Here is a 54,457-nt window from a genome sequence, read left to right on the forward strand (position 1 = left end):
AGGAAGGAGAGCTGGGAGATGCGCTGGACCCGCGGTTCGATGGTCTTGTAGGTGCGGTTCCAGTCGATGCTCATGCCGAGGTCCTGCATCTTCTCGGTGAACTCGGCCTCGTACTCCTGGCAGACCTCGCGGCACTTCTCCTGGAACTCGCGCCGGGAGAAGTCCTGGTGGCGGATGCCCAGGTCGGACTCGGTGAGTCGCTCGGAGGCGATGCCGTTGTCGTCGTACCCGAACGGGAACATCACGTCGCCGCGGTCCATCCGGTTGAACCGGGCCGCGAAGTCCTGTAACGTGTGCCCGTACAGGTGGCCCATGTGCAGGCTCCCGGACACCGTCGGCGGCGGGGTGTCGATGGCGTAGACCGTGTTCGGGTCCACCTGCTCCTCGTCGGGGTCGTACGCGTAGGTCTCCTCGTCGACCCATCGGTTCTGCCACTCCTCCTCCGTCGCCTGGGGGTCGTAGTCTCCGTCTGGCATGTGTGATTCTCGTTGTCCTGTCAGTGGTCGATTCGCCGTTTAATACAATCGATGCAGTCCCGCGTCGACGGTGCCGCCGCTCCTCGGTCGCGAGTTCGAGAGAACGCCGGGCACCGCTGTCTGGCGTTACGTACGTACTACGGCGACAGCAGAGTGCTCCATACGGGTCCGTGGTCGTCGGTGGGATAAAAAGCCAGCGGTGGTGTGTGGGCGGGTCGTGGCCGACGCGACCGACGACGACTCACTCCTCGCCCGAGTGCGCCCGGACCCACAGTTCGCCGATGCGCGACAACCGCGTCCGGTAGGACTTCCCGACCTCCTCCTGCTCGATGTAGCCCTTGCCCCCCGGACCCAGTCGGTCGACGTTGTAGATGACCTTCGACCGGAAGGAGTCGGTGTACTCCTCGTTGAGTTCCCGGGCGAGCGATTCGGCGAGTTCCGAGACGGAACCGAACTCGCCGGCCTCCCCGAGTTTGAACAGGATGACCTCCTCGAAGGGTTTGACGTTGGAGAACAGGGCGACGGGCAGTTCGACGATGTGGCTGCCGTCTATCTCCTTCGCACCGATGGTCGTCCCGCGCTCGTCGAACTCGGCCAGCAGGTCCGTCGCGGCGTCCAGGCGCTCGGTGACGCGGTCGTCCTCGACGCCGGACTCCAGCAGGTCCGTGAGGAGGTCGCGTTGCTTGCGCAGTTCCGTCGCCAGTTCGGTCTCCAGGTAGCGCTCGGGGGCGGTGTAGTAGGTGTGGATCTGCTGGCGGTCCTCCTCGCGTTCGACCATGAGCGAGTGCGCCGCCGTCGCGAACGCGAACGAGACGGTGCGGGGCATCGCCGCGACGTTCACCCAGACCTCGTTGCCCCGGTCGAGTTCGTCGTTGATGAGGTCGTACGCCTGCTCGAACGCCTCGTCGTAGTCGTAGACGTCCTCGATGACGAAGCGCTCGGTCTCGGCACCGAGCAGGTTCCGGAAGTCCGTCTCCAGTTTCTTCGAGAGGTTCCGGGAGTACTCGACGTTGGCCTCGCTCCCCACCGCACCCTCCAGCAGGACGACGCGGTCCACGTCGAACTGGTCGCGGACCAGCGGGGCGATGAGCCGGTCGTAGTCGAACCCGACCGGGACGATGTGGGTCTGCATGGTCGACCATTCACGCGACGCGTTCAAAAGCGTTCTATTCGGCGTTCCCGACCCGTCGTCGCGCCCCGGCAGTCCGCGTCAGTCGCCTTCCACGCCCTCGACCCGGTACACAGACCGGTCCTCGCCGGGGGCTGCGTCCGTCCCGAGCGAGACGACCACCGTCAGCACCAGACCGATGACCATCCCGACGACGCCCGGCGTCCACCCGAGGTAGTACTGCGCGGGGGGTGCAGTGAAGAAGAAGTCGAATAAGAAGACGTTGAAGAGGTAGAACGCCTGGCTGCCGAGGACGCCGACGAGCATCCCGACGCGGGTCGTCCTGTCCCAGTAGAGCGAGACCAGCACCGGCAGGGAGAGCTGTGCGAAGCCACTGAAGGCCGTCTCGCCTATCTCGACGAGCGTCCCCGGGGCGTAGAGGCTCGCGGCGAACGACCCCGTGGCGAAGACGACCACGCCGGTGCGTGCGACGAGCATCTCCCGCCTGTCGGCCGCCTGCTGGGCCTCGTCTACCCGTCCCGTCAGGGGCCGGTAGAGGTCCCGCGTCAGGTACGACGACCCGGACAGCAGCATCGAGTCGCTGGAGGACATCATCGCGGCCAGCGCGCCGGCGATGACGAGCGCCGCGAACCACGTCGGCGTGTACGCGTCCAGCAGTATCGGAACGACGTTGCTGTTCTCGTCGGGCAGCACGACGCCGAGTCCGGCCGCCCACGACCCGAGCATGAACGCCGGGACGAACAGGAGGAGGACGAGGACGGGCCAGAGCGCGAACGTCCGCTTCAACACGGTCTTCGACCCGGCGGCGAAGAACCGCTGGTTGATCTGTGGGAACATCGTCACGCCGAAGGCGATGCTGACGGCCGTCGAGATGATGTACTGTGGCGTGTAGAAGTCGCCGCCGAGCGAGAGGAAGTCGGGGTGTTCCGCCGCGAGCTGGGCGGTGGCCGCACCGGCACCGCCGACCGTGGAGAGGATCCACGCGACGGCCAGCCAGACGAGCGAGAGCATGAACAGCCCCTGGAGCGTGTCGGTCCAGGCGACCCCACGCATGCCCGAGACGGTGACGTAGAGTATCATGAACAGGGTGATGCCGCCGGCACCGGCCCAGAACGGGACCGCACCCTCGGTGAGGCCGACGAGCGCCTGCCCGGCGGCCTTCTGCTGGAGCATCACGTAGGGGAACAGCCAGAAGATGCTCACGCCGGCGACCACGACGCGCAGGCCCGTCGACCCGAACCGGTCGCCGAGCATCTCCCCGAGGGTCACGTAGCCCTGGCGCTTGCCGACGAGCCACTGCTTGTAGCCGACCACGTACCAGAGGACGGCGAAGATGATGCCGTCCATCAGTCCCATGACGAGTATCCACTCCGGCCCTTGCAGGAAGGCGAGGTTCGGCCCGCCGAAGAAGGTGAACCCGGACAGCAGCGTCGCGAACGTGGTGAACAGCAGGACGACGGTCCCGAGCGTCCGACTGGCGAGGTAGTAGTCCTCCGCGGTCCGGTCGGTCAGTCGGTACGCGACGACGCCGACCACCAGGGTGACGACCATGTACGCACCGATGATGCCGACCTGCAGGGTCGTCTCATCCATCGCGACTCACCGCCTCGACGCCGACGCCCCAGTCGGTCCGTGCGAACACGGCGAAGACGACCGAACAGAGGACCATCCAGCCGACGTGCCACCAGAGCCACACCGGCAGGCCGTAGACGACGTCGCCGTTCCCCCAGAGGAACCACGGGACGGCCAGAACGACCAGCACGAGCGCGACCAGTGCCCAGCCGGCGGTTCGAACGATGCTCATTCTGGGGAGTCGTACCCTCCGGCCACACAAATCAGTACCGGGTGGTCGGGCGGGTCGTCAGACCGGGCGATATCGTCAGTTGCGGAGCGTGATGGTCCGTCTCCTGATGGAACCACAGCTAGGACAGATATGTCTGTAGAGCACCCTGTCGCCGCTCGTCTCGGCCTTCCAGTGGCCATCGTCGTCCTCGTAGCCACAGCTCGGACACGTGAGGTCGACGTCGTCGTAGTGGGACGTCAACCGGTCGAACGCCGTCGCACCACTGCGCCACGTGTGAGACATACTCTAGCACAGGCCGGCGAGTACGATAAGTGTGTGGTTCGAACCGAAGCGGGGACCCCCGCTACCGCGTCGGAAGCCAGCGCATCCAGCTGTCGCCGGGGTCGTGGTGCGCCCTGTCGTCGGCGTCAGGGACGGCGCTCACCCGATGGAACACGGCCTCGGGGTCCTTGTTCCAGAGCCAGTGCCAGCGCGTCTTGGCGACGAGGTAGAACTTCCGGGCCGTGGTCAACTCCGGTTCGTTCGTGACCACGTCGTAGTCCACGGCGCGTATCGCCCGGTGGTGTTCGGCGTAGAGCACCGCCGCCAGCAACACCGCGAACTGGCAGTCCTCGGGGAGGTACCGGATGCCGGCGACGCCATCGCGGTACAGTTCCTCCGCCCGGTGCAACTCGTCCTCGACGGCGTCCCGGAACGACGCGCTCGACTCCAGTCGTTCGACCTGTTCTGGGGGGACGCCGTGGCGCTCCAGGGTCTCGACGGGCAGGTAGATCCGGTCGCGGTCGACGACGTCCTCCCGCACGTCCCGCAGGAAGTTCGTCAACTGGAACGCCTCCCCCAGCGCGATGGCGTGTGGGAGCGCCCGCTCGTACTCCGCGTCGGTCAGGTCCATGATGTCGGTCATCATGACGCCGACGGCCGCCGCCGACCCGCGCATGTACGCCTCGAGGTCCTCGTACGTCTCGTAGCGGTCGCGGTCGATGTCGGTGGCCATCGCGTCGACGAACTCGTTCACCCACTCGTCGTCGATGTCGTGTTCGACGCAGAGTTCCCGGAAGGCGGCGAGCACCGGGTCGTCCGTCTCGGCCTCGCCGAGGACCTGCTCCCGGAGCGACTCCAGTCGCTCTGCCTGCACCTCCGGCGGCGGACCGTCGGGGTCGTCGACCACTTCGTCGGCGATGCGGAAGAACCCGTAGAGCACGTACGTCGAGTGTCTGATGCGCTTCGGGAGGAGCCGCGTCGCGAGGTGGAACGTTCGGCCCGTCTGCTGCTGTATCGTCTTTCCGGCCTTGACCTGTTTCTTCTTCATTGTCGATGTTCGAGGAGCCGTGAGGGCGTGGTCTCTGATTGTATGCTAGGCGACGTATCAGAATAGGCGACGTGCAAAACCAGTTGGGTACCCCCCATCGCACCGGGCGAACTCATCGCAGGTACCCCCACGCGTGGAGGCGGTCGGATTCGCCGTCGATCCAGCGCTCGCCGATGTCGTCGCGGTAGTAGTGGTTCGGGATGAGCACGCGGTCGACCCGGTCGTAGCACTGTTCGCGGGCCGCCGCCATCGTCTCGCCCATCCCCGTGACGACGAGGGGCATCCCGGACTCGCCGGCGACGCGCCAGTGGCCGTCGACGCGCTTTGCGTCCTCGATGTGGACGCCCTCGGGCGGGGCGGTCGGCCCGTCCCCGTCCTCGAAGACGACGGCCGCGTTGCGGGAGTTCTCGTCGTACGTCTTCGGGTCGTCGAAGGGGAACGGCGGGAGGACGACCCGGATGCACACCTGGTACCCGTGGTGGACGCGGAGGTCCGGAGCGTCGCCGGTCGCGAGTCCGGCGAGGAACTCGCCCGTCGGCGACTCCATCGACTCCTGCTGGAGGACGATGGTCGGGTAGCCGAACCGGGGGGTGAACTCCAGCGGGTAGATGCCGTCGCGGTTCACGATGCAGTTGATGTCGATGCTCCCGACGTAGCCCTCGGTCGCGAGCCAGTCCTCGACCCGGCCGAGGGTCTCGCGGAACAGCCGGTTCCGTCCGGACCAGAACATCGCCGTCCCCATCTCGCCGGTGGACGGTCCGATGTTGCCGGGGAAGAGCTTCTTGTGCTCGAAGTTGAAGTTTATCGGTTCGACGAACCCGTCCCCGTCGAAGAAGCCACAGACCGCTATCTCGACGCCGTCGACCCGTCGCTGGAGCTGGAACCCCTTCATCCGGTGCCCCCACGCCTTCTCGTAGGCGCGCAGGACGTCCACGACGTCGCTCCCGTCGCTCTCCCGGCCGACGTACAGGAGCCGTTTGACGTTCTGGACCTCCCCGAGGGGTTTGATGACGTAGGGGGCCGGATTCTCCCGGACGTGGGCGATACCGGCCTGGAAGTCGGCGAACTCCCGGTGGTCGAGGACCTCGACCCCGTTCGACTCGAGAACCGACATGGCGTAGCCGCGGTCGTCCTCCAGTCTGTCGGTGCTGGGTGTCCCGCCGACGACGGCGTGTCCCTCGGCGCGAAGGTCTTCGGCCAGTCGGCCCGTCCCGACCTCGTCACCGACCCAGATGTCGTCGAAGACGACGACGTCGGCCCAGTCGAGGTCGGCCCGCCAGTCCGACGTCTTCGGCACGAACCCGTCGGCGATCTCCCTGTCCTGCTCCGCGTCGATGTAGTACCGCACGTCGTGGCCCTCCTTCGACACCTGCCAGGCCAGGTCTCCAGCGAGGGCTGCATCGAGCGACAGGAAGAGGAAGTTCTCCTCGCCCATGGCTTCTCCGTCGCGGGCCAGCGATAAAAATCGGTGTGACGGTGGCCATCACCGATGGCGGTAGCGGCCGGTTTACGTCCGCGGCGCGCGGGGGAAGAAAGTTCCTACCGCCGGTATCCGGTGGGACTTGCGGCCGCCGGTCGTCCGGACCGGACGCGTCGCGGATCGACGACGTCCACCGCAGTAAGCCGTCGTTTCTTCCACTGTGACGAAGGTAACAAGACACTACCAGGACCGGAGAAATTTAAGTGAGTCCGCGCGACAGTGTACCTACGATGCGACTGACCGTGGTACTGGCCGGTCTCGTGTTGCTCGTCGCTCCGGTGGCCGGCGTGGCCGCCACCCAGACGACCGACACGACCGCCGACGACGTGGCGCTTCGGGTGACTGTGGTGAACGCGCAGGGTAGTGCCCTCGGGAACGCCGAAGTTACGGTATCGTACGACGACCAGGAACGGACGCGGGAGACGTTCTCGAACGGCGAGACGCTCTTCGACGTGCCCGACGGCGCCTCCGTCGAGGTGTTCGCCGAGCACCCGATGCTGGTGATGAACGACCCCGTGACCGTCGACATCGACGGGAACACGGAGGTGACGGTGACGATGTACCAGCCTGCGACGACGACGGTCTTCGTCCAGGACGCGAGCGGGGACCCCGTCGCCGACGCCAACGTCTGGCTTCGCAAGGACGGGGCCAGCAGGACCGCGGCCCGCGGGACGTCGGGGCCGGACGGAACGTTCTCGACGCCCGAGATAGAGTCCGGGGACTACAGCATCCACGTGACGAAGACGGGGTACTACGACGGGCGACTGGAGGTGACCCTCTCCGACGAGAGCGAACAGACCGTCGAGATAGCTGAGGGTCGCGTGAGCGTCGACTTCTCCGTGGTCGACCCCGAGGTCGACTCCGGCGACCCGATACAGGATGCGACCATCACGGTCGCCGACGGCCAGAGCACCGTCGGGACGTTCAGCACGGACAACAGCGGGAGCCGTGGCGTGACCCTCGACGTGAACACCGAGTACACGGTGAGCGTCGAGAAGGACGGCTACGAGTCCGTCAACCGGTCGCTCCGAATCGAGGAGAGCGACACGAGCGCGACGTTCGAGATGACCCGGACGCCGGAACTGACGGTCGAACCCGCGAACACGCAGGTCGTCGTCGGGCAGGACGTCCGCATCTCGGTCACCGACGAGTACGACCGGCCCGTCGCGGGCGCGGATATCCGGGCGGACGGGACCAGCGTCGCGACCACCGACGAGAACGGCGAGGCGATGGTGACGATAGACCAGGCTGGCGAGTTCGAGATCGACGCGGTCAATGGGTCGCTCACGTCCTCGGCCGTGGTCGTCGAGGGCGTGGAACCCCGAACCGACGCCCCGAGCGGGACGACCAGCGACGCGACGTCCGGGACCACCGAACCGCCGACGGACGGCGGCCCGACGCCCGGGTTCGGCGTCGTGGTGGCGCTCGTCGCGCTCGCCGCCGTCGCGCTCGTCGCACGTGGCCGACCCTGAGTGACGGACGGTCAGTCGAACAGGTCCTCGTGGCGCGACGCCAGGTCGGTGTACGCGCCCGACGAGTACGCGGTCGCGATCTCTTCTGGGTCGACGGTCGTCTCCGAGAGCGGGACGACCGTCGCCGGAACGCCACGGGCGAACGACTCCGCCGGGACCTCGAACCCGTCGGGCAGGACGGTACCCGCGGCGACGATGCTTCGCTCGCCGACGGACACCTCGGAGTTGAGGGTGGCGTTGATGCCGACGAGGGCACCCCGGTCCACCGTCGCGTCGTTCAGGACGGCGCCGTGGCCGACCATGACGCGTTCGCCGACCTCGGAGGCGTGGAACACGGCTGTGTCGCCGACGTGGGACTTCGCCCCGACGCGGACGGTCCCGACGTCGCCACGGAGGACGACGCCCGGCCAGACGCTCGCGTCCCGGCCGACGTGCACGTCGCCCACGAGGGTGGCATCACGGGCGACGAAGGCGTCGTCGTGGACGGTCGGGGCGGTGGACTCGAACGCGTAGTTTCGACTATCGACCATGTGGTATGTCGTCACTCCGCAGGCTCAAAACAGTTCGCGTGCGAGACGCATCGCGGGGCGTCACTCCTCCGGGGCGAGTCGGTCGCCGACGGTCCGTCCGTTCTCGAACGCGCGGTGGACCCGCCCCTCGCCGGCGACCCAGTCCCCCGCGACGAAGAGGCCGTGGTCCTCGACGCACCGGGCGTCGACGCGGTCGATGCTCGTCTCCGGGAGTGCGTACCGCCAGCCCTGACCGTCGACCCAGTCGGGGTCCGCGAGTCGGTCGTCGTCGAGCAGGTCGGCGACGAGGTCCGCTGCCAGCTCGGCGGCCGTCTCCGTCGGTTCGTCGTAGTGCTCGACGGACCACCCGGACGCCATCTGGGCGACGAGCAGGCTCTGGCCGTCGGGGACGTGCCCGGGTTTGCACTCCTCGCGTGCGAGCCAGCCCACGTCGTGCTCCCGGTCGGGGTTGACGAGCGCGTACCACGGCCGGTCGAGTTCGAACGGGTAGTGGAGCAGGAGCGTCCGGACGGTGCGGAACTCGACGGCGTCGACGGCCGCCCGGAGTCTGTCGACCGGGGCCTCGCCGTCGGCGACCTCCGTCGCGCCGAGCAGGTCGGCCGTCTGGGGGGCCGGTGGCGTCAGCACGACCGCGTCGAACGGGCCGTAGGTCTCGCCGTCGGCGTCGGTCAGGTGCCAGCCGCCGTCGTCGCGGCGGAGCGAGGCGATGCGCGTCTCGGTGTGGACGGTCGCCCCGGACCGCCGCAGTACCCGCTTTGCGAACTGGGTGATGCCCTCCGTGTAGGTCCACTTCCGGCCGCTCTCGCGCCCCTCGCTGACGAGGCCGTCGGCGTCGTGCGTCCACACCGGTTCGTCGATGTCGACGAGGCCGTCGGTCCCGAGTCCGTAGAGCAGGTCGTCGACCCACGTCTCGTCGCCCGGGTTGAGGTAGTTCGCACCGTGGTCGTATCGACAGCCGTGGCCCCGCCTGGTGGCTGCGCGGCCCGAGATGCCCCTGGCCTTCTCGAACAGCGTCACTGCGGCGTCCGAGTCCCGGAGTGCGTCGGCCACTCCGACCCCGGCGGCGCCGGCACCGACGACTCCGACCGTGCGTGTCATCGGGTGGAACTGCGTGCGTGAGAACCATAGTCCCCGCGGCGACCTCGGTCCGAACCCCTAGCTGGTCGTGACGAGTTCGACGACCTCCCGGTGGTCGAGTCGGGTGTCGCCGCCGAGCTGGCGCTTCGTCCGGCAGTTCAGACCGTGGAGCAGGCCGTCGCCGATGTCGGAGTGCAGGTGGTACGCGAAGTCGGCGGTGGTCGCACCCTCGGGGAGCAGGAAGCAGTCCCGCATCACGCGGCCCTGCTCGTCGCCCATCGCCTCCGCCCCGCCGGGGAAGACGGCGATGACGCCGAGCTCGTCGAACAGTGCGGACTCGATGGCCTGCTGGACGCCCGTGCCGCCGTACCCGGTGACGAACTCGCGAATCTGTTCGAGGCCCCCTTCTTGCTCCGCGGAGACGTCGCCGACGATGTCGAAGTCGTCGTCGCCGGCGTCGTAGTCGACGACGTCCTGCTCGGCGGCGTTCTTGAGCGCCTTCTCCGCGTGGGCGCTCGCCGCGACGAACCTGAGGTGGTCGTAGTCGGGGTCGTCGGTTATCTCGGCCCAGTTCGCCTGCGCCTCGGGCGTGTCCATCTTGTTCGCGGCGACGACCATCGGCTTGGTCCGCTTTCGAATCTCGCGGGCGAGCGCCTCCCGGTCGCGCTCGTCCCACGCGTCGGGGTCGAGTTCGAGGTCGAGTGCGAGGATTATCTGCTTTATCTGGTCCTTGTTCGTCCCGAAGGCGGACATCTGGTCGGCGAGTTCGACCTCGATGGAGTGGTCCTCGGTACTCTGGTACCGGTTCTCGTACTTCTCGATGCCCTTCTCCAGGATGCCGACGTACCACTGGTCGAGTTCGTCCTCGAGGAAGTCGATGTCCTCCCGGGGGTCGTGACCCTCCGTGTTCTCCCCCTCGATGTCGGTCGTGCCGGAGAAGTCGACGACGTGGACGAGGACGTCGGCCTCGTTCAGGTCGGTGAGGAACTGGTTCCCGAGGCCGCGACCCTCGTGGGCACCCGGGACGAGGCCGGCCACGTCGACGAGTTTGACGGGGACGTATCGCGTGCCGTCGCGGCAGTAGCCGGTGTCCGGCGTGCAGGTCTCGTCGAACTCCGGGGCGGCGCAGTCGACGCGGACGTACGCCTCGCCGATGGACGGGTCGATGGTCGTGAAGGGGTACGCACCCTCCGGCACGTCGTTCATCGTCGCCGCGTTGAAGAACGTGGACTTGCCCACGGAGGGCTTGCCCACCAGCCCGATCTTGTAACTCATTGGACTATCGAAGCGGACCGGCAGGTATAAGGGTTGAAATCCGCCTTCGCGGTGTTTGAGACTCTCTCGCACCCGCACTCGCACTCGACGGCGCCCCCGACCACGGCATCTATGACCGTCCCGCACCTACCATCGGGTATGAGCGACAGCACCCCCGAACCGAAGCGCGACCTGCCCGAGACGGCCGAGGAGTGGCGCGAGCGACTCGACGACGAGTCCTACCGGGTGCTCCGCGAACAGGGCACCGAGGCCCGCTTCTCCGGCGAGTACGTCGACCACTTCGAGGACGGCACGTACCGCTGCAAGGCCTGCGGGGAGGTCCTGTTCGACGCCGACACCAAGTACGACCACGGCTGTGGCTGGCCGTCGTTCTACGCCGCCGAGGAGGACAGCGTCGAGACGCGCGAAGACCACAGCCACGGGATGCACCGCATCGAGGTCGTGTGTGCGAACTGCGAGAGCCACCTCGGCCACGTCTTCGACGACGGGCCAGCACCGACGGGCAAGCGGTTCTGTATCAACTCGGTTGCGCTGGAGTTCGACGAGGCGGAGTGACGCCGGGTCCGCTGGCGTTCTCGCCGTCGTCGTCGCGTCTCGCCGTCACGGCGGCCCGGCCGGTCGCTGCAGGCTCACGCCGAGCGAACGTGTAGCGTGATGCCGTCGGCGTCGGCGACGTCGAACCCCGAGTCGGCGGACTCCGGTTCGAACCCGGCCGCCGCGAGGCGACGCTCGGCCGCCTCGACCGCGTCGTCGCCGGGCACGAGCAGTTCGAACCACGCGAGGCCGCGCCCGGTCGCGGGGGCGGTCAGCCCCTGCCACGTGTTCAACCCGACGTGGTGGTGGTAGTCGTCGGCCGCCACGAACAGCGCCGACGACCCCATCCGTTGCCTGACGCGCAGGCCCAGGGCGTCGACGTAGAACGACTCGGCGCGAACGAGCGACGAGACCTCGAGGTGGACGTGTCCGATGGTCGTCCCGGCCGGGACGCTCGACGTGCCCCGGGCGGCGTCGGCGACGGCGTCCACGTCGAGGGGGTCGACGGTCATCGCGACGTACCCGTCGTCGGTCGTGGGCCACTCCGACCGCGGGCGGTCGCGGTACACCTCGATGCCGTTGCCCTCCGGGTCGGTCAGGTACAGCGCCTCGCTCACGCGGTGGTCCGACGCACCGTCGAGTCGCCAGCGCCTCCGGATCCGTTCGACGGCGTCGCCGAGTGCGGCACGCGAGGGCACCAGGAACGCGGTGTGGTACAGTCCCGTCTCGGCGGGGCCGCGCTCGGGTGCGTCGGGGTCCTCGTGGAGTTCGAGCAGGGTCCGGTCGGGCGTCCCGAGCGTCGCCACCCCCTCGTCGGACGAACGCACGACGAGGCCGACCACGTCACGGTAGAAGTCCGTCGTCGGGCGGAGGTCGCCCACGCGCAGGGCGACGCGGCCGGGACGCGTCCCGTCGGGCAGTGAGGCGGCTGTCATCAGAGAGAGGAGGTGCCGACGGACCAAAAGCCCTCGTTCGTCGGCACCTGCTCGCCGGTGTCTGGCGCCCCGGTCGCACGGGGACGGCCCGGCGGTCAGGCGTCGGTGTCGGCGTCGGTGTCGGTGTCGGCGTCGGCTTCGTCGCTGTCGGTGTCGGCCTCGCCCACCACGACCGACGAGATACGCGTCCCGTCCACCGCCTCGACCGTGAGGCGGTAGCCGTCGATGCGCACCTCGTCGCCAGCCTCCGGGGCCCGGCCCAGTCGGGCGAGTACCAGGCCGCCGACGGTCTCGAAGTCCGCGCTCGCGAACTCCGTGCCCAGCACGTCGTTCAACCGCGAGATGGGGACGCTCCCGTCGACGTCGTACGTACCGTCGGGGCGCTCGTCGATGGAGGGTTCGCGCTCGTCGACGTCGAACTCGTCGCGGATGTCGCCGACGATGGCCTCGACGACGTCCTCGACGGTGGCGATGCCCTCGAACGCGCCCCACTCGTCGATGACGACGGCCATCTGGGTCTGTTCGCTCTGGAACTCGAGCAACACGTCGTTGATGCGGGTCGATTCGGGGACGACGGCCACGTCCCGGGCGAGGTCCCCCGCCGTGACCGTCGCCGCCTCGTCCGTGCTCGCCTCGCTCGCCGCCATGACGTCCTTCACGTCGACGAACCCGACCACCCGGTCCGGTTCCTCGGCGTCGACGACGGGGTAGCGCGTGTGCTTCTCGTCGAGCACCACCTGCCGGACGTCGTCCAGCGACCAGTCCGCCTCGACGACGACGACGTCCGGTCGCGGGACCATCACCTCCCTGACCGCCGTCTCGTCGAGGTCGAAGACGCGCTCTATCATCTCGACCTTCGCCATGTCGACGTGTCCCTGCCTGCCGGACCTGGCGAGCACGTGGCGGATCTCCTCCTCTTCGAGGGTCTCGTCGCTCTCCGAGGCGGGCGAGACGCCGAGGAGTCCGGTGAAGAAGTTGGCCGTCCCGTTGAACACGACGATGCCGGGGACGAACAGGTAGTAGAAGAGCTTCATCGGCGGCGCGACGATAAGCGAGAGGCGCTCGGCCTCGGCGATGGCGATGGTCTTCGGCGCGAGTTCGCCGAAGACGACGTGCAGGAAGGTGATGACGCTGAACCCGACGGCGAACGCGACGAGGTGGATGGCGCTCGCGGGGAGGACCGGTTCGAGCACCGGTTCCAGCAACGCCGCAATCGCTGGTTCGCCGATCCAGCCGAGACCCAGCGAGGCGATGGTGATGCCGAGTTGCGTCGTCGCGAGGTAGTCGTCGAGGTTCTCCATGACCTCCTGGAGCAGGGGTGCGCCCGCCCGTTCCTCCTCGACCAGTCGCTGGACGGACGTCGCCCGGATGCGCACGAACGCGAACTCGGCGGCGACGAAGAAGCCGTTCAGGAACACGAGAAAGAGCGCGGCGAGGACCCGCACGACCGAGAGGACGACGTCTACCATCGACGCCCCCGTCGGTGGGTCGTCAGGGATACGACCCTGCTACGTTGGACGGGTCTCGACGGTCGGTGGACGGCGCGGCGGTGCGGGGCGTCCCGCTGGGAAACGCGAGTCATGGTTCCCGCCAGGAAACCGACCCACAAAACGGTACTGTTAGTGGTCCGAGAGACCGGATGGTCGTCGTCGACGGACGGTCCGGGCGACTGCACCTCCCGGCGACCGCCTCACTGGCGGGAGTCGTACTCGTGGTAGATGACGTGACCGCAGGCCTTGCAGTGCGACGCGTCGGCGTCGTGGTACGAGAGGCCGCACTCCGGGCAGGTGACGTTGACCTTCCCCCGGTCGGTCCACTCGCGGACTATCTTGCTCGCCTGCCACGGAATGAGGATGATGGCGCCGAGGATGGCCCCGACCGTGATCCACCTGCCGGCGGCCGTGAGCGGGACGATGTCTCCGAACCCGACGGTCGACAGCGCCACCACGACGTAGTAGAAGGCGTCCCCGAAGTTGGCGACGCCGTCGTTGACGGCGTTCTCGGCGCTGTAGAACGCGCCAGCGGAGACGAAGAAGATGACGAGCACCGTCAGTAGCAACTTCAGCGAGCGCAGGGCGTTGTCCGTGATGGTCCCGAAGAAGAACTCCGCGTCGCGCGTGAACCGGTAGAACCGGAGGACGCGGACGACCCTGACGGCACGGAGGAACGCGATGCTCTCGACGGCGGCCCGCGACGGCGACAGGAACACGACGAGCGTCGGCAGGATGGCGATCAGGTCGACCATCGTGTACACGTTGAAGAACTCCTCGACCCGGTTCTCGGCCCCGTACAGTCGCAGGACGTACTCCACGACGAACACGGCTGCGATGGCCACCTCGAGCGTCCAGAGGGTGTCGAGGAGGTCCTGGGAGAGGGGATAGGTCTCGGCGACGAAGAGGGCGACGAACACCAGGTTCAGCCCCAGCAACGCGATGTCGATGGCCTTCCCGACCACGGTTCGATGGTCCAGCAGGTAGAAGCGCACGACCTCCCGGGCGGTGCTGTCCGGGGGTGGTGAGTCGGTCGGCATTTGACAGTTCCATCCGCGAGCGAGGCTTGTAGCTTCTCGGGTTCTCGATGCGTTCCGGGGTTCCCGTCGCTGCCCGGGCGAACGGCGACGAACTGCCGTCCGGGACGACGTAGAGCCCGAAGGTGGAGTTGCTGGCCCCACCGACCGGACGGGGTGGCGACACGTTCTTGATTCGCCGGCGACACTGTTCGGCATGATAGTCCACCTCTGGGTGCTGGCGGTCGTCGCGCGCTATCTCAAGTACGTCCCCATCCTCGGCTGGCGGTTCTCCGAGACCATCGTCCAGACGCTCGAGGGTCGGATGGAGCGGGACGTCGACGTCGAGGACGTGTCCGTCGACCTCGTGGACGGGGCGCCCCCGACCGGGGTCCGTATCGAGGTGACGGTCGCCAACGAACTGCCCGTCGACCTCACGGTGACCGGGCTGAACGTCCGAATCGGGTACGCCGAGTCCGGCAAGACGGCCGTGAACCTGCTCTGGTCGGAGGCCGACCACGGCTCACCGCCGGCGAACGTCTCCAGGTCGCTCGTAGAGAGCGGGGATGCAGAGACGATGTCGGTGGAACGCTACCTCACGGGCGAGCGAGCCAGCGATGCGGTCCACGTCGACGGCACCCTCGTCACCGAGGCGTGGCTGGACGTCCCGTCGGCCAAGCGGATTCCCCTGGGGTCGCTGCAACAGGACATCCCAGCGACGACGGTCGAGATACCGTCGTGACCCCGACCGGTCCCATCGGAGTCGGCCACCGACGCCAGGATTCCGCTGGACCTAGAGATTATTGACACGAGCTATCCTATTGGTCGTATGACGGATCTGCACTCGACCGAGTCTCCGCTGGAGGCGGCCGCTGGCGCCGCCGGGCCACGTGCGACCGAGGCGTTCGCCCTCCTCGGGAACGAGACGCGCCTGGCCATCCTGCTGGCGCTCTGGGAGGAACACGAACCGGGGATGGGCGAGGAGACCGTGGTCCCGTTCTCCGAGTTGTACGACCGGATCGACTACGACAACGCCGGGAACTTCAGCTACCACCTGGAGAAGTTGGAGGGCCAGTTCGTTCGCAAGCGGGGCGAACGGGGCTACGAACTCCGGAAGACCGGCCTGAAACTCGTCCAGGCGGTCGTCGCGGGAGCGGGCGTACAGGACGTGCGACTCGAACGGACCGACGTCGACATGGAGTGCTGGTTCTGTGGGGCCCCGACGGCCGTGTTCTACCCGGAGGGTGGACTCTACCAGGTCTGTACCGGGTGCGAGGGACTGACGACCGAAGACGAACTTCCCGACGTTCTCGTCCGGACTGATGTCCCCGAGGTAGGCGAGCGACGGGGGGCCGACCGCTCCACCGCCGAGGCCGGCGATGGCGACCCCGACTGTGATACCAGCGAGGGTCGGAACGGACGCCACCAGGACGAACCCGACACCGACGACGACCAGCGCCGGGAGTACCACCCCGATCCGGTTCTCGACCGTGTCGGAGTACCGGCCGACCGTGACGTTGCTCGCGGAGGCACAGACGACGCTGACCGCGAGGACGACCCCACTGACGGCTGTCTCTGAGAAGCCACCGAGCGTGATTCCGTGCTCGGCGGCGTACAGCACCACCGTCGACAGGAAGACGCCGGTGAGGAATCGACCGGCGGCGGTGACGGTACCGACGACGGGCACCCGGTGGTCCGTTCGGACGATTCCCGGGATCGCCCCGAGTCCCAGCGGCTGTTCGACGGCGGGGGTCAGGTCCGGAAGGAGGGCGACGGCGAGCAGCGTCGAGAGGACGCCGAGGGCGCCAGCGAGCAGGACGGCGTCGCTGATTCCCCGTGCGTCCGCGACGACGCCACCGACGACGAGCCCGACCGGGAGCCCGAACCCGAACGCACCCGTCACGTACCCGAGCCAGCGACCGCGGTTCGCGGACGTCGTGACGTGGGTTATCGTGGCGAACCCACCGACCGTCGCAAGTGCCGTACCGACGCCCCAGGCAGCGCGTGACAGGAGGAAGACGGCCGATGCCGACAGTGGTATCGACCCGGGGTTCATCCCGAGGGCGTACCCGAACGGGACCAGAGCCAGCACGGAGAACCCGGCGAGCATCGGCTTTCGGCTGCCGACCCGGTCGAACAGGCTCCCTGCCGGCGCGTTGACCAGGAGCCGCTTCACCCCGTTCGTAGCGAGGATGAGTCCGACGACCACCGGGGAGATACCGAGGACCGTCCCCAGTTGCGGGAGCGTCGGATACGCGACGCCACCGGCCACTCCTGCGAAGAACACGCCCACGGTGAGGCTGACCGCGACGTATCGAAGGCTGGGTTCCGCACGGTGAGCCGGCAACTGCATCGGAACAGTGTTCTCGATTGACAGGTAACTCGCTTGTGCCCGTCCCCGTCAGCCGGCGGGACCCTCCTCGCGTACGTCCGGGTCGACGACGGGCGACCGGGACGGCTCCACGACCTGGCGACCGCGACGGACGACGTCGCCGTTCGCGTCGTCGACGAGCACGACGGCGGGGGCTTACTCGAGTTCGGCCTGGACGGCGGGTCGATGCTCGTCGGGATGGTCGAACGAGGGACGGTGGTCACGGCAGCGCGGGCCGAGTCCGGGACGTGCCGGGTCGTCGCCGAAGCGTCACCGGACGCCGAGGTGCGGTCGCTCGTCGAACGCGTCAGACAGGAGGTCCCCGACGCGACGCTGGTCGCGAAGCGCGAACTCGACCGTCCCGTCGAGAACGTCGACGCGTACCCCGGTGGGGTCCTCTCCGACCTCACCGACCGACAGCGCCAGGCGCTCGGGGCGGCGTACCACGCGGGATACTTCGACTGGCCGCGCGAGAGCACCGCCCAGGAGGTCGCCCAGTCGATGAACGTTTCGGAGCCGACCTACTACCACCACCTGCGCGCCGCCCAGAACAAACTGCTGGCGGCGTACGTGGACCCCCCGGTAGATAGATAGAGGGTCGGGGCGACCACCGGTGTCCCCGTCTCACCGCGTCCTCGGTGACCGGACGGCCGTCTGACGGCGAGAACGGTTCGTCGGCCGTGGGCCGTGTTTCGACGGATTCCCCACCGTCGCTGGTAGCCGACCACGTCCGTCGGGAGTGAGGACCTGGCAGCCATCAGCCGCTCGCGGACCGAACCGACGTCCTCTACGCCCAGAACGGCGGGCGGTATCGTGGACTCCCGGTGACGTACAAGGTCTATGCTATTTGGGGGTCAAAGTGGTATACTGCTGTATGCTTCCGGACGAGTCTCCTTCGAACGGGAGTTCTCAGCTCTCTACGAGGCTACTGGCGAGCGTACGATACTGGGCCCCGGCGATCGCCGTGAGCCTGACGACGTTCCTCCTCATCGTCAATGCGTCCCTGATGAACGTGGCGATTCCCACGATGGTGGACGAGTTCGATACCTCGGTCACCGTGATACAGGGGGCGGTCGCGCTCTACTCGCTGGTGATCGCTGCGCTGGTTCTCCCTGCCGGTACGCTGCCGTCTCGGCATAGCAGCAGGCGTGTGATGGCGGTCGCACTTGTCGTCTACGCCGGTGGGACGCTGGTGGCGGCGATCAGCTGGAATACGACGGTCCTCTACGTCGGCTGGTCACTCATCGAGGGTTCCGCAGCCGCCGTGTTGTTTCCCCTGACGTTCACGGTATTGGCGATCAGTTACGAGGACGACGACCGGGCGAAGGCGTTCGGACTGCTGGCCGGTGTGCACGGGCTCGGATCGACTCTCGGACCGATCATCGGTGGAGCACTGACCACGTTCGCGAGTTGGCGGTGGGGATTTTCGCTCCAGCTCGTCGGTGTGGGGGTCATTCTCTTCTTCGTTCGGTACGTGAGTCCGGACCCACCGTCAGGAACACGCAGTTCGCTGGATAGAGGTGGGACAGTCCTGTCCATCGTCGGTGCGACGTCGCTCGTCACCGGATTCCTTCTCAGTGGGAAGTACGGGTGGCTACTCGTGCGGCGACCGTTCTTCGTCGGCGACGTGCAGTTCAACCCGTTCGGCACGTCGCCGACGATCTGGTTCCTCGGGGTCGGACTGCTCGCGTTCGCCGCGTTCGTTCAGTACGAACGCCGAATGGAACGTGCTGGGAAGTCGCCGCTCGTTCCGCTGCACGTGTTGACGAACCGCTCCTTTTTGTCCGGGATTGTCACGTACAACGTCCGCTCGATAATCTCGGCTGGCTTCATGTTCATCTTCCCGGTCTATCTCCAGGCCGTACTCGGCTACACCGCCTTCGAAACTGGGCTAGCGTTGTTACCGTATTCTATCGCGTCGATCCTCTTTGCGACGTTCTCGACCGGCTGGCGCAAGTACGTCTCGCCGAAGACGCTCGTCCAGGTCGGTATCGTCTGTATGGGCTTCGGACTGGTGCTGTTGTACGAGCAGACAGGCCCCGGTCAGACGATCAGCAGGATGCTCGTCCCAGTGGCGCTGTATGGATCCGGCGTCGGACTCATAGTGGCACAGATCGGTAACATGACGATGTCGGCTGTCCCTACTGCGGACTCCCCCGAGGCATCCGGGGTCCTGAACGTGAGCAGTTCGATAGGATTTTCCATGGGGACGGCGGTCGTCGGCTCGTTCTTTCTCGGACGGTTCTATGGTAGTGTCGTCGATGGCGTCCTCCGGGCAGAAGACGTGACCGTTTCGGTCGAGCAGCGAAACGATCTGGTGATAGCGCTCGAAGATGCAACAGAGACGGCGACCGAAGCCACGCAGCAACAGTTCCTGGACCAGCTCACTCCTGTACAACGACGATTGCTCGAGGACGTCTTCGAGGCTGCGATGTTCGACGCTCAACAGGCGGGGCTGCTCCTCCTCGTACTGCTCGTGCTGTTCCTGCTCGTCGTATCGACGTTCTTGCCAAGCCAGATACCGGAGGCCGACGAACGAACCGACCACCCCGAATCGTCCCAGGACAGTCGGTGATCGTTCGGCCTCGGCACCCACGGCTCACGGTCTATACATAGTGAACGTGTTTACAGCTTCTATACAGTCCGCTCGTCCTGTCACTGTTCACCATCGGTCATCCCCCGTCCTGGTGCCGACTTCGGGGCCGTCGGCCTCGATGCTACCCATGTCGGGCGTGGCCTGTTCACCACGGGCAGATTGGACCTTGCCCAGCGCGACGGCGCAGATGTAGATCCCCACGGCGACGAGGACGATGACCCCGCCGGCCGTGACGCCGCCGTAGTAGGCGGCGGCGATGCCCAGCAACACCGCGAGTTCCGCGAGGACGACCGAGACGACGAGCGATTCGCCGAAGCTACGTGATACCTGGGTCGCGCCCGCGACTGGAACCACGAGCATCGCCGCGACGAGGATGACACCCATGATCTGCATCGCGCCGACCACGACCATCGCCGTCAGCATCACCATCACTCGGTTGTACCAGTTGACGGAGATGCCGGAGACAGCGGCCGCGGTCTCGTCGAATGTCACGTACAGGAGCTGGTTGCGCGTCACGGCCACCGTCCCGACGATGACGGCGAACAGCACCAGGAGGATAGCTGCGCTCTGGGGTGACACCGTGGAGAGGTTGCCGAAGAGGAACTGATTGACGCCGACGGCGAGCCCACCCGCGTTGAGACTGATGAGCGTCGTTCCCAGCGCGAACCCCGTCGACAGGACGATCGCCATCGAGACGTCGTTGTACGCGTCCGTGACCTCGGAGATCAGTTCGATGAACAGCGCGGCGATCATCGCCACGACGACGGCGGTAAGATAGGGCGACACCCCCAGATCGATGACGGCGTTGAGGAACAGCCCGACGGCGACCCCGGCGAACCCGGTGTGAGCCAGCGCGTCTCCGATGAGCGCGAGCTGTCGATGGACGAGGAACGTCCCGATGAGCGGCGCCATCACGCCGACGCAGAGCCCGACGAGTATCGCCCGGTGCATGAACCGGTAGCGCGGGTTCAGCATCTCCAGCCCCGTGACGTAGTACACCCAGTCCATCAGCCAGTACCACTGCTCCAGGAACCAGAGGAGGATTCCGAAGACGAGGTCGCCGATTGCACCCAGCCCACTCTGTAGTGGGAGCATCACCGATGGATCCACCGTGCCGAGGCCACTCGCCACGAGCGTGGCCGCCACGCTCGCGCTCATCCGTCCACCCCCGTGAGAAACCGGGCCTCGGTTCCGAACGCCCGGGCCAGCGCGTCGCTTTCGACGAACTCGTCGGTCGGACCGTCGAAGTAGACTTCGCGGTTCAGACAGACGACGCGGTCGGCGTGCTCGACAACCGCTCCGAGGTCGTGTTCGATAAGAATGACGGTGATGCCCTCGGCGTTGAGCGCCGCCAGCAGATCGTAGAAGGCGTCGACCGATTCAGCGTCGACGCCTACGGTCGGCTCGTCCAGCACGAGCAGGTCGGCCTCGCTCGCCAGTGCCCGCGCGATGAACGCGCGTTGGCGTTGACCACCCGAGAGCTGCGTGACACGCCGATCGGCGAACGCACCCATCCCAACCGTCTTGAGTGCCTCGTAGACGATGGCCCAGTCCTCGGTCGACAGCCGGCCAAATCCGACGTGCGGGAATCGCCCCATCTTCACCACCTCACGGACGGTGATGGGCATCTCTTTCGCAGCCCTGACCTGTTGGGCGACGTAGCCGATCCGCTCTCCGTCGTCGAAGCGGTCGGCACGTTCGCCGAATAGTCGAGCTGTGCCCGTATCAGGTTCGAGCAGACCCAACATCAGCTGCATCAGGGTCGATTTTCCCGAGCCGTTCGGCCCTACCATGGCGACGTATTCACCTGGATCGATAGCCAGCGAGATGTCTTCGACCACGGGCGTCGCTGTGTAGCCGAAAGTGACGCCCGTGAGGTCGATGACTGGACCGCCGACCGTGGCGTCCGGGTCAGTCTCGGTGGTCGCTCGCTCGTCCGTGGCGGCCGCAGTCGCGGGGTCGGTGTCGTGCGTGTTCATATCGGCTCAAAGTTCCGCCACTGTTCAACCCAGTCGTCCCACGGCGCCGCGTCATCGGGCGTTTCGTTGCCGAGGACGATGTCGAACGTGGGCATGTTGATGTTGTAGGCGATCTCCTCGTAGCCCCAGTTCTCCTCGACCCACTCCTCGCGGACGCCGGCGTACGGCGTCACGGGGAAGTACGCCTCCACGTCCGTCTCGCGGACGAGCTGCTGGGCGGGGCGCTGGGACTCGAAGACGCCGTTGGCGATGTACTCGATGTCGTTCTCGCGGATGACCGCTTCCGCTTCGCGGATGTCCGCGGGTTTGACGTCACCGCTCGCCGCCAGGTTCGTCACCAGTGGTCGCATTCGAACGCCGTAGCGCACCCCGATGTACTGGAAAGCGTTGTGGGCGGCCAGCTGGACGATGTCGCGTTCGGTTCGGTCGAAGATGGCCTCGTAATCCGCGTCGATGCGGTCGAGCACCTCGGACTTGTACGTCTCGGCGTTCTCGCGGAAGACGTAGGCGTGCTCGGGGAAGATCTCGGCGAAACCGTCGGCGATGTTGTCGACTGACTGCTTCGCACGCCGGGGGTCCAGCCAGAAGTGGGGGTCCTTTCCCCGCTGAGCGCCGACGCCCTCCTCGTCGCGGTCGAGGGTTGCGGCGAGGTCCACCAGGTCGACGTCCTTGCGGGCGTTGACGAGCGCCGTATCGACGTCGTCGCCTTCGATTGTTTGAATCGCACGGTCGGCCCAGGGTTGGAAGTCCTCACCGACGTGAACGAACGCGTCCGCCTCGATGATGCGCTGGGTGATACTGGCGTTGGGCTCCCAACCGTGGCCGTGCAGTCCCGTCGGGACGAGGTTCTCCACTGTCAGCGGGGTACCGTCGGCGATCTGCCGGCCGAAGTCGAAGAAGCTGAAGAACGAGGCCACGGCGACCGGCCCGTCACTTCCGTCGCCACCGCCATTCTCGGCCCGTCCTGGTGCGCTCGGTAGTGCCGTGCACCCCGCCAGACCCACGAGCGCCGCGGCACCGCCGGCGCGTAGCGCTTCCCGTCGCGTCACCGCTCGTTCGCCGTGTCCCTCGCGTGTCATGGGACACCACCAAAAAGATTGATTAGACCCATCTAATCTATTGTTTCTTGGTTCTGTACTTGTAGGTTGTGATTCCGAAGACTGTCGTGACTGGGCCGTGCGACCGCCAGGGGGATAGACGCCTTCTAATCCAGCGCGGCCAGACGCCGCTCCACATCCAGTGACGAGGATAGGTCTACAGGGAAATGTCGATTCCAATCCTCTCGACCGTGGTCTGGCTACCTCGTTCGACCCGACGGCGGGTAGACAGCACAGTGACTGTGACCGACCGGATCTCACCGGGGCCTCTGTCTACCGTGGCCACAACCGGATACCCTCGGAGACGTCGTCTACCGTCACAAGTGGCGGCCTCGGCACTCATAGGGCTCGTCACGACCGGGAGCCACCCCGGTTCGGAGCGGGTGCATCGTCATCGGCCGGCCGGGCGTACGGGGTCCCAGTCCAAGAGGGTTCGCACTCGCGGTCGCCGGACGCCCGAACCTCTCAGGCGGCCGTACTACGCGGTTAAGCCCACGTGGCGTGTACTCTACTGCCGCACTGAACGGGACAGGCGGAGACACATCATGAGGGACAGGCGGAGACACATCATGAGCGACTCGACCGGGGGAGACGGCGGGCGTGACCGACGACAGAACGACGAGGGTGCGCGACGGCGGCCGATCAGCGTCCTGCTGGTCGACGACAGTCCGGACCTCGCGGACTCGGTCGCGGCGGTACTGCAACGCGACAACGACGACCTGACGGTCGCGACGACGACCGACCCCATCGACGCGTTCTCGGTGCTCGGCGAGGGGACCGTCGACTGCGTGGTCAGCGATTACCGGATGCAACCGATAGACGGGATGGAGTTCCTCGACGTGGTCCGCGAGTCCTACCCCGGGATGCCGTTCGTCATGTTGACCAACAAGGGCAGCGACGTCGTCGAGGCCGACGCACTCGCCGCCGGGGCGGCGGCGTATCTCGAGAAGGAGGCCGACCCGGCGCAGTACGGCCGACTGGCGGAGACGATACGGGCCGCGATCCGGCCCGGGTCGGGCGACGCGTAGCCGGGTCGCCGTGTCGCGACGTCGTCAGGCGTGCCTGACGATGAACACGTCGTAGCCGGCGCTCTCGGCGACGGGTGAGCCGACGCTGGTGAGCGGACTGGAGACGCGTCCCGCGTTCTCGCTCCCGACGAAGACGATGCTCGCGTCGACCTCGGCGGCGACCTCGCGGATTCGGCGCGCGATGTCGGTGGTCTCCGTCGCGACGGGGTCGACGTTCTCGATGAGTTCGCACCGGTACTCGGCGTCGGGCGCGAGGTCGTCGACGCGCTGGCGGAGCTTTCGTTCGATGACGCCGACGTCGAAGGTGTCCCCGGGGTCCAGCCAGCCCCGGTCGCGGGCGTACTCGGGGGCGTCCGGGACGAGCGTGAGGACGACGATGTCGGCGTCCCGGAACGCCGCGAACTCGCGAGCGCGCTCCAGTGCCGCCGTCGAGAGCTCCGAACCGTCGAACGGGACGAGCAGGGTCATCGGTGGGGGTTCCACCGCCGACGGGAATATTCTTTTGCCCGGGACCGGACGCCGGCCGTTCTCCCGTCGTGGGAATCGTCGCTGGCGTTGACCCTTCGCCGGCGCGTACCGTTATCCATGGCAGAAGCGTCCGACACCGTGGGAAGCGAGTCGGTACGGGTGTGGATGGTCGAGCGAACCTACTCGGCAGATTCGCCGAACATCCTCGTCATCGTGTACGCGACGCCCGATGGGAGCAGGTACCTCCAGAAGGAGTGGGCGTTCAACCGGTTCGGGACGGGCCGGGTCCCGGAGGTGACCGCCGCGAAGACCGTCCCGGTCGACGACCTCGTCCCCGTCGAGGACGCCGAGACGCGGACCCGTTACGCGAGCGAGGCGGAGCGGATGGCAGAACGCCACGACCCGGGAGACGCAGTCTGAGGCGGGTTACGCCGTGGTCCGGTTCAGAGTCCTGTCGGCACGTCGAAGAACGTGGTTTCGAGCGGTTCCTCCCAGCCGTCGACCCAGGACTGGAGGTTGCGCACGCCGAACGTCTCCGTGGCGTAGTGGCCCGCGAGGACCACTGTGAGCCCCGACTCCTGGGCCTCGTGGTACGTCTTCTGTTTGGCCTCGCCCATCACGACGGCGTCGACGTCGCTCGACGCGGCCTCGTCGACGTAGTCGGAGCCGTCCCCGGTGGCGATGGCGACGTCCTCCAGTTCGGCCGGGCCGAAGTCGAGCACCTGGACCGACTGGCCGCCGGTCGAGAGGGCGGATTCGAGCGTCTGGCGGAGTTCGTCGGCCGTCGTCGGTTCGGTGAGACGACCACGCTGGCCGGCGTGCTCCGGGCCGACGCGACCGAACGGGGCGCGGTCCGTCAGGTCGAGCAGGTCGGCAACCCCGGCCGCGTTGCCGAGGTCCTGGTGGCCGTCGAGTGGGAGGTGGGAGGCGTAGAGCGCCACGTCGTTCTCTACGAGGGGTGCGACGCGACCGTACTGCCGTCCCGTGATGCGGTCGATACCGCCCCAGGAGATGCCGTGGTGGACGACCATCGCGTCGGCGTTCCAGTCGGCGGCTAGCTCGAACGTCTCCGCGACGCCGTCGGTACAGAAGGCGACGCGCTCGACGTCGGCCGCCGCCGGACCGACCTGCAGGCCGTTCTCGCTGGCGTCGAGGTCGGCCCAGTCGTCGGTCCGCAGTTCCTCGTCGAGTCGGTCGCAGAAGGCCCTCAGTTGCATAGGCGACTACACGGGTGCCCGTGGCTTGTACGCGGCGGTTCATCGACGACCCGGGGACGCGTGGCGTGGGTCGATGCGTCGGGTGACGCGCCTGGGGTTCCGTTCGCGGCGACTCAGCGCGAGTCCGCGTCTGCGAAGACGAACTCCCGCAGGAGCTTCCCACCCAGCGCCGCGGCCTGGCCGTCGTCGCGGTCGTTGACCTCGACCACGTCGAAGCCGACGACCTGCCCGGTGTCGCCGACGGCCCGCACCACGTCGCGCAGTTCCCGCGGTTCGAGGCCGAACGGCTCCATCGTCCCGGTGCCGGGTGCGAAGGCGGGGTCGGCGCCGTCGATGTCGACCGAGCAGTAGACGTCGCCGTCCCCGAGGTCGGGGTCCCAGTCGCCCACCTCCTCGGGCGGGACGACGGTCACGTCGGCCTCGCCGGCGCGGTCCCACTCGTCCGCAGAGCCGGTCCGTGCGCCGAGAACCACGGCCTCGTCGACCACGTCGAGGACGTGTCTGGTGACCGTCGCGTGGCTCAACTCGTTCCCGTCGTACGCCGACCGGAGGTCGAGGTGTGCGTCCAGGCAGACGAACACGTCGGGGTCGGTCGCCCTGACGTTCGCCAGCGTGACGGTGTGCTCGCCGCCGAGGACGAGCGGGACGGCGTCGTCTATGACCACGTCGGTGCAGACGCCCCGGAGGTAGTCGAGGTACTCCTCGGCGTCGTCCCAGGCCCGGACGTCGCCGTGGTCGGCGACGCCGAGGTCGGTGAAGTGCCGGCCCGTCCGGTGGTCGTAGTCGTCGAACGTTTCGGAGAAACGCCGGATGCGGTCCGGTCCGAACCGCGTTCCCGGCTGGAAGGTCGTCGAGACGTCGAGTGGAGCCCCGACGACCACGTAGTCCGCGTCGGCGCGGTCGGCGAGGGCCCCGGGGAACATCAGACGATCTTGCGCTGTTCGTCGAGTTCGAGGTACTCTATCTCGTCGTCGGGGGAGAGGTCGAGGTCCTCGGGGATAGACATCGTGATGGTCTCGTACGTCTCCAGGTCCATGACCTGTGCGACGGTGTCGGACTCGACGGAGACGACCTGGCCCTGCTTTCGCTCGATGATGGGGACCCAGCACTTGGCGTCGACCGGCTGGGACATCGAGCGCTTCTTGCCGTCGAAGACGCCGACGGCCTCGACGCGTGCCTTCGCGCTGCCGTGCTTGCCCGGCTTGGCCGTGGAGTAGTGGTTGATCTTGCAGGCGACGTCGTCGATCATCACGTAGCTTCCCTCCTGGAGATCACGGACCTCCTTCTGCTCTTTAGCCATGTGCCGGCGTTCTGCCCGCGTGGGTATAAACCGTTTGGAACGGCGCGAACGGCGTCGATTCCCCCGACAGGGCGCGAACTGGCCCGGTGACGAATGTCCCCTCTGCTCCGCCCGGCTCACGCCGACCGGACGACACGCGAGACGCGCTCCAGGCCGTCCTCGAGTTCGGCCGTCGGGAGTCCGAAGCCGAGTCGCCAGTAGTCGTCGAAGCCGAACAGGTCGCCCGGTGCGAGGACGACGCTCTCGTCCTCGACGACCCTGATGCAGAACTCGCGGCCGTCGGCGAATCCGTCGGGGACCGTGACGAACCCGTTGACGCCGACCGGGTCGTACCAGTCGAGACCGTGGTCCGCGACGAACTCGCGGACGATGGCGCGGTTCGTCGCCGCCAGGTCCCGGTTCTCGCGAAGGATGTCGGCCTCCTGTTCGCCCAGGGCCTGCCGTGCGACGTGCTGGCCGAAGATAGACGGCGAGATGGTGGTGTAGTCCTTCCACCGGACGGCGTCCCGGACGACCTCCTCGGGACCGGCGACCCAGCCGAACCGGAGGCCGGCCAGCCCGTAGGCCTTCGTCAGACTGGTCGTCGAGATGCCGTGCTCGCCCATGCTCGCCACGGGCGGCAGCGGTTCGTCGGCCAGGAGCCGGTACACCTCGTCGCAGAGCAGGTAGGCGTCGTTGGCGGCGGCGAGGTCGTACAGTTCGCGGACGACGGCCTCGTCGTGGTACCGGCCGGTCGGGTTGTTCGGGTTGTTCAGCACGACGACCCTCGTCTCATCGCGCATCGCGTCGGCGACGGCGTCCACGTCGAGCGACCACTCGGGCGGCCGAAGGTCGACCGTCGTCACGTCGGCGAGTGACTCCGGGACGGCCTGGAGCGCCTGGTACGTCGGCGTGACGACGACGGCGTGGTCGCCCTCGTCGAGTAGCGAGAGGAACACGAGCAGGTTGGCCTCCTGTGTCCCGCAGGTGAAACACACCTCCTCGGGTCCGCGCCCGTAGCGCTCCCCCACCTCGGCGCGGAACTCGGGGTCGCCGTCCGTCGGGATGACGTAGTTCAACGCACCGGGGTCGGTGTCGAAGCGAGACGAGTCGAGCGGCCGGATGCCCGACTCGGCGAGCATGACGTCGGCTCCGTGTTCGTACTGGCCGAACCAGCGTTCGAGTCCGAACTCTGCGATGTCCATGACTCAGCGTCGGTCGCACCGAGCAAAAACCTCGCGACGTCGACGTCCTCACTCCCGACCGCGGCGTTCGCGGAGGTTCTGCCGGGTGAACTGCGGCTGGGCGCTGATGCCCTTCCGCCCACGGAACGACCGCCACAGCATGATACCACCGAGGACGCCGACGGCAGCCGAGACGCCGGCGGCGTACAGCGACGCGCCCTGGTAGAGGTACGCCGTCGCGAGGATGCTGAACGAGAAGACCAGTCCGTAGACGATTCGCTTCGCGAGTCTGTCGATGACCGCCGCCGAGTCCTGCAACTCGACCTGGACGGTCAGGTTGCCACGCTGTGCCCGGTCGAGCGTCCGTTCCAGTTTCGGCGGGACCCGGACTGCCGACTGGGCGGCCTCCCAGGTCTGTTCGCCCGCCTGGTCGAGGAACTGCCTGATGGACTCCTCGCGGTAGCCCTTCTCGGTGAGGTACTCGGTCGCGGTGCTGATGAAGTCGAAGTCGCTGTCGAGGGTCACACAGACGCCCTCGACGACGGTGGCGACGCGCAGGATGAGTGCGAGGTTGGCGGGCAGGCGGAAGGGGAACTCGTAGATGGAGTTCTCGATCTGGTTGACGATCTGGTTGACGCGGTACTGCTCGATGTCGTCCCCGCGCGCGTCGGCGATGGCGAGTTCCATCACCTCGCCCATCACGTCGCGGTCGGCCGTCGGCGAGAGCGTCCCGATGGCGATGAGCGAGTCGAGGATGCCGTCGATGTCCTGGTTGGCGACGGCGACGTAGAACTCGATGATCTTGCCCTGGACGAACTCGTCGACGCGACCGGACATCCCGAAGTCGTAGAAGACGATGGTCCCGTCGTCGGTCACCGCGAGGTTCCCCGGGTGCGGGTCGGCGTGGAAGACGCCGTCCTCGAGTATCATCTGCAGGTACGCGCGCTGGAGCGTCTCCGCCACCTCGCTCCGGTCGATGCCCTTCGCGTCGAGCGTGTCGACGTCGTTTATCTTCGTTCCGCCGACGTACTGCATCGTGAGCACGCGAGCACCGGAGTACTCCGTGAGGACCGACGGGATGCGGATGCGCGGGTCGTCCGAGAAGTTCTGGCGTATCTCGCGGAGCATCCGGGCCTCGCGCTTGTAGTCCATCTCCTCGCGGATGGTCTTGGCGAACTCGTCGGCGAGGTTCTCCAGCGAGAACGCCCGTGCCTCGCCAACGAACCTGAGCAGCAACGGGAGCGACCACCTGATGACCCGGAGGTCGGCCTCGACGAGCGACTCGATGTTGGGCCGGCGGATCTTCACCGCGACCTCGTCCCCGTCGACGGACCCCCGGTACACCTGGCCGAGACTCGCACCGCTGATGGCCTCGGTGTCGAACTCGTCGAACACGTCCTCGACGGGACCGAGTTCGTCCTCGATGACGGTCTGGGCCTCCGACCACGGCGCTGGCGGGACTTCGTCCTGGAGCGTCGAGAGCACGTCGACGTACTGCGGGGGGAGGATGTCAGGTCTGGTCGAGAGCAACTGACCGAGTTTGATGAACGTGGGGCCGAGCGTCAGGAGCGACTCGAGCAGGCGGTCCGCACGACGGGCGCGCGTCTCGGCGTCGACGCGTCGACGTCCACCGAACAGCAGGTAGCGACGGCGGTCGCGGGCGTACGCGAGCATCAGCGGAAGGAACTGTCTCGCGACGACGAAGAACCGCCAGTACGCACGGAGGTTGACCAGCGTCACCACCCCGGCTTACTGGTCGTCCGTTATCTCGATCCGCGTCTCGTCCGACGCCCGTCGTTTGGGCAGTCTGAGTTCGAGGACGCCGCGTTCGATGGACCCCTCGGCACCGTCGGGGATGGCGTCCGGTGGCAGGGGGAGTTCGGCGTCGAGGAACATCGACCGGTCCTCGCGTTCGTACCTGAATTCGCCCGGTACGTCCTTCTCGCGACGTGCTTCGAGTCGGACGCGGCCGTCGCTGACGACGACGTCGAGCGTTTCGGCGTTGACGCCCGGGAGGTCGACGACCAGCAGGTAGGCATCGTCCGACTCCAGGAAGTCGGCGAACACGGCGTCGGGGAGGTCCCGTAACGCGTCACGCAGCGCTGACATGCTCGCCACTTGGGTGCCGGGGGCGAAAAAGGCCGCGGATACGGAAGCGGGTCACAGGCGGACCCACCGGTGCAACGTCCCGGGCGGACCGCCCGGGGTACCGCCACGACCTTCGAGCGTCCCCCGCCGGGTCAGAAACCCAGCGTCGCGACGACGGCGAGACAGGCGAGTCCGAGGAGCAGCGGGACCGCGGCCTTGCGTCGGAGGCGGCCGACGACGCCGCGTTCCGTCGTGTCCGAGACGAGAAAGAGCGGTCCCCACAGGCGGTCGACGACGGAACCCAGCGGCCCCGCGTCTTCTCGAACCGGTGCGCCGACGGTGCCGTCGACGTCGGACCGGGGCTGTCGGTTCGGACGGGCGTGGCCGTAGACGTACACGTGCTCCCCGTCGTCCAGGCGCTTCTCGACGTACCGACGGTCGTTGCCCGTCGCGACGCTGAACAGTTTCAGGTCGAGTTCGGTGTCCTCGTCGTCGACCCGGGCGTTGGCGTCGATGAACTCCTGGACGCTCGTCGGCGGCGCGTCGCCGCCGTCGACCTCGACGGTCCGGGACTCGCCGAGCGAGAGGGTCGCCCCCTCGGGGTCGACCAGCACCCGTCCCGTGTCGTCCTCCAGCACGAAGGGGACCGTCCACGTCCCCCGGTCGACGGTCGCCCAGTGACTGTGCTTGCCGCTCTGCTTGTACTCCTCGACCGTCCACTGGCAGGCGAGACAGGGCGTGTCGGTGAACGGCGACCGGACCACCTCGTCGTGGGGCCGTGCGGTTCCCTCGACCTCGAACCGGCCGCCGTCGCGGACCCGGTACGCGGACTTCGGGTCGTCCTGCGAGATGCGCCGTATCTTCGTCACCACGACCGCACCGTAGCCCAGGAGGGCCACGCCCGCGAGGAGGAACAGGGAGACGAACGGATTCATGGTCGATGGTCTGGCTCGAACCGGAAATCCGTTCTGTTCGACGCGGACCCGTGACACGGTGGCGTCCCGTACGGGCGCCCCGCACGTTTTTGCGTCCGCCCGTGGTCGCTATCCACATGGACGAACGTAGACGGGAGTCCGGGTTCAGGGCACGGACCCGGGTCGACGACGCTCGCGAGCGCCTCCGGGAGCGGGTGCGGACCGTCGACCGGACCGAGACGGTGGCCGTACGGGACGCGGACGGACGGACGCTGGCAGAAGCGGTGTCGGGGGCGCGGTCCGTCCCCGTCTCGACGCGGGCCGAGGTCGACGGGTTCGCCGTCGACGCGAGGGAGACGTTCGGTGCCGGCGACCGCGCACCGGCGACGTTCGAGGCGGCCGGAACCGACGCCGGGGACGGCATCGACGGACACGAGGCGGCCCGCGTCGATGCCGGCGAGCAACTGCCAGACGGGGCCGACGCCGTCGTCCCCGTCGCCGGGGCGAGACTCGTCGGTGGGACCGTCGAGGTGTACGACCCGGTCGCGGTCGGCGAGGGGGTGCTCCCGCCCGGCAGTGACGTCGAGTCCGGGAGGCACCTCTACGACGCCGGCCATCGCCTGCGACCGTCGGACCTCGGACTGCTGACCGCCGCTGGCGTCGAGACCGTGACCGTTCGCGACCGCCCCAGCGTCGCCGTGCTCCCCGTGGGGGACGACCTGGTCGACGGCGACCCGGGCCCGGCCGAGACCGTCGAGACGGACTCGCTCACCGTCGCCCGACTGGTCGAGCGCTGGGGCGGCGACGCCGACCGGTACGACCCCGTCGGCGACGACGAGGCGACGCTCCGGTCGGCGCTGGGCGAGGCCTGTGCGGACGCGGACCTCGTGGCGACGACCGGCGGGTCGGGACTGGGGGAGCGCGACCGGGTGCCGGAGGCACTGGACGCCGTCGGGTCCGTCGACGTTCACGGCGTGGCGGCGGTCCCGGGGCGGTCGGTCGCACTCGGCGGCGTCGACGGGACGCCGGTGGTCGTCCTGCCCGGGGCGCCCGCCGCCTGCGTCGTCGGGGCCGTCCAGTTCCTCCGGCACGCGGTCAAGTGGGCCGCCGGCCAGTCGGTCGACGAACCGCCGACGGGACCGGCGATGCTCGACCGGAAGATCGCCTCCGAACCGGGCGTCCGTACCTACGCCCGGGTCCGGTTCGATTCGCGGGAGGGGCAACGGGTCGCCGTCCCCGTCCGGACCGACGGCGCGTCGCTCCTCTCCTCGGTCGCGCTGTCCGACGGGTGGATAGAGATACGGGAGGGCATCGAGGGCCTGCCGGAGGGCGACCTCGTCGCGGTCCAGGACTGGGAGTGGTCGGCATGAGAAAGGAGTTCCGCGACCTCGCCTCGCCCGAGGACGCCCACGACGCCATCGCCAGCCTCGACCTCGCTCCGGACTCCGAGACCGTCCCGCTGGCGGAGGCACGGGGTCGAGTACTCGCCGAGCGCGTCGACGCAGAGCGCGACGTCCCGGGGTTCGACCGGTCGAAACTCGACGGGTACGCCCTGCGCGCGAAGGACACCTTTGGCGCGACGGAGGGCGACCCGGCCGTCCTCGACCTCGCCGGCCGGGTCGACGCCGGCACGGAACCGACCGTCACCGTCGGGGTCGGCGAGTGTGTCGAGATATCGACGGGAGCGGTCATGCCCGAGGGCGCGGACGCGATGGTGATGGTCGAGGAGACGGACCCGGTCGACGCCGCCGGCGAGACGCGCCCGGCGGACGACCACACGCACGTGGCCGTCAGGACCGCCGTCACGCCCGGAGAGAACGTCGCGTTCGCCGGAACCGACGTCGCGGCCGGAGAGCGCGCGCTCGGACCGGGCACCCGCATCACGTCCCGGGAGGTCGGCCTGCTCTCGGCGCTCGGCGTCGACGAGGTGCCGGTCCGGGGTCGCCCCACGGTCGGCATCGTCTCGACCGGCGACGAACTCGTCCGCCCCGGCGACACCCTCCACCCCGAGCGCGGACAGATATACGACGTGAACAGCTACAGCGTCGCCGCAGGCGTCGAGGACGCCGGTGGCGTCCCGCGACTCTACCCCCACACCGGCGACGACTACGAGGCGATGGAGCGCGTGCTCCTGGAGGCCGCCGACGAGTGCGACCTGGTGCTCTCGTCGGGGAGCACCAGCGCGAGCGCCGTCGACGTGGTCTACCGCGTGGTCGAGGACCGCGGCGAGTTGCTCGTCCACGGCGTGGCCGTCAAGCCCGGCAAGCCGATGCTCGTCGGGGAACTCGACGACAGCGCGTACGTCGGCCTGCCGGGCTACCCCGTGTCGGCGCTGACCATCTTCCGGACGTTCGTCGCGCCGGCCATCCGCCGGGCCGCCGGGATGGACGAACCGGCCACCGCGACGGTCACCGGCGAACTCGCCGAGCGCGAGCGTCACGCCGAGGGGCGCCACCGGTTCGTCCCGGTCGGCCTCGTCGAGGACGGCCACGGGCGGACCCTGGTCTACACCGTAGACAGGGGGTCGGGGGCGACGACCAGTCTCGCCCAGGCCGACGGGGTCGTCGAGATGCCCGCGGACGTGACCTACCTCGCCGCGGGCGAGACCGTCACCGTCCAGCTGTTCTCGCCTGACGTCCGTCCGCCGGCCGTCTTCGGCGTCGGCGAGGACGACCCGCTGCTGTCGGCGGCGCTCGACCGGGTCCCGACCGCCCGGTACCTCGGCGTCGGTACCCGGCCGGGACTCCGACGACTCGGGGCGGACGTGCCGGACGTCGCGCTCGCCTCGGGACCGGTCGACGTGACGGTCGACGCCGGGGACGCGCCGGTCCTGACCTCGTGGCAGCGCGAGTGGGGACTGGTCGTCCCCGCCGGCAACCCCGACGAGGTGTCGGGGCTGGCCGACCTCGTCGACCGGGACCTCCGGTTCGTCAACCGGACGACCGCCTCCGGCCTCCGGACGACGCTCTCGAACGCGCTCGCCGAACTGGCCGGCGAACGCGGCGTCGAACGGCGCGAGGTCGTCGAGGCGATCGACGGCTTCGAGGCGGGGCGACGCGCCCACGAGAGTCCCGCCCGGGTCGTCCGGGCCGGCGACGCCGACGTGGGACTCGGCCTCCGACAGACGGCGGACAGCCTCGGGATGGACTTCGTCCACTGCGGCGAGGAGGCGGTCCGACTGCTCGGCAATCCCGACCGGACCGAGAAGGCCGGCGTCCGGCGACTCGTCGCTGCGCTCGACCCTGAAGAGGGGCTGGCGGCGGCGTTCTCGGGGTACGAGCAGTAGCGACGACCAGTTGACCGGAACACAGCAACTTTCCGACGGGTCTCCGAAGCCGAACCGATGAGCGACGCACCGCCACGGTCACAGGTCGACGACCGGTACAGGTGGGACCCCGAACCTGTACTCGTCGAGGTGGGAATCGAGGAGTACGGGCGCTACGTCGACGAACTGGAGGACGGACTGGACGCCTGAGAACTCAGTACCGGTCGTCGGCCCACAGTTCGGCGAACGACTCGACGCGGTAGTCGCCCATCACGCAGTGCCCCCGCCGGTCGTGGCCGTGGCGCTCGACGTGGATGGCGTCGAGGCCGGCGTTCCACGCCGCGCCAACGTCGCCACTCCCGTCCCCGGCCAGGACGCCGCGTCCGTCGACGGTCGCGCCGCCGTCGGTGGCGACGGCCGGCCCCGCCAGTCCCATGTCCCGCAGTGCGTGGTAGACCGGAGTCGGGTCGGGCTTCCACCCGGTCTCGTCGGTACAGCAGACGACGGTGTCGAACCAGTCGCGGATGCCCACGTTGTCGATGACGGGGTCCGCGAGGAACCGCTGGCAGTGCGTGACCAGGCCGACCGGCACGTCGAGGTCGCCGACGAACTCTGCGTCCGGGTGGAGGAAGGTCTCCTCGGCGCGCTTCTGGGGGTCCTCGACGGCGTGGAACGCCGGCCAGAAGTCGGCGGGGTCGATGCCCCACGCCCGTAACTGGTCGTCGCGCTTGCCGGTGAGGCCGTGCCAGAGGACGTGGGCCTCCTGGTCGCCGAACTCCCGCCCGAGGCGGTCGCCGACGCGGTCGAACACCTCGCGCGTGTACGACCACTCGACGTCGATGAGGGTCCCGTCGAGGTCGAGGAGCCAGTAGTCGTAGTCGGACGGCATCGGGCTAGCGAGTTGGGCGGGTCCGGACAAGTGTGTTGCGGGTGTGTGGTACCGGCGACTCCCCCGCGGGTTCCAAAACTACTTTCGTCCGGGAACGGAGACGTTCTCCCATGTCGGACGCGCTACACCTCCGGATCCGGATGCTCGTCGCCGTCGTCGGACTGGCCGTCACGACGCTGCTCCTCTGTGGCACCATCTTCGGTGCGCTCGTCGGCGTCGGACTCCTCGTCGGCGTCGACCCGACCACGGCGGTGGTCCTCGCGGGTGCGTTCACCCTCGTCCCGGCGGCGTACTCGGTCTGGTCCGAACTGTCGTCCTCGCCACTGGACGGCCTCGATGCGCCCAGGCGCGAACCGCCGTCGGACCTCGAGGCGCTGGTCGCCCGGACCAGTTCGCAACTCGACGTGCCGGTGCCGGCCGTCCGGGTCGTCGACACCGACGCGCCCGTCGCGCTGGTGTCGGGCCTCCGCCGGACGACGGCGACGCTCGTCGTCTCGACGGGCGTGCTGGCGGCCCTCGACGGCGACGAGTTGCGCGCCGTCGTCGCACACGAACTCGCCCACGTCGCCAACCGCGACGTGGCGGTGACCAGCGCCTGTGCGGTCCCGGTGTTCGTCGCCGACGACGTCTTCGGGTGGGGAACCGCGACGCTCGGTGAGAGTCCGGAGGCGAGTGCACACCCCCTGAGCGCCGTGATGCTGCTGTTCAGTCTCGGCGTCGGCGGCGTCTTCCTCGCCGTCGGTCGCCTCCTGCTCGTGCTGTTCACCCGCCAGCGCGAGCGCGCGGCCGACCGGGCCGCCGTCGCGCTCACGGGCGACCCCGCCGCGCTGGCCGGTGCGTTGACCGCCCTCGACGAGCGATTCGCCGGGTCGCCCGTCACCGACCTGCGGGCGGCCGACGGCGTCGAGACCTTCTCCATCGTGCCGCCGCCGCCCGAGAGCACCGACCCGCCGGTCATGCTCGGCCCCGACGGCGACCGCGAACCCTACGGCTGGCGGGTCCGTCGCCGGTTCGTCCGGTTGAAGAACCTGCTCCCGTCGTCGCACCCGGCGACCGAGCGTCGCATCGAGGACCTCCGCGACGCCTCGGCGACCGCCGAGCGTCGGGCGCCGACGACGTGACCCCGGGGCGGGAGATCGCCGGCGGTCATCCCGCCGGGTGGGAACCGGGGAGGTCCTATAAGGCCCCGGGAGGCGAAGCCTCATCCATGTACGAGCACGTCCTGTTCCCGACCGACGGTAGCGATGCGACCAGACGAGCACTGCGGCACGCACTGGACATCGCTGACACGTACGGTGCGACGCTTCACGTGCTCTCGGTGGTGTCCGAGGACGCCTACCGTACCGAGGAGGGCGACGAGGCCGCGACGGAGACGGCCAACCGTACCGTCGAGACGGTCGCGCGACTGGCAGGTGACGACGACGTCGACGTGACCACCGAGGTCCGCCACGGCGTCCCACAGGAGGAGATTCTGGACTACGCCGACGAGCACGACGTCGACATGATCGTGATGGGGACCCACGGCCGGACCGGCGTCGGGCGGACCCTGGTCGGGAGCGTGACCGAACGGGTCGTCAGGCGTGCCACCGTCCCCGTCGTCACGGTCCGGATGACCGACGAACCGACCATCCGGGACGCCGAGGAGGCGGAACGACTCGCGCTGGAGGAACTCGCCGAGCGTGGGCACGAGAACGTCCACGTCGCCGAGGAACCGTACCGGACCAGCGGTTCGTGGATCGTCCCGGTCGAGGGGGACGACGTCGTCGCACACGTCCACATCGACGCCGTCTCCGGGACCGCCCACGTCGCGCGACTGAAGTCGTTCGAGTGAGCGTCGGCCGAGCCGCGTCGTCGTCGGGGTCGGCACACGGGCCGGGGCCGCGTCAGGTTCTGGCCTCGGTGTTCAGCAACTCCGCCATATCGATGTCCTTCCCGGTGATGCCACCCGCGTCGTGGGTCGTGAACCGTATCTCGACCTCCTTGTACCCGATGGTCATCTCCGGGTGGTGGACCTGTGCCTCGGCTATCTCGCCCGTCAGCTGTGCGAAGTTGACGCCTTTCATGTAGTCGTCGAACTCGAACGTGCGGACGATCTCGTCACCCTCGCGCTCCCAGCCCTCGGGAAGCCGTTCTTCGACTTCGTCTTCGGACAGCAGGTCTGCCATGGCCGAAGCATCGGCGGCATTCGGGATAATCGTTGGGGGTCGGCGACCACGAGAGGGCGCGGCCTCGCGTTCGCCCCCACCGCCGGTGACCGTTCCCGTCTCCACCTGGGCGGCAACTGGTCGGTCCCAAAGGGTTACGCGGGAGGACGTGGAACTCGAACGTGTGCAAGGTCCCTCCAGACGTCGGTTTCTCGCAGGTAGCGGAACTCTCCTCGCCAGTGGTGGCCTCGCCGCCGCTCGCCCGTCCCGTCCGCCCGGTCCACGACTGGCCGTGGCGGTTCACCCGGACGAGCGCTTCGGGTGGTCGCCGACGACCCGGTCCGCCCTGTCCGCGGTCGAGGCCGGGGTCGCACAGGTCGCGACCCGCGCCGAACGCGAACTCGGCGTGACCGTCGAGACGAGCGTTCGCGAGGGGGACGTCGTGCCCGCCGACGCCGTCTCGTCGGGGGACCAGCCACGCCTGCTCGACGACCTCGCGACGTGGCTCACCGACCACGGCGCGTACGACGACGGCGCGTGCCACCTCTACCTCCCGCGCGAACCCTACGACCAGGCGCTGGGGTACGGTGCGGCCCGGAGCGACGTCGCCGACGGCGGGACCGTCGCGTTCGCCAACCTCGGCGCGACGGAGACGTGGGACGACGCCGCCGTCTCGGCCAACCTCGCCGTCCACGAGTGGCTCCACACGGTCCTCCGTCCCGACGTCGCCGCGGCGGTCAACGGGAGCCGTTGCGAACACGACCTCGGGGCCGTCGTCCGGCGCGAACTCGGGACCGTCCTCGTCACGCCACTCGCGACGTCCTACGCCGACACGACGGTGTTCGGCGGCGAGACGCAGTGGCACGGCTCCGGGTGCTACGACCACGACTCGTTCTCCCGGCACGACGGCCTCGACCTCCAGCCACGGCACTGGGAACACACCTGGCAACTGAGCGAGGCGACGCTCCAGGCGACGACGCGCTACGTGGACGAGTACCTCCGGTGACCCGCCCGAGAAACGGTTCGCCCGGCGTCAGTCGTCGTCGGTGAGTAGCCCGACCGGTACGTCCCCCTCGCCTTCGTCGGACGCGTCCGCCGCGAACTGCTGGTCGACGGGCCCGAACTCGGGGTCGAACAACTGGAGGGCGGTGTTGATGGTCGACCAGTCGTCCTCGGCGGCGGCGTCTCGAAGGCTCTTGGTCGGCGCGGCGAGCAACTGCCCGACGAGTGCGTCGGCCATCGACTCGACGACCTCGCGTTCGTCCTCGTCGAGGTCGAGTTTCTCCATGGCCGTCGCGAACTCGCGGGCCTTGACCCGTTCTGCGGACTCGTACATCGCGGCGATGACCTCGTCGGCCCGCTTTCGCTTGTACTGGTCGAGCAGGAGGTCGAACTCCGTCTCGACGAGCGCCTCGACCTCGCTGGCCGCCGCCCGGCGCTGTGCCCTGGTCTCCTCGGTGACGTCTTCGAGGTCGTCGAGGTCGTACACGTCGAGGGAGTCGAGACTGCGCGCCTCGGTCGGGACGTCCCGTGGCTGGGCGAGGTCGATGACGGTCCGTTCCCGGCCGTCGTCGAGGTCGCCGGCCGAGAGGACGGGGTCGTCGCTCCCGGTCGCGGTGACGACGACGTCGGCCGCCTCGAGGACGGTGGGGAGCGCAGCGAGCGTGACCGCCTCCGTCTCGGCGTCGACCTCGCCCGCGAGGTGTTCGGCGTGCGGGAGCGTGCGGTTCGCCACGACGAGTTCGGCGGTGCCGTGGTCCGCGAGCGACCGGGCGGCGAGCGTCGCCATCTCGCCGGCACCGACGACGACGGCCAGCGACGACCCGAGGTCGCGCCTCTCGGCGACGAGTCTGGCGGCCGCAGAGCCGAGCGAGACGACGCCCTCGTTGATGTCCGTCTCGTCGCGGACGCGCTCGCCGACGTGGATGGCCTTCAGGACGGCCTCGTCGAGCATCGTCCCGAGTCCGTCGGCGCTCCGGGCGTCCTCGTAGGCCGAGCGAATCTGGCCGAGTATCTGGTCCTCGCCGAGGACGATGGAGTCGAGGCCGGCGGCGACCCGGAGCAGGTGTCGCAGCGTCTCCTCGTGACCCATCGTGACGACCGCGTCGTCGCTCTCGACCGGTTCGGTGTACGTCTCCAGTGCGGCCCGGCCGGCCGCGGGGTCGTCGGTGACGACGTACGCCTCCGCCCGGTTGCACGTGTGCAGACAGAACGCCTCGTGGACGCCGTCGCGCTCACACAGCCGCGAGACGACCTCGCGCTGCGTGTCGCGACTGGCAGCGGCGATCTCGTCGACACTCGCCACGCTGTGGGAGACGCGAACGCCCGAGATGACACCGGAGGCACCTATCATGGTTCGTCGAGTGCGCGGTCCGAAAGGACGTCGCGCGCTATCTGCCGGAGGTTGGTGGTACCTGTACGTAAAAGTGTCCAAACGTCGGGCGACCGCACGACGTCGCGGACGACGCGCCGTCGGGTCTCCGGCGGCACGTCCCGGGCCTGCAACTCCTCGCGGAGGTAGCCGGTCAACTCGGCCATGGCACCTGCACCCGCGAGGTCGTCCTCGATGGACTCGCGGAGGTACTTCGACAGGGCCGGCGACGTCCCACCGGACGAGACGGCCACGACGACCGGGTCGTCGCGAACCGTCGCGGGCACGACCACGCTTCCACTGTCCCGGGACCCGTGCGTGTCGGTCCGGTTGACGAGCACGCCCCGCGCCCTGGCGGCCGATTCGACGGCCTCGTTCAGGTCGGCGTCGTCGGTGGCGGCGACGACGAGTGCGGGGTCGACCCGGTCCAGCCAGTCCTCGACCTCGTCCCGGTCGACGGTCGCCCGGACGCGTTCAACGTCGCCGAATTCGGCGTCCGCGAACGACGGACTGACGACGACGACCCGCGCCTCTCGGGCGAACCGTCGCGCCTTGCGCGCACCGACGGTGCCACCGCCGAGGACGAGGACCGTCTCGCCGTCGAAGTCGTGGAGTAGCGGTATCACGTGTGTCGTCTCCTGCGGTTCGGCCGTGCCGCGTTCCCTGCCGAATCCAGGGAGTCGACGGAAAAAAGCGCTCCGCCCGCTCCCAGGACGCGAGAACGCGGCGCCGGGTCCCCAGTCGGTCCGGAGGGTTCCAGCCGCGTCACTTCGCCTCCGTCTCGGCCCCCGCGTCGTCGGTCGCACCCGTCTCCTCGGCGGTGTTCGCGGCGGCGCGTTCGGCCAGCCTGATGCCGGTCTTCTTCAGGATGCGCGAGGAGAACAGCGTGTCCCAGTCGTCGTCCTCGACGTCCCAGTACTCGGCCATCGTCTCGCGGACCTGGTCGATGCGCTGCCTGCTCTCTGCCTCGGAGCGCCCGTGGGTCATCGCGAAGAAGTTGTACGGCCAGACGCCGTCGTGGCGGGGGCGCTCGTAGCAGTGGGTCACGAAGTCCAGTCCGGCGACCGCCGGTCCGACGTCGTCCACCACGTCGTCGGGCACGTTCCAGACGGTCATCCCGTTCTCGGTGTACCCCAGCGCGTAGTGGTTGGGGATGACGCCGACGCGGCGGATCTTCCCCTCGCGTTCGAACCGGCGGACGGTCTCGACGACCCAGTCCACGTCCGCACCGATGGCGTCGGCGACGTCCAGGTACGGCGTCGCAGTCACCGGGAACCCGTCCTGTATCTCGAGGACGAGGTCGCGCTCCCGTGGCGTGAGCGTCGTCCGGTTCGACGGTTCGACGCTCGGGCCGAGTCCCGTCAGGTCGACCTCGCCGTCGGCGATGGGACCGTCGAGGTAGAACTTGGCCTCGACGCGGAACTCCTGCTGTTTCGGCAGGTTGTACGTCTGCTGCCCCGTCTCGGCCTCGATGTCAGCGAGGACGGACTCGACGCGTTCCTCGGCGGTCTCGCCGTCGCCGTCGGCGACCGAGAGCACGAACCACATGTTCAGGTACGGATGCTCGCGCTCGTAGTTGTGCGCCACCTCGCGGTGGGCGTTGACCTGCTCTGCGACGTCGTCGTACCGGTCCTCGGGCGCGTGCATCGCGACGAGCGTCGCGGTGCCCCCGATCTCCTGTGCGTTGACGAGCGCACCGAAGCGGCTGAGGACGCCCTCGTCGTCCAGCGTCCGGACTCGCTCGACGAGTTCGTCCTCGCTCACCGCGATGCCGCGGTCGCGGAGCGCGGCGGCGGCGGGGTCGAACGGTCGTCGCACGACCGGGAATCCACCCTGGAACGCGTTGACGATGGCCCGGTCGGTTCGGTCCAGTTCGTACTCGACGGCCCTTCCCATACCCCCGACTGGGGAGTGCGGGTGTAAAAACGACGCGTTCTCGTCGGTGGGGTCCCGTCGAGTCACCGCCGTTCACCCGTCCGGACGCCGGCCGGCCGCGCGCTCGACGGTACGAGCCCGTTACGAACCGCGAACGCCGGTCACGTCGTACCCGAGAGCCTCGACGTCTTCGACGATGGCCTCGTGGTCGGCGGTGGCCTCGTAGTACATGACGACGTCGAACGACCCGTTGCGGAGGAGTTGCTGGCACTCCCAGACGAACTCCTCGCCGTCGATGGTCAGGCCCTGGTGCTGGTTCGAGGAGAAGTCCGGGTCGTCGTTCCCCGAGTAGACGTACACGTCCGCCGGGTCGTGCCCGGCGTGTTCGGCGACGACGTCGCCCGCATCGAGCGTCGCCTGCATCATCTGTACGTCCTCGCGTCCGCCGTACTCCGTGTGGACGACGATTCCGTCGAGTTCGATGTCGCCCGGTTCGAGCAGGGCTTTCGTCCGCCGAACGAGGTCGTCGTCGATGGCGTCGGTCATCGGTCGGGTCGAGGGCGCGCCGACTCAAAGCGCTCACGATACGGCCGCGCCGCTGGGCGGGCCGATACGTGATGCTCCTCGGATGCGACGCCGCGTCACCGCCCAGCCCGCTCGATACCGGTTCAGAGACGCTTGAGGTTCTGCGCCCGGGGACCGTCCTCGGTGTCGACGATGTCGAACTCCACCTCCTGTCCCTCTTCGAGGTCGTCACCGCCCACGTCTTCCATGTGGAAGAACACGTCCTCGTCCGAGTCCTCGGTCTCGATGAAACCGTAGCCGCCGGATTCCTTGAAGAAATCCACAGTGCCTCTAGCCATTACACGTGCTAACACGATGCCATGGGATAAAAAGATACGTGGCAACTTACCAAAAGACGACTGGTAGCGGGTCGCCACAGTCCCCTGGAACCCGGTGCTCTCGGCCCGGTCCCGGGTCGACCCGACTCGACTCGACGCGAAACAACAAAAGACCCATTAACCGGTCTTTCGAATGAACGACAAATGCGTTCGTGGGTGAGAGACCAGTGGCGTGCGACCTACGAGCGACTGTTGACCCGCGAGATATCGGGGTCGCCGACGCACGTCGCGGTCATCCAGGACGGGAACCGCCGCTACGCCCGGAAGCAGGGCGACGCCGCACCGGACGGTCACAGGGCCGGCGCCCGGACGACCGAACAGGTGCTCGAGTGGTGCCAGGAACTCGGCGTCGAGGAACTGACCCTGTACGCCTTCTCGACGGAGAACTTCGAGCGCCCCGAGGAGGAACTCGAACCCCTGTTCGACCTGATGGCACAGAAACTGCGGGACTTCTCCGACCACGAACAGATCCACGAGAACGAGGTCGCCATCCGGGTCATCGGCGACGCCGAGATGCTCCCCGAACGCGTCCGGGAGGCGGTCGAGAAGGCCGAGAAGCGGACCAGCGAGTACGACCAGTTCGTCCTCAACGTCGCACTGGCCTACGGCGGACGGAACGAACTGCTGACCGCGGCCCGCGACGTGGCCCAGTCCGTCGCCGACGGCGACGTCGACCCCGCTGACGTCGACGTCCCGACCATCGAACGCGAACTGTACGGACAGCAGGTCCGGGACGTCGACCTCATCATCCGCACCGGCGGCGACGAGCGCACGTCGAACTTCCTGCCGTGGCACGCCAACGGGAACGAGGCCGCCGTGTTCTTCTGTGCGCCGTACTGGCCCGAGTTCTCGAAGGTGGACTTCCTGCGGGCCATCAGGACGTACGAGAACCGCGAGCAGTCGTGGCGGCGCACCCGGGCCAGGCGAGCGCTCGCGCTCGTGAAGGCCTTCGGGACGACGGAACTCGCCGAGGCGACGGCCGTCGTCAGACAGTTCCGTGGCTCCCTCTCGGGCGACGAACGCGACGAGGCCTCCCGCGTGACGGAGGACCCGTCTCCCGCCGACTGAGACCGAGACGCCACCCGCGTCGTCGAACCGTTGCGACCGAGCAGAGGAGTCGGCGACTCGCTCAGCGACCGAACCGTCGCTGGCGGTTCTGGAACTCGCGGATGGCGCGCAGGAAGTCCCGGTCGCGGAAGTCGCGCCAGTTGACGTCGGTGAAGTACAGTTCCGAGTACACCGACTGCCAGATCATGAAGTCCGAGAGGCGTTCGGCACCGGTCTTGATGACGAGGTCCGGTTCGGCGGGGAAGACGAGTCGACGCTCTATCTCGCCCTCGTCGACTGCCTCGGGCGAGAGGTCGCCGGCAGCCACCTCCTCGGCGACGCCGCGAACCGCCGCGGTGAACTCGTGCTTGCCGCCGAGGCCGATGCTCACCTGGATCGGTGCGTCGGCACGTTCGGCGTCGTCCGGGCCGCGGACGGCGACGGGCATCGGCGCGTTCAGGTCGTCGAACTGCCGGGCGAGCGTCGGGGCGGCCGCCTCGTCGAGGACGCTCACGTAGACGGTGACGCGAGACGCGCCCACCTCGAACGCCAGTTCGAAGAACCGGGAGAGCGTCTCGTAGGCGCCCTGTTCCAGCAGGTCGCGCTCGGTGATGACGAGCGCGACGTGGTCGGGCGTGTCGGCGTCGTCGCGCCTGACGCGGAACGCGAGGTAGCGGTCGTACAGTCCCACGCGACGTGGTTACCGTGCGCGGTGCCTGAATCTGTCGACTCGTCGTGATGGTCACTGGGCCACGACGCCAGCGACGTGCCGTCGCCCGGTCGACACGTCACGCGTCGGTGGTACGGCGTCGCCAGGTTCGATGGCGTGGGGTTCGGAAACGGTAAGTAACCCCCGGGAAAAGAAGGGGCCGCGTGACTACCCCAGTCCGAAGGGCAGGAGCCTTCGCCGTCGTCGGAACGCTGGTCCTGTTGCTCCCAGCGTTCGGGCCGCAGGCCGCCGGGACCGTCGCAGCGGCGGTGCTGGTCGGTGCGGCCGCCGTGACCGACGGCCCGGTGTTCGAACTGTTCGCCCGTCCGGGCGACCGGGAGGAGCGCCGGCTCTACGGACTCATCGGCTTCGCCCTCGCCGCCATCGGACTCGGACTGCTGACCGTCTCGGACCTCGCCGGGACCGGCCGCGTTCCGACCCTCCCGGTCGGCGTCTACGTCGGGACGGTGCTGTTGCTCGTCTACGGGAACCTCTCGTCGGAACTGGTCAAACTCCGGCGTGCAGACCCGTTCGCCGCCAGCGCCGGGTTCGTCGTCGGCGGGTTCACCGCCGCCGTCGTCGGGCAGGTCGCCGCCTCACTCCTGCTCGACCAGCCCCTCGCCGGGACCCTCCCGAAGATAGCGTTCCTGGCGATCACGGGTGCGCTCATCGGCGCGCTCCTCCGTGCTGCGCTGTTCGAACGGGACGACCCCGTCGTCCTCTTCACCGTCGGACTCGTCCTCTGGTTGCTCTCGGCACTCGCCCCTGCGGTCCACCGTGGGGACGTCGCCGCCGCCATCGGCGTCGCACTCGCGCTCGGCTACCTCTCGTTCGCGCTCCGGACGGCGTCTGTCGAGGGGATGCTCACCGGCATCCTCCTCTCCATCCTCACCATCGTCCTCGGCGGCGTCGGCTGGTTCGCCGTCCTCATCTCGTTCTTCAGCATCGGCGCACTCTCGACCAAGTACCGGTACGACACCAAGGCCGAACGCGGGGTCGCCGAGGGCAACGACGGCGCCCGCGGGACGGGGAACGTCCTCGGGAACGCCGCCGTCGCCACCGTCGCCGTCCTCGGGTTCGCGGCGGCGAGTTCGCCGCCCGGCTTCCTCGCCGTCGACGGGACGCTGTTCCTGTTCGCGTTCGCCGGGTCCATCGCGACAGCGCTGAGCGACACGCTGGCGAGCGAGATCGGTGCGGTGTTCGACTCGCCGCGACTCGTCACGACGCTCGAACGGGTCGAACCCGGGACCGACGGCGCGGTCACCTGGCAGGGCGAACTCGCCGGGTTCGTCGGTGCCGGGCTCGTCGCCGGCATCGTCCTCGTCGTGTTCCCGGCCGTCGACCCCAGCGCGACCGTCGGGACGCTCGGCGCGGGCGTCGTGCTGGTCGCCGGCGTGGCCGGGATGACCGTCGACAGCCTCCTCGGCGCGACGGTCGAGGACGACCTCATCGGGAACCAGGGCGTGAACTTCTTCGCGACGCTGGCGGGTGCCGTCGTCGCGGTACTCGTCGCCGTCGTCGCCGGCGGCGTGGCCGTCGCGTGACGCCAGCCGACCGGCCCGTCGTCGGCGAGGACGACGTCCGGCGGGCGACGCCGGTCGACCTCCCGGTACTCCGTGCGCTCCAGAGTCGCCTCGACGAACCGGTTTCTGGCCTCTTCGACGACCTCCCGCCCGGGGAGACGCTGGTCACGACCGACCGGGGAGTCGCCGTCGGCTACGTCCACGCCGTCACTGGCGAGACCGCTCACCTGACCGAACTCGTCGTCGCGCCGGCGTACCGACGCGCGGGCCGGGGACGACGACTGCTCGAGACGTTGCTCTCGGTCCTCCGGGGAGCGGGGTGTCGGGTCGTGACGCTGACCGTCGCGACCGAGAACGAGTCGGCACAGGCGCTGTACGAGGACGCCGGGTTCGAGCGGGTGGCGCTCCTGCAGGGTCACTACGAGGACGGCGACGCCTACCGGTACAGTCGCACGCTCTAGGCGTCGCCGAGGAGTCGGTCAGCCGTCCGGATCCGGGTGCTGGTCGGTCGCTTGACGAACTCGCCGAGCGATGCGGCGACCACCTGGTCGACGCCGCGCTGGGCCGCCACGTCGAGGACGCGCTGTGAGAGTTCGCCGTCGAGGACGACGGCGTGTGGCGGTTCGTCGGCGTCGCGGACCAGGTCGAACGCGTCCGTCGCCGGCCCGTCGGCGACGACGCCGAACTCGGCGTCGAGCAGTCGGACCTCACCGGTCCCCTCGCCGACGACGGCTTCGACGTGGCCCCGGAGCGTCTCGACGGGCGGTCGCTCGTCCGTCTCGGTCTCCCCGCCCGACTCGTCCGCAGAGGTGACGGCGTCGACCGCCTTCACCTCGACGTCGTCCGGCACCGTCGCCGCGACCTGCGGGCCGTCGGTCTCCTCGTCGACCGACTCCGGCGAGGGCGTCTCTGAGCTCTCGGTCGAGGCTGTCGGCGCGGTCCCGCCGGCATCAGGCCCGGCCGCCGTGCCACCGTCGCTCTCGGCCGGTACCGACGCGTCGTTGTGGGGACCGACCGTCTCGCGTGGGGCGTTCGACTCGGCGACGACCGAGTACGGGACCTTCTCGCGGAGCGCCTCGAACACCTCGTGGTGGAGGAGGTCCTCGACGGACTTCCCCTCCGGTGCGAACGCCACGTAGTCCACCTCGCCGACCTGCGACAGTTCCTTCAGGATAAGGTCGCCGCCCCTGTCGCCGTCCAGGAACGCCGTGACGGTCTTGTCCTGCGTGAGGTCCGCCACCGCCTCCGGGACGTTCGTCCCCTCGACGGCGATGGCGTTCTTGATGCCGTACTTCAGCAACTGGAGCACGTCCGCCCGCCCCTCGACGACGACGACGGCGTCGCTCTCCTCGACGCGGGGACCAGCGGGCAGCCCCTCGTACTCGGTGATGTCCTCGACGCGGACGTGCTGGCGCACCTCGCGGAGTATCTCCTCGGAGGACATGATGGAGTCGTCGAACGACGTGGCGAGCAACTCCTTGGCCCGCTCGACGACGCGGCGACGCTTGGCCGCGCGCACGTCCTCGATGTCGTCGACCTCGAGGGTGGCCGCACACGGGCCGACGCGGGTTATCGACTCCAGTGCCGCCGCTAGCGTGGCCGTCGCTACCTTGTCGAGGCTGGTCGCGATCGTGACACTCCCGTGCGACCGACCTGCGTCGCTGTCTATCTCGACGTCGATACGCCCGACTTTCGACGACTGCTGGAGGTCACGGAGGTCGAGCTGGTCGCCGAGGAGGCCCTCGGTCTGGCCGAAGATGGCCCCGACGACGTCACTCCGTTCGACCACCCCGTCCGCCGTGACCGTCGCGTGAATCAGGTACTTGGATGTATCGTCCATTGGTGAACTGCCCCGGGTGCGGGGCGGATGATGATGATTCCATGAACTGGCTCATGGACTGTGGAGTACCTAGGGGCTCCGCGCTGATACTTGTTGTTATCGACGAAAAAGTCGGAAAGTATCGAGGGTTCACCAGTCGTCGCCGGACCAGTACCAGTAGCCGAGGACCAGCGTGAGAACGAGCAGGCCCCCGGCGAAGAAGAGCATCCCGGGAGGGACCGACGACACGAGCGCGTCTGCCCCCTGTGCGGCGGTGTCGACCGTCTGGGTCGCCGCACCGTCGGTGGTGGTCGGGTCGGCGAACTGCTGGCCGCCGTCGACGGCGGTGGCGTTGCCCGTCTCGGCCGTGTACACGCCGGCGTCGCTGGCAGTCGTCGCATGTGCGGTCGGTTCTCCGGTCGGCTGGGCGGTCTGGGTATCCATCGCGGCCTCGGTCTGGGTCGCCTCGTTCACCGCGAGGCCGACGTCGTCGGTGGTCGTCGCGGTCCCCTCCGCACCTCCGGTCGTGGTGTCGTTACTCGCAATCTCGCCCGTGACGTCGACGTCGCCGCCGTCGTTCCCACCGGCACCATCGGCGGAGGACGAGGTCCACGACGTAGCGCCGAGCAGTCTCGGGAGACCGTACTGGACGAACAGGCTCGCAGCCGCGAGGACGCCGACGCCGCCGACGAACCGGCTGAGCGCCGACCGCAGCCGTGTGGACCGTTGCTCGTCGCCCGAGACGATGAGCGGTCCCGACTGCGGCGCGTAGACGTTCATCTCGTTGCCACGTGAGGAGTACCAGACGTCGACCACGTCGATGAGGCCGGCGTCCTCCAGCTTCTCGAGGTGGTAGCGGACGTTCTGGATGGAGGAGTCGATTTCCTCGGCGACGTCGCTCGGGGTCCGCGGCTCGTCGTGGAGACAGGTGTATATCTTGCGTGCGGTGTCGGAGGAGAGCGCGCCGAACACCTTGTCGGCGTCGTCACCTTCGAGGTCGACCACCCGCGGCGGTTGCTCGGGGGCCGGGGTCGTCTCGTCCGACCGGAACGGGAGGAGCCGCGACATCTCACTCCCCTCTACCACGGTGACGGGTAAACCAGTTTTGCAAGCTGAAAACGAGCTTTAACCTTCACTACCCCGGCGCAGTCGTTTGGTTTCGTTCCAGCACCAGAACCAGTTCGCTCGCCGGGACCCGTCGCGCAATCGAAGGTGAAACGAGGATTGTGCTTCGGACGGCACCGGTGAAACGACGATTACACGCTGTTACCAGACGGTGAAAGAGCCGTCTCACCGCCGGAAAACTTCGGTAACTCGAACTTTCTTCGCCCCCGACCGGCACGCCGAAGTTCCCCGGCGACGTACTGCGTGACGATGACCGCCCCGCGCGTGCCGGAGGCGTTGCTCGAAACGTTCGGCTGGGAACTGGCGTCGACCGAGACGGAGATAGCGCTCGAACTCCCCTTCTTCTCGATAAAGGCGTACAACGCCATCTACGAGCACGCCGAGAGCGTCGCGGCGTACGACGCCATCGTGGACCCGGCCGTCGAACTCGCGGGCCGGGCCTTCTTCACGACCGACCTCGTGTTCTCGCCGTCTCTGGCCGAACTCGGACTCGACCCGACGTCGGTCTTCGGCATCGCCACCACGTACGCCGAGCGCGAGTTCAAAGAGAGCATCGAGGCCGACGGCCTGACCAAGGTGGAGACGGTCGAGGAGCGAGACTTCGACCGGGGGAACGGGCGGCCCGCCAGAGCGTTCTGCTACGACGTGGCCTACCCCCTCTCGAACGACGTCATCGAGCAGGACGTGGTCGAGGGTCAGTTCACCCTGCCATCGACGCTCTGGGCCTGCATCTGGCCGACCGAGGGCGCGTACGCGATGGCCGGCGGGATGTACCCGCTGGAGGAGGTCGCCGACGCCATCGAACGCCAGGCCCCGGGGGCACGACTGGCCGTCGACGTGCAGGTCTCCCCCGACCCGGACCGGGACCAGGAGCACGTCTTCGAGGCCATCCGGCAGGTGGAGTGAGGCCGTCGTCAGCGTCGCACGACCTGCACGAGCGTGCTGTCGCCGACCGCGAAGTCGAAGCGCTCGGTCGAGAGCAGGCCGACGCCGAACCCGACCGCCAGGAGCGCCGGAATCCAGTTCCCGTAGACGACGTTGATGCTCCCCCAGAGGACGACGAAGCTCACGAGGTCGTCCAGCATGAAGGCACAGGAGTCCAGGCGGTCGAGCAGCGCCTCCCGCGCGAACGCCACGTCGAACAGGGCGACGGCAACCGTCGCCGAGAGCATCCACCCCAGGTAGTTCGACGCCGGGACGCCGTAGTACCCACCGACGCCGTCGGGGTGTGCGGCGAACTCCCAGAAGTTCACCGCGACAGCCCCGGGGTCGAGCACGAGGTCGATGGCGACGACGGCCGCGATGGTCGCCGGGAGGCGGACGGCCCGTGAACGCGCACGGGTCCCGAGCAACAGGAGCGTGAGCAGGTAGGCGTTCAGGACGAGCGGGAAGAAGAACACGGGTAACCCGACGGGTACCTCGCCGTACAGCATCGGCCCGAGGGATATCTCGTAGTGGAACTCGCCGTAGGGCCACCCGGTCCTGACGCCGAGCAGTTCGATGCCGTAGGCGTAGAGCGTCAGCACCCCGAGACTGGCCGCGGCGCGCCGGCCGACCAGCGGGAGGAGGCCGGCGACCAGCGGGAGTCGCATGACGACGACGCCGAACATGATGAACAGCGCGTTGTACGCCAGTGGTTCGGGCAGGAGCCCCTCGGCGCTGGCGACGAGCGAAACCGCCCCGACGACCGGGAAGACGACCGCGATGGTGAACCGGTGTTCGTGGACCAGTTCGTCGAACCGGGCCTCGAAGGCGCGCCGGTCCAGGTCCCACGTCCGGTCAGCCATACAGCATCACCCACAGTTTGCCCATCGTCATGGCCGCCCCGACGACGGTGTTGAGTGCCGGGAACCACCAGTAGGCACGATCGACGGCCACGTCGGACACCGCGACCCCGGCGACGAAGACCGGGTAGACGGAGAGCAGGAGGCCGAGACGGTAATCGACGAGCGCGAACGAGGCGGCCGCCGCCAGCCAGACCAGTCCGCAGTAGACGTAGGTTCGGGTCTCGCCGAGGGCCGTCGCAGTCGTCCGGATGCCGGCCTCCCTGTCGGGGCCGATGTCGGGAATCGCCGAGAACGTGTGCATCGCCATGGTCCAGAGCCACGCCCCGGCGATGGCCGCGACGGGCGGGAGCGACCCGGCGACGGCGACGAACGCGACGACGCCCGGGAGCGCGTACAGGCCGTTCGACAGCGAGTCGAACAGCGGCGTGGTCTTGAACCGGAACGGCGGGGCGCTGTACTCGACGGCGAGGACGAGAAAGAGCGCGAACGCGCCGGCCCCGGCCGGCGGGAGGACGAACAGGAACGGGAGCGCGAGCAGGCCGGCGGCGACGACGACGGCGCTGACGGCCGTCTCGCCCCGGAACCGGACCTCCCGGTCCTCCTTCTTCGGGTTCAGTTCGTCGACGTCGCGGTCGAACGCGTCGTTGACGCCGTAGAGGAACACGTTCGCCGGGACGAGGAAGTACGCGAACAGCGCGACCGTCAGCGGCGTGACCACCTCGGCGGGACTGCTCGCCGCGTAGGTCGCCCCGACGACGACCGGACCCGCGAGGTAGAACCAGAACCGGGGCCTGGAGAGGCGGAGCAGGTACCCCGACAGGCGCTCCTCGGAGGGGACGACCCGCGCGAGACCGGCGACGACGTCCGTCATCTCACGCGCCGTGGTCCTCCAGCACGGCGTCGGCGGTGATGTCACCGCTGATGAGGCACATCGGGACGCCGATGCCCGGCGTGGTGTACGATCCGGTGAAGTAGAGGCCGTCGACGACCCTGGAACGGTGCGGCGGGCGGAACAGCGCGGTCTGGCGCAGCGTGTGCGCCATGCCCAGGGCGGTGCCCCGCATCGAGTTGTACCGGTCCGCGAACTCGGAGACGGAGAACGTCTCCTCGACGACCAGGCGGTCGCGCAGGTCGGCGCCGGTGAACTCGGCGACGTCTGCGAGGACGAGGTCCCGGTACCACTGGCGGGTCTCCTCGTCGTCGTCCAGGCCGGGTGCGATGGGGACGAGGGCGAACAGGTTGCTGTACCCCTCCGGGGCCACGCTGTCGTCGGTCTTGGACGGGACGCAGAGGTAGTACGCCGGGTTCTTCGGCCACGCCGGGTCCTCGAATATCTGGTCGAAGTGTTGCTCCCAGTCGGTCGGCAGGACCAGCGTGTGGTGTTCGAGTTCCGGCACGTCGCCCTCGACGCCCATGTACATGAGGAACGCCGACGGCGCGTAGGTCCGGGACTCCCAGTAGTCGGCGCTGTACTGGCGCTTCTCCGGGGGGAGGAGGTCCTGCTCGGTGTGGGCGTAGTCCGCGTCGCTGACGACGAGGTCGGCGGTGTGGTTGCCGTGCTCGGTCTCGACGAGGAAGCCACCTCGTCGACCCTTGATCTCGGTGACCGGTTCGTCGACGACGAACTCGACCCCGAGTTCCTCGCCCAGTTCGGCGATGCCGTCGACGACGCCGCCCATCCCGTCCTCCGGGTACCAGACGCCGAGGTTGAAGTCGACGTGGCTCATCAGGTTGTAGAGCGCCGGCGTGTTCTTCGGCGACCCGCCGAGGAACACCAGCGTGTACTGCACGACCTGCTGGAGTTTCGGGTGGTCGAAGTAGTCCTCGACGTGGTCCTGCATCGACCCGAGCAGCGAGAGGCCACGGGCCTGTCGGGCCACGTCGAGGTCGATGAAGTCCCTGAGGGAGGACCGGTCCTCGTAGACGAAGTGCTCCATGCCCACCTCGTAGTTCTCCCGGGACTTCTCGAGGTAGCGTTCGAGCGCCTCGCCGGCGCCCGACTCGTAGGACTCGAACACCTGCTTCGTCCGGTCGACGTCGGCGGTGACGTCTACCTGGTCGCCGTCCTTGAAGAAGATGCGGTAGTGGGGGTCGAGGTGTTCCAGTCCGTAGTAGTCCGTCGGTTCGCGGTCGAAGTGGCCGAAGAACCGCTCGAACACGTCGGGCATCAGGTACCACGACGGGCCCATGTCGAACCGGAAGCCGTCTCGCTCCAGCACCGACGCCCGGCCGCCGAGTTGCTCGTTCTTCTCGAGTACTGTCACGTCCGCCCCGGCGTCGGCGAGGTAGCAGGCCGTCGAGAGACCGCCGAACCCGCTCCCGACGACGACGACAGACGCTCCAGAGAGGGAATGCATGGTAGTTGGTTGTGACGTGACGTGTATAAAGACGCTGCACACCTGGTTTGGAGCGATGCTTTCCTGCGGTTGGAGATAGAAGTCCCACCATGGACGGACAGACTGCAGTCGTCACCGGCGCGAGTCGAGGAATCGGAGCAGCGGTCGCCCGGGCACTGGCCGAGGCGGGAGCGCACGTCGTCGCGTGCGCCCGCGACGCGGACGACCTGGCCGAACTCGTCGAGGACGCCGGCGATTCGGTCACGCCGGTCCGGGCGGACGTGCGCGACGAGTTCGACGTGGAACGCCTCGTCGAGACGGCCTCGAAGGTCGGCGGGGGCATCGACCTGGTCGTCGCCAACGCGGGCGTCTACCACGGCGACCCGGGCGAGACGCCCGTACAGGGCGAACCGTACTCGGCGTTCGACGACCACCTCCGGACGAACGCCCGGGGCGTCTTCGCCACGTTCCGTGAGGCCGTCCCGCACCTCAACGACGGCGCGAGACTGCTCGTCCCGACCGGGTCCGTCGCCCGTGAGGCGCGACCGGGCATCGGGTCCTACGCCGTCTCCAAGGCCGCCGCGGAGGCGGTCGCCCGGGCCTTCTCGGCCGACACGGCGTACACCGTCGGCTGCGTCGACCCCGGCCAGGTCGGCACCACCCTCTCTGGCCACGGCGGGAGGGACCCGGCCGAGGTCGCCGGCCTGTTCGTCTGGGCCGCGACCGACTGCCCCGCCGAGGACGTAGACGGGTCCGTCGTCGGGTTGCGGGAGTGGCGGTCGGCGACGCGGTGACCGGCCACGGTCGGCCAATCGAACCGCTTATTAATCCGTGCCGTCGAGTTACTAATAATGGGTTCAGCAGAGACCTCGTCTTGGCAATCTCTCGGCGGCCTCTCGTCGGTCGGGCTCGCGGCCGTCACCTTGCTCCTCGTGTTCAGCGCCGCTGGCGTCGTCAACGCGTCGAACGTCGACGCCATGAAACCGGTCGGCATCGGGTGGGTCGCCTTCTTCGCCATGGCGCTCGCCATCCCGGTCGGCGTGCGGGCGAAGGACCAGCACGCACGCACGCTCGTCTGGGGATACGGACTCGCCTCGGGTGCGATGATCGTCAGCGCGTCCCTGTTCCTGCTCCCCCAGGCGTTCGGACTGGCACAGGGCGCGGTCGACCCCGGCGTCGGCATGAAGTACGCCGGAGCAGGCGTGGCGGCCGGCCTGCTGACCGGGTTCGCGTCCCACACCATCGGGCACCGGTTCGCACACGTCGACCTGGGCTTCGACCACACCGTCGTCGAACTCTCGGCGCACTCGCTGGCGGCCGGCGTCATCATCGGCATCGTCTACGGGACGATGCCCGCCCTCGGCATCGGCCTCGGCCTCGCCATCGTCTCGCACAAGGGGCCGGCCGGCTACGCCGCGGCGCGACGCCTCGCCGCGAAGGGGAAGGCTCCCTCCATCCTCCTCCTGCCGGCGACCGGCGTCGGTCTGACGGCCATCCCGGCCAGCTTCCTCGACCTGTCGGGCGACCCCGTGGTCACCGCCGCCGTGTTCGGCTTCGCCGCCGGCGTCTTCCTCCACGTCGCGATGGACTTCCTCCCGCGGTGTGAACTCGGCGGCGAGGTCTACGAGGTCGCACAGGTGTCCGACGACGCACACCACCTGCTCGACAGGCTTCGCGTCCACGCCGTCACCAGCACGTTCCTCGGCGGCGTGGTCGTCTTCGTCGCCTGGCTCGCGGTCTCCGCCTGAGCGGTCAGGGACCGTCTCGGTTCTCGTCGTCCTCCAGGTGGTCTTTCGCCCACTCCGAGAGGGAGTCCCAGCTGTCACCGATGTCCTCGATGACGCTCGCGACGGTCTCCTCGGCACCGACGTGGCGCCCGGAGTCCCGGACGAAGGTGTGCTCCTGGCGCTCCTCGTC

At 68.5% G+C, this 54,457-nt stretch carries 57 protein-coding genes and 2 pseudogenes (2 of these 59 only partly in view); 20 read left to right on the forward strand and 39 right to left on the reverse strand.

What is annotated here, in order from left to right; translation table 11 throughout:
* The 7 genes from ACSC1W_RS07170 to ACSC1W_RS07200 all read right to left on the reverse strand — a co-directional run.
* Positions 1–476, reverse strand: partial view of a valine--tRNA ligase gene (locus ACSC1W_RS07170; RefSeq protein ID WP_435346249.1) — the beginning only. 2,158 nt of this gene lie to the left of the window's left edge; 476 of the gene's 2,634 nt are visible here — the first part of the coding sequence; it begins with the start codon at positions 474–476; its stop codon lies off the left edge, out of view.
* A 241-nt stretch (positions 477–717) separates the two neighbouring features.
* Positions 718–1,608, reverse strand: a complete 891-nt coding sequence (locus tag ACSC1W_RS07175; RefSeq protein ID WP_435346250.1) for an HFX_2341 family transcriptional regulator — start codon at positions 1,606–1,608, stop codon at positions 718–720.
* Between the two features lie 78 nt (positions 1,609–1,686).
* Positions 1,687–3,198, reverse strand: coding sequence for a sodium:solute symporter family protein (locus ACSC1W_RS07180; protein WP_435346251.1), 1,512 nt, complete (start codon positions 3,196–3,198; stop codon positions 1,687–1,689).
* Positions 3,191–3,409, reverse strand: a complete 219-nt coding sequence (locus tag ACSC1W_RS07185) for a DUF3311 domain-containing protein (RefSeq protein ID WP_435346252.1) — start codon at positions 3,407–3,409, stop codon at positions 3,191–3,193. The genes ACSC1W_RS07180 and ACSC1W_RS07185 overlap by 8 nt, the downstream gene beginning before the upstream one ends.
* A 75-nt stretch (positions 3,410–3,484) precedes the next feature.
* Entirely contained in the window at positions 3,485–3,691 is a 207-nt protein-coding gene (locus ACSC1W_RS07190; protein WP_435346253.1) for an HVO_0649 family zinc finger protein, read from the reverse strand.
* A gap of 61 nt (positions 3,692–3,752) precedes the next feature.
* Positions 3,753–4,718 carry a phytoene/squalene synthase family protein gene (locus ACSC1W_RS07195; protein WP_435346254.1) on the reverse strand — a complete coding sequence of 322 codons (966 nt, stop codon included), beginning with the start codon at positions 4,716–4,718 and terminating at the stop codon, positions 3,753–3,755.
* Positions 4,719–4,830: 112 nt separating this feature from the next.
* The gene (locus ACSC1W_RS07200) at positions 4,831–6,153 is read right to left on the reverse strand and encodes a phosphoribosylamine--glycine ligase (RefSeq protein ID WP_435346255.1); all 1,323 of its coding nucleotides are present in this window, start codon (positions 6,151–6,153) and stop codon (positions 4,831–4,833) included.
* A 275-nt stretch (positions 6,154–6,428) separates the two neighbouring features.
* On the opposite strand from ACSC1W_RS07200, the gene ACSC1W_RS07205 reads away from it, so the two are divergent.
* Positions 6,429–7,670 (forward strand): carboxypeptidase-like regulatory domain-containing protein, encoded by a 1,242-nt coding sequence (locus tag ACSC1W_RS07205; protein WP_435346256.1) that lies wholly within the window; start codon positions 6,429–6,431, stop codon positions 7,668–7,670.
* Positions 7,671–7,681: 11 nt separating this feature from the next.
* On the opposite strand, the gene ACSC1W_RS07210 is transcribed toward ACSC1W_RS07205, so the two are convergent.
* Genes ACSC1W_RS07210 through ACSC1W_RS07220 form a run of 3 tightly spaced genes read right to left on the reverse strand, consistent with a single transcriptional unit; the run spans position 7,682 to position 10,552 of the window.
* A complete protein-coding gene (locus ACSC1W_RS07210; RefSeq protein WP_435346257.1) occupies positions 7,682–8,200 on the reverse strand; it encodes a gamma carbonic anhydrase family protein in 519 nt (172 codons plus the stop codon).
* Between the two features lie 60 nt (positions 8,201–8,260).
* The gene (locus ACSC1W_RS07215) at positions 8,261–9,298 is read right to left on the reverse strand and encodes an NAD(P)/FAD-dependent oxidoreductase (RefSeq protein WP_435346258.1); all 1,038 of its coding nucleotides are present in this window, start codon (positions 9,296–9,298) and stop codon (positions 8,261–8,263) included.
* 57 nt (positions 9,299–9,355) lie between these two features.
* A complete protein-coding gene (locus ACSC1W_RS07220) occupies positions 9,356–10,552 on the reverse strand; it encodes a redox-regulated ATPase YchF (protein ID WP_435346259.1) in 1,197 nt (398 codons plus the stop codon).
* A 138-nt stretch (positions 10,553–10,690) separates the two neighbouring features.
* Here ACSC1W_RS07220 and msrB point away from each other — a divergent pair, with 138 nt between their 5' ends.
* A complete protein-coding gene (msrB, locus tag ACSC1W_RS07225; protein ID WP_435346260.1) occupies positions 10,691–11,107 on the forward strand; it encodes a peptide-methionine (R)-S-oxide reductase MsrB in 417 nt (138 codons plus the stop codon).
* A 74-nt stretch (positions 11,108–11,181) separates the two neighbouring features.
* Here the strand turns inward: msrB and ACSC1W_RS07230 are convergent, their stop codons facing one another.
* The 3 genes from ACSC1W_RS07230 to ACSC1W_RS07240 all read right to left on the reverse strand — a co-directional run bounded on the left by ACSC1W_RS07230 (position 11,182) and on the right by ACSC1W_RS07240 (position 14,551).
* The gene (locus tag ACSC1W_RS07230) at positions 11,182–12,021 is read right to left on the reverse strand and encodes a VOC family protein (RefSeq protein WP_435346261.1); all 840 of its coding nucleotides are present in this window, start codon (positions 12,019–12,021) and stop codon (positions 11,182–11,184) included.
* Positions 12,022–12,116: 95 nt separating this feature from the next.
* Positions 12,117–13,490 carry a hemolysin family protein gene (locus ACSC1W_RS07235; protein WP_435346262.1) on the reverse strand — a complete coding sequence of 458 codons (1,374 nt, stop codon included), beginning with the start codon at positions 13,488–13,490 and terminating at the stop codon, positions 12,117–12,119.
* Positions 13,491–13,711: 221 nt separating this feature from the next.
* The gene (locus tag ACSC1W_RS07240) at positions 13,712–14,551 is read right to left on the reverse strand and encodes an ion transporter (RefSeq protein ID WP_435346263.1); all 840 of its coding nucleotides are present in this window, start codon (positions 14,549–14,551) and stop codon (positions 13,712–13,714) included.
* A 193-nt stretch (positions 14,552–14,744) separates the two neighbouring features.
* On the opposite strand from ACSC1W_RS07240, the gene ACSC1W_RS07245 reads away from it, so the two are divergent.
* Positions 14,745–15,269, forward strand: coding sequence for a hypothetical protein (locus ACSC1W_RS07245; protein WP_435346264.1), 525 nt, complete (start codon positions 14,745–14,747; stop codon positions 15,267–15,269).
* 87 nt (positions 15,270–15,356) lie between these two features.
* Positions 15,357–15,611 (forward strand): annotated as a pseudogene (locus ACSC1W_RS07250) (winged helix-turn-helix domain-containing protein); the annotation flags it as partial.
* 225 nt (positions 15,612–15,836) lie between these two features.
* Here the strand turns inward: ACSC1W_RS07250 and ACSC1W_RS07255 are convergent.
* Positions 15,837–16,880: pseudogene (locus ACSC1W_RS07255) on the reverse strand (MFS transporter); the annotation flags it as partial.
* Positions 16,881–16,913: 33 nt separating this feature from the next.
* On the opposite strand from ACSC1W_RS07255, the gene ACSC1W_RS07260 reads away from it, so the two are divergent.
* Positions 16,914–17,492 carry a bacterio-opsin activator domain-containing protein gene (locus ACSC1W_RS07260; RefSeq protein ID WP_435346265.1) on the forward strand — a complete coding sequence of 193 codons (579 nt, stop codon included), beginning with the start codon at positions 16,914–16,916 and terminating at the stop codon, positions 17,490–17,492.
* Positions 17,493–17,772: 280 nt separating this feature from the next.
* On the forward strand, positions 17,773–19,473 hold the full coding sequence (locus ACSC1W_RS07265; RefSeq protein WP_435346266.1) for an MFS transporter: 1,701 nt from the start codon (positions 17,773–17,775) through the stop codon (positions 19,471–19,473).
* Between the two features lie 87 nt (positions 19,474–19,560).
* Here ACSC1W_RS07265 and ACSC1W_RS07270 read toward each other — a convergent pair whose 3' ends face one another.
* From ACSC1W_RS07270 to ACSC1W_RS07280, 3 genes are read right to left on the reverse strand one after another with little or no spacing between them, the layout of a single operon-like run.
* A complete protein-coding gene (locus ACSC1W_RS07270; protein WP_435346267.1) occupies positions 19,561–20,652 on the reverse strand; it encodes a metal ABC transporter permease in 1,092 nt (363 codons plus the stop codon).
* Positions 20,649–21,473 carry a metal ABC transporter ATP-binding protein gene (locus ACSC1W_RS07275; protein ID WP_435346268.1) on the reverse strand — a complete coding sequence of 275 codons (825 nt, stop codon included), beginning with the start codon at positions 21,471–21,473 and terminating at the stop codon, positions 20,649–20,651. Before ACSC1W_RS07275 ends, ACSC1W_RS07270 begins: the two co-directional genes overlap by 4 nt.
* The gene (locus tag ACSC1W_RS07280) at positions 21,470–22,522 is read right to left on the reverse strand and encodes a metal ABC transporter substrate-binding protein (protein ID WP_435347670.1); all 1,053 of its coding nucleotides are present in this window, start codon (positions 22,520–22,522) and stop codon (positions 21,470–21,472) included. Before ACSC1W_RS07280 ends, ACSC1W_RS07275 begins: the two co-directional genes overlap by 4 nt.
* A 617-nt stretch (positions 22,523–23,139) precedes the next feature.
* Here ACSC1W_RS07280 and ACSC1W_RS07285 point away from each other — a divergent pair.
* Positions 23,140–23,598: a response regulator gene (locus tag ACSC1W_RS07285; RefSeq protein ID WP_435346269.1), complete on the forward strand. Its 459-nt coding sequence runs from the start codon at positions 23,140–23,142 to the stop codon at positions 23,596–23,598.
* Positions 23,599–23,622: 24 nt separating this feature from the next.
* Here the strand turns inward: ACSC1W_RS07285 and ACSC1W_RS07290 are convergent, their stop codons facing one another.
* Positions 23,623–24,066, reverse strand: a complete 444-nt coding sequence (locus tag ACSC1W_RS07290) for a universal stress protein (RefSeq protein ID WP_435346270.1) — start codon at positions 24,064–24,066, stop codon at positions 23,623–23,625.
* 117 nt (positions 24,067–24,183) lie between these two features.
* On the opposite strand from ACSC1W_RS07290, the gene ACSC1W_RS07295 reads away from it, so the two are divergent.
* Entirely contained in the window at positions 24,184–24,486 is a 303-nt protein-coding gene (locus tag ACSC1W_RS07295) for a DUF7967 family protein (protein WP_435346271.1), read from the forward strand.
* Positions 24,487–24,509: 23 nt separating this feature from the next.
* Here the strand turns inward: ACSC1W_RS07295 and ACSC1W_RS07300 are convergent, their stop codons facing one another.
* From ACSC1W_RS07300 to ACSC1W_RS07330, 7 genes are all read right to left on the reverse strand, one after another.
* On the reverse strand, positions 24,510–25,283 hold the full coding sequence (locus tag ACSC1W_RS07300; RefSeq protein WP_435346272.1) for a Nif3-like dinuclear metal center hexameric protein: 774 nt from the start codon (positions 25,281–25,283) through the stop codon (positions 24,510–24,512).
* Positions 25,284–25,396: 113 nt separating this feature from the next.
* Positions 25,397–26,206 (reverse strand): agmatinase, encoded by an 810-nt coding sequence (gene speB, locus ACSC1W_RS07305; RefSeq protein ID WP_435346273.1) that lies wholly within the window; start codon positions 26,204–26,206, stop codon positions 25,397–25,399.
* Positions 26,206–26,583: a translation initiation factor IF-5A gene (locus ACSC1W_RS07310; protein ID WP_435346274.1), complete on the reverse strand. Its 378-nt coding sequence runs from the start codon at positions 26,581–26,583 to the stop codon at positions 26,206–26,208. The genes speB and ACSC1W_RS07310 overlap by 1 nt, the downstream gene beginning before the upstream one ends.
* Positions 26,584–26,699: 116 nt before the next feature.
* On the reverse strand, positions 26,700–27,767 hold the full coding sequence (locus tag ACSC1W_RS07315) for an aminotransferase class I/II-fold pyridoxal phosphate-dependent enzyme (RefSeq protein ID WP_435346275.1): 1,068 nt from the start codon (positions 27,765–27,767) through the stop codon (positions 26,700–26,702).
* 48 nt (positions 27,768–27,815) lie between these two features.
* The gene (locus tag ACSC1W_RS07320) at positions 27,816–29,489 is read right to left on the reverse strand and encodes an ABC1 kinase family protein (protein ID WP_435346276.1); all 1,674 of its coding nucleotides are present in this window, start codon (positions 29,487–29,489) and stop codon (positions 27,816–27,818) included.
* Positions 29,490–29,495: 6 nt separating this feature from the next.
* Positions 29,496–29,855, reverse strand: coding sequence for an Hsp20/alpha crystallin family protein (locus ACSC1W_RS07325; RefSeq protein ID WP_435346277.1), 360 nt, complete (start codon positions 29,853–29,855; stop codon positions 29,496–29,498).
* Between the two features lie 131 nt (positions 29,856–29,986).
* Positions 29,987–30,769, reverse strand: a complete 783-nt coding sequence (locus ACSC1W_RS07330) for a GIDE domain-containing protein (protein ID WP_435346278.1) — start codon at positions 30,767–30,769, stop codon at positions 29,987–29,989.
* Positions 30,770–30,885: 116 nt separating this feature from the next.
* Between ACSC1W_RS07330 and ACSC1W_RS07335 the strand changes: the two genes are divergently transcribed.
* The 3 genes from ACSC1W_RS07335 to ACSC1W_RS07345 are packed head-to-tail and all read left to right on the forward strand — an operon-like array spanning position 30,886 to position 34,223.
* Positions 30,886–32,118: a molybdopterin molybdotransferase MoeA gene (locus ACSC1W_RS07335; protein WP_435346279.1), complete on the forward strand. Its 1,233-nt coding sequence runs from the start codon at positions 30,886–30,888 to the stop codon at positions 32,116–32,118.
* Positions 32,115–34,034 (forward strand): molybdopterin biosynthesis protein, encoded by a 1,920-nt coding sequence (locus tag ACSC1W_RS07340; RefSeq protein ID WP_435346280.1) that lies wholly within the window; start codon positions 32,115–32,117, stop codon positions 34,032–34,034. The genes ACSC1W_RS07335 and ACSC1W_RS07340 overlap by 4 nt, the downstream gene beginning before the upstream one ends.
* Before the next feature lie 57 nt (positions 34,035–34,091).
* Complete coding sequence (locus ACSC1W_RS07345; protein WP_435346281.1) at positions 34,092–34,223, forward strand: hypothetical protein; 132 nt, start codon at positions 34,092–34,094, stop codon at positions 34,221–34,223.
* 4 nt (positions 34,224–34,227) lie between these two features.
* Here the strand turns inward: ACSC1W_RS07345 and ACSC1W_RS07350 are convergent, their stop codons facing one another.
* Entirely contained in the window at positions 34,228–34,902 is a 675-nt protein-coding gene (locus ACSC1W_RS07350; RefSeq protein ID WP_435346282.1) for an HAD family hydrolase, read from the reverse strand.
* Positions 34,903–35,012: 110 nt separating this feature from the next.
* Here ACSC1W_RS07350 and ACSC1W_RS07355 point away from each other — a divergent pair, with 110 nt between their 5' ends.
* Together ACSC1W_RS07355 and ACSC1W_RS07360 are read left to right on the forward strand one after the other, a co-directional pair.
* Positions 35,013–36,023 carry a M48 family metalloprotease gene (locus ACSC1W_RS07355; RefSeq protein WP_435346283.1) on the forward strand — a complete coding sequence of 337 codons (1,011 nt, stop codon included), beginning with the start codon at positions 35,013–35,015 and terminating at the stop codon, positions 36,021–36,023.
* Positions 36,024–36,109: 86 nt separating this feature from the next.
* Positions 36,110–36,733, forward strand: coding sequence for a universal stress protein (locus ACSC1W_RS07360; protein ID WP_435346284.1), 624 nt, complete (start codon positions 36,110–36,112; stop codon positions 36,731–36,733).
* Positions 36,734–36,785: 52 nt separating this feature from the next.
* On the opposite strand, the gene ACSC1W_RS07365 is transcribed toward ACSC1W_RS07360, so the two are convergent.
* Complete coding sequence (locus tag ACSC1W_RS07365) at positions 36,786–37,067, reverse strand: 4a-hydroxytetrahydrobiopterin dehydratase (RefSeq protein WP_435346285.1); 282 nt, start codon at positions 37,065–37,067, stop codon at positions 36,786–36,788.
* A gap of 271 nt (positions 37,068–37,338) precedes the next feature.
* Here ACSC1W_RS07365 and ACSC1W_RS07370 point away from each other — a divergent pair, with 271 nt between their 5' ends.
* Positions 37,339–38,052 (forward strand): hypothetical protein, encoded by a 714-nt coding sequence (locus ACSC1W_RS07370; protein ID WP_435346286.1) that lies wholly within the window; start codon positions 37,339–37,341, stop codon positions 38,050–38,052.
* 27 nt (positions 38,053–38,079) lie between these two features.
* Here the strand turns inward: ACSC1W_RS07370 and hemA are convergent, their stop codons facing one another.
* The 5 genes from hemA to ACSC1W_RS07395 form a co-directional block, all read right to left on the reverse strand.
* Positions 38,080–39,399: a glutamyl-tRNA reductase gene (hemA, locus tag ACSC1W_RS07375; RefSeq protein ID WP_435346287.1), complete on the reverse strand. Its 1,320-nt coding sequence runs from the start codon at positions 39,397–39,399 to the stop codon at positions 38,080–38,082.
* Entirely contained in the window at positions 39,396–40,043 is a 648-nt protein-coding gene (locus tag ACSC1W_RS07380; protein ID WP_435346288.1) for a precorrin-2 dehydrogenase/sirohydrochlorin ferrochelatase family protein, read from the reverse strand. Before ACSC1W_RS07380 ends, hemA begins: the two co-directional genes overlap by 4 nt.
* 139 nt (positions 40,044–40,182) lie before the next feature.
* Positions 40,183–41,313: a siroheme decarboxylase subunit beta gene (ahbB, locus tag ACSC1W_RS07385; protein WP_435346289.1), complete on the reverse strand. Its 1,131-nt coding sequence runs from the start codon at positions 41,311–41,313 to the stop codon at positions 40,183–40,185.
* Between the two features lie 120 nt (positions 41,314–41,433).
* Positions 41,434–41,838, reverse strand: a complete 405-nt coding sequence (locus ACSC1W_RS07390; protein ID WP_435346290.1) for a DUF5778 family protein — start codon at positions 41,836–41,838, stop codon at positions 41,434–41,436.
* 122 nt (positions 41,839–41,960) lie between these two features.
* Entirely contained in the window at positions 41,961–42,155 is a 195-nt protein-coding gene (locus ACSC1W_RS07395; RefSeq protein WP_435346291.1) for a cold-shock protein, read from the reverse strand.
* Between the two features lie 183 nt (positions 42,156–42,338).
* Between ACSC1W_RS07395 and uppS the strand changes: the two genes are divergently transcribed.
* Complete coding sequence (gene uppS, locus ACSC1W_RS07400) at positions 42,339–43,262, forward strand: polyprenyl diphosphate synthase (protein ID WP_435346292.1); 924 nt, start codon at positions 42,339–42,341, stop codon at positions 43,260–43,262.
* Between the two features lie 61 nt (positions 43,263–43,323).
* On the opposite strand, the gene ACSC1W_RS07405 is transcribed toward uppS, so the two are convergent.
* Positions 43,324–43,932 carry an undecaprenyl diphosphate synthase family protein gene (locus ACSC1W_RS07405; RefSeq protein WP_435346293.1) on the reverse strand — a complete coding sequence of 203 codons (609 nt, stop codon included), beginning with the start codon at positions 43,930–43,932 and terminating at the stop codon, positions 43,324–43,326.
* 182 nt (positions 43,933–44,114) lie between these two features.
* On the opposite strand from ACSC1W_RS07405, the gene ACSC1W_RS07410 reads away from it, so the two are divergent.
* Positions 44,115–45,494, forward strand: a complete 1,380-nt coding sequence (locus tag ACSC1W_RS07410) for a DUF92 domain-containing protein (protein WP_435346294.1) — start codon at positions 44,115–44,117, stop codon at positions 45,492–45,494.
* On the forward strand, positions 45,491–45,934 hold the full coding sequence (locus tag ACSC1W_RS07415; protein WP_435346295.1) for a GNAT family N-acetyltransferase: 444 nt from the start codon (positions 45,491–45,493) through the stop codon (positions 45,932–45,934). Before ACSC1W_RS07410 ends, ACSC1W_RS07415 begins: the two co-directional genes overlap by 4 nt.
* Here ACSC1W_RS07415 and dnaG read toward each other — a convergent pair.
* The gene (gene dnaG / locus ACSC1W_RS07420) at positions 45,931–47,313 is read right to left on the reverse strand and encodes a DNA primase DnaG (RefSeq protein ID WP_435346296.1); all 1,383 of its coding nucleotides are present in this window, start codon (positions 47,311–47,313) and stop codon (positions 45,931–45,933) included. The two genes, ACSC1W_RS07415 and dnaG, sit on opposite strands and share 4 nt — an antisense overlap.
* Before the next feature lie 129 nt (positions 47,314–47,442).
* A complete protein-coding gene (locus ACSC1W_RS07425) occupies positions 47,443–48,360 on the reverse strand; it encodes an ArsR/SmtB family transcription factor (protein ID WP_435346297.1) in 918 nt (305 codons plus the stop codon).
* A 306-nt stretch (positions 48,361–48,666) separates the two neighbouring features.
* On the opposite strand from ACSC1W_RS07425, the gene ACSC1W_RS07430 reads away from it, so the two are divergent.
* Complete coding sequence (locus ACSC1W_RS07430) at positions 48,667–49,323, forward strand: DUF6517 family protein (RefSeq protein WP_435346298.1); 657 nt, start codon at positions 48,667–48,669, stop codon at positions 49,321–49,323.
* 8 nt (positions 49,324–49,331) lie between these two features.
* On the opposite strand, the gene cruF is transcribed toward ACSC1W_RS07430, so the two are convergent.
* Genes cruF through crtID form a run of 3 tightly spaced genes read right to left on the reverse strand, consistent with a single transcriptional unit; the run spans position 49,332 to position 52,561 of the window.
* Positions 49,332–50,204, reverse strand: a complete 873-nt coding sequence (gene cruF / locus ACSC1W_RS07435) for a bisanhydrobacterioruberin hydratase (protein WP_435346299.1) — start codon at positions 50,202–50,204, stop codon at positions 49,332–49,334.
* Entirely contained in the window at positions 50,197–51,075 is an 879-nt protein-coding gene (locus ACSC1W_RS07440) for a prenyltransferase (RefSeq protein WP_435346300.1), read from the reverse strand. Before ACSC1W_RS07440 ends, cruF begins: the two co-directional genes overlap by 8 nt.
* 1 nt (position 51,076) lies before the next feature.
* Positions 51,077–52,561, reverse strand: a complete 1,485-nt coding sequence (gene crtID / locus ACSC1W_RS07445; protein ID WP_435346301.1) for a bifunctional phytoene desaturase/3,4-desaturase — start codon at positions 52,559–52,561, stop codon at positions 51,077–51,079.
* An 89-nt stretch (positions 52,562–52,650) separates the two neighbouring features.
* Here crtID and ACSC1W_RS07450 point away from each other — a divergent pair, with 89 nt between their 5' ends.
* Together ACSC1W_RS07450 and ACSC1W_RS07455 are read left to right on the forward strand one after the other, a co-directional pair.
* A complete protein-coding gene (locus tag ACSC1W_RS07450) occupies positions 52,651–53,334 on the forward strand; it encodes an SDR family oxidoreductase (RefSeq protein ID WP_435346302.1) in 684 nt (227 codons plus the stop codon).
* A 57-nt stretch (positions 53,335–53,391) separates the two neighbouring features.
* Positions 53,392–54,288 (forward strand): ZIP family metal transporter, encoded by an 897-nt coding sequence (locus ACSC1W_RS07455; protein WP_435346303.1) that lies wholly within the window; start codon positions 53,392–53,394, stop codon positions 54,286–54,288.
* A gap of 4 nt (positions 54,289–54,292) precedes the next feature.
* Here ACSC1W_RS07455 and ACSC1W_RS07460 read toward each other — a convergent pair whose 3' ends face one another.
* A protein-coding gene (locus ACSC1W_RS07460) for a hypothetical protein (RefSeq protein WP_435346304.1) crosses the window boundary here: on the reverse strand, positions 54,293–54,457 show its 3' portion. It continues 138 nt past the right edge of the window; the window shows 165 of its 303 coding nt (coding positions 139–303); its start codon lies beyond the right edge, outside the window — the gene reads right to left on this strand; the stop codon is at positions 54,293–54,295.

Source organism: Haloarchaeobius marinus, from assembly GCF_051207415.1.
Lineage (GTDB): Archaea > Halobacteriota > Halobacteria > Halobacteriales > Natrialbaceae > Haloarchaeobius.

Coding starts and splice junctions, on each gene's coding strand:
- ACSC1W_RS07175 (WP_435346250.1), bottom strand. CDS start 1,608: ATGCAGACCCACATCGTCCCGGTCGGGTTCGACTACGACCGGCTCATC.
- ACSC1W_RS07180 (WP_435346251.1), bottom strand. CDS start 3,198: ATGGATGAGACGACCCTGCAGGTCGGCATCATCGGTGCGTACATGGTC.
- ACSC1W_RS07185 (WP_435346252.1), bottom strand. CDS start 3,409: ATGAGCATCGTTCGAACCGCCGGCTGGGCACTGGTCGCGCTCGTGCTG.
- ACSC1W_RS07190 (WP_435346253.1), bottom strand. CDS start 3,691: ATGTCTCACACGTGGCGCAGTGGTGCGACGGCGTTCGACCGGTTGACG.
- ACSC1W_RS07195 (WP_435346254.1), bottom strand. CDS start 4,718: ATGAAGAAGAAACAGGTCAAGGCCGGAAAGACGATACAGCAGCAGACG.
- ACSC1W_RS07200 (WP_435346255.1), bottom strand. CDS start 6,153: ATGGGCGAGGAGAACTTCCTCTTCCTGTCGCTCGATGCAGCCCTCGCT.
- ACSC1W_RS07205 (WP_435346256.1), top strand. CDS start 6,429: ATGCGACTGACCGTGGTACTGGCCGGTCTCGTGTTGCTCGTCGCTCCG.
- ACSC1W_RS07210 (WP_435346257.1), bottom strand. CDS start 8,200: ATGGTCGATAGTCGAAACTACGCGTTCGAGTCCACCGCCCCGACCGTC.
- ACSC1W_RS07215 (WP_435346258.1), bottom strand. CDS start 9,298: ATGACACGCACGGTCGGAGTCGTCGGTGCCGGCGCCGCCGGGGTCGGA.
- ACSC1W_RS07220 (WP_435346259.1), bottom strand. CDS start 10,552: ATGAGTTACAAGATCGGGCTGGTGGGCAAGCCCTCCGTGGGCAAGTCC.
- msrB (WP_435346260.1), top strand. CDS start 10,691: ATGAGCGACAGCACCCCCGAACCGAAGCGCGACCTGCCCGAGACGGCC.
- ACSC1W_RS07230 (WP_435346261.1), bottom strand. CDS start 12,021: ATGACAGCCGCCTCACTGCCCGACGGGACGCGTCCCGGCCGCGTCGCC.
- ACSC1W_RS07235 (WP_435346262.1), bottom strand. CDS start 13,490: ATGGTAGACGTCGTCCTCTCGGTCGTGCGGGTCCTCGCCGCGCTCTTT.
- ACSC1W_RS07240 (WP_435346263.1), bottom strand. CDS start 14,551: ATGCCGACCGACTCACCACCCCCGGACAGCACCGCCCGGGAGGTCGTG.
- ACSC1W_RS07245 (WP_435346264.1), top strand. CDS start 14,745: ATGATAGTCCACCTCTGGGTGCTGGCGGTCGTCGCGCGCTATCTCAAG.
- ACSC1W_RS07265 (WP_435346266.1), top strand. CDS start 17,773: ATGCTTCCGGACGAGTCTCCTTCGAACGGGAGTTCTCAGCTCTCTACG.
- ACSC1W_RS07270 (WP_435346267.1), bottom strand. CDS start 20,652: ATGAGCGCGAGCGTGGCGGCCACGCTCGTGGCGAGTGGCCTCGGCACG.
- ACSC1W_RS07275 (WP_435346268.1), bottom strand. CDS start 21,473: ATGAACACGCACGACACCGACCCCGCGACTGCGGCCGCCACGGACGAG.
- ACSC1W_RS07285 (WP_435346269.1), top strand. CDS start 23,140: ATGAGCGACTCGACCGGGGGAGACGGCGGGCGTGACCGACGACAGAAC.
- ACSC1W_RS07290 (WP_435346270.1), bottom strand. CDS start 24,066: ATGACCCTGCTCGTCCCGTTCGACGGTTCGGAGCTCTCGACGGCGGCA.
- ACSC1W_RS07295 (WP_435346271.1), top strand. CDS start 24,184: ATGGCAGAAGCGTCCGACACCGTGGGAAGCGAGTCGGTACGGGTGTGG.
- ACSC1W_RS07300 (WP_435346272.1), bottom strand. CDS start 25,283: ATGCAACTGAGGGCCTTCTGCGACCGACTCGACGAGGAACTGCGGACC.
- speB (WP_435346273.1), bottom strand. CDS start 26,206: ATGTTCCCCGGGGCCCTCGCCGACCGCGCCGACGCGGACTACGTGGTC.
- ACSC1W_RS07310 (WP_435346274.1), bottom strand. CDS start 26,583: ATGGCTAAAGAGCAGAAGGAGGTCCGTGATCTCCAGGAGGGAAGCTAC.
- ACSC1W_RS07315 (WP_435346275.1), bottom strand. CDS start 27,767: ATGGACATCGCAGAGTTCGGACTCGAACGCTGGTTCGGCCAGTACGAA.
- ACSC1W_RS07325 (WP_435346277.1), bottom strand. CDS start 29,855: ATGTCAGCGCTGCGTGACGCGTTACGGGACCTCCCCGACGCCGTGTTC.
- ACSC1W_RS07330 (WP_435346278.1), bottom strand. CDS start 30,769: ATGAATCCGTTCGTCTCCCTGTTCCTCCTCGCGGGCGTGGCCCTCCTG.
- ACSC1W_RS07335 (WP_435346279.1), top strand. CDS start 30,886: ATGGACGAACGTAGACGGGAGTCCGGGTTCAGGGCACGGACCCGGGTC.
- ACSC1W_RS07340 (WP_435346280.1), top strand. CDS start 32,115: ATGAGAAAGGAGTTCCGCGACCTCGCCTCGCCCGAGGACGCCCACGAC.
- ACSC1W_RS07345 (WP_435346281.1), top strand. CDS start 34,092: ATGAGCGACGCACCGCCACGGTCACAGGTCGACGACCGGTACAGGTGG.
- ACSC1W_RS07350 (WP_435346282.1), bottom strand. CDS start 34,902: ATGCCGTCCGACTACGACTACTGGCTCCTCGACCTCGACGGGACCCTC.
- ACSC1W_RS07355 (WP_435346283.1), top strand. CDS start 35,013: ATGTCGGACGCGCTACACCTCCGGATCCGGATGCTCGTCGCCGTCGTC.
- ACSC1W_RS07360 (WP_435346284.1), top strand. CDS start 36,110: ATGTACGAGCACGTCCTGTTCCCGACCGACGGTAGCGATGCGACCAGA.
- ACSC1W_RS07365 (WP_435346285.1), bottom strand. CDS start 37,067: ATGGCAGACCTGCTGTCCGAAGACGAAGTCGAAGAACGGCTTCCCGAG.
- hemA (WP_435346287.1), bottom strand. CDS start 39,399: ATGATAGGTGCCTCCGGTGTCATCTCGGGCGTTCGCGTCTCCCACAGC.
- ahbB (WP_435346289.1), bottom strand. CDS start 41,313: ATGGGAAGGGCCGTCGAGTACGAACTGGACCGAACCGACCGGGCCATC.
- ACSC1W_RS07390 (WP_435346290.1), bottom strand. CDS start 41,838: ATGACCGACGCCATCGACGACGACCTCGTTCGGCGGACGAAAGCCCTG.
- ACSC1W_RS07395 (WP_435346291.1), bottom strand. CDS start 42,155: ATGGCTAGAGGCACTGTGGATTTCTTCAAGGAATCCGGCGGCTACGGT.
- uppS (WP_435346292.1), top strand. CDS start 42,339: ATGCGTTCGTGGGTGAGAGACCAGTGGCGTGCGACCTACGAGCGACTG.
- dnaG (WP_435346296.1), bottom strand. CDS start 47,313: ATGGACGATACATCCAAGTACCTGATTCACGCGACGGTCACGGCGGAC.
- ACSC1W_RS07425 (WP_435346297.1), bottom strand. CDS start 48,360: ATGTCGCGGCTCCTCCCGTTCCGGTCGGACGAGACGACCCCGGCCCCC.
- ACSC1W_RS07430 (WP_435346298.1), top strand. CDS start 48,667: ATGACCGCCCCGCGCGTGCCGGAGGCGTTGCTCGAAACGTTCGGCTGG.
- cruF (WP_435346299.1), bottom strand. CDS start 50,204: ATGGCTGACCGGACGTGGGACCTGGACCGGCGCGCCTTCGAGGCCCGG.
- ACSC1W_RS07440 (WP_435346300.1), bottom strand. CDS start 51,075: ATGACGGACGTCGTCGCCGGTCTCGCGCGGGTCGTCCCCTCCGAGGAG.
- crtID (WP_435346301.1), bottom strand. CDS start 52,561: ATGCATTCCCTCTCTGGAGCGTCTGTCGTCGTCGTCGGGAGCGGGTTC.
- ACSC1W_RS07450 (WP_435346302.1), top strand. CDS start 52,651: ATGGACGGACAGACTGCAGTCGTCACCGGCGCGAGTCGAGGAATCGGA.
- ACSC1W_RS07455 (WP_435346303.1), top strand. CDS start 53,392: ATGGGTTCAGCAGAGACCTCGTCTTGGCAATCTCTCGGCGGCCTCTCG.